Origin of the sequence: Kitasatospora sp. NPDC004799 (genome assembly GCF_040609095.1) — a bacterium.
GTDB lineage: Bacteria > Actinomycetota > Actinomycetes > Streptomycetales > Streptomycetaceae > Kitasatospora.
The window spans coordinates 1-46,375 of record NZ_JBEXJK010000019.1; the positions used below are offsets into that span (position 1 = coordinate 1).

A 46,375-nucleotide genomic window follows, 5' to 3' on the forward strand; every position below is an offset into this window, starting at 1 on the left:
GGCGGGGAGCGGGACGCCGCAGCGCCCCACCGCCACCCCGCCCCGCCACGACCCCCGGCCACCAGGCCCCGCCCAGCCCGGCGAAGTGCAGCCCCAGGCCGACCGCGCCGCCCGCGCAGCCGACCAGGTTCCGGGCCGACTCCAGGTAGCGCAGCAGCCGGGGGCCGAATCCGTCACTGGTAGCCACGGATCTCCTCGAACACCCCGTCCAGCGAGCCCGTCCCGTCGAACAGCTTGCCGCCGCTCAGGTCCGCGATCCCCTGGAGCTGGTTCACCGCCGCCTCCCCGAACTTGATCGGGAACACCGGGATCGACTTCTCCCCGGCCGGCAGCGCGTCGTGGAACCGCTTGAAGTCCCCGTCCGTCGCCCCCGCGTTGCTCTCCCCGTCCGTCATCAGCACGATCGAGGTGAACCGGTCGTCGCCGGCCGCCGCCTGCTGGCGCTCGATCACCCGGTACGCCTCCTCCAGCGAGGAGTACACCGCCGTCCCGCCCGAGGCGGCCAGCGACTGCACGTCCGCGTCGATCGACGCCAGCTCCGCCCGCGGGCCCGGCTGGCTGCCGGTGGCTGGCACCACGTGGGTCCTGGTCCACTTCACCGCGGAGGCGAAGGAGAGCAGCGTGATCTCCTCGCGGTCCCGGAAGCGGCGCACCCCGCGGGTGTCGTCCGCGCCGGTCAGTCGGCCCAGCGCGGCCTTCAGCGCCGCGATCCGCGGGCCCTCCATCGAGCCCGAGGTGTCCAGCACGTACACCGTCCGGGACGGGCGGCGCAGCTCGTTCTGGTACGCGGCCAGCAGGCCGTCCGCGACCGCCCTGGTGCCCGGGAACGGCAGCTCCTTGCGGCGGTCCGCGGGCAGCCCGGCGGCCGGGGTGGCGCCCGCCGTCACCGGGCGGCGCAGCGTCACCTCGGAGATGCGTCTCTGCACGTCCTCCTTGAGCAGGTACGAGGTCAGCCGCTGGAAGGCGTCGCGCTGCTCCGGCGCGGCGGAGGCCATCAGCGAGAGCGGGTAGTCCGCCGACACCACGCCGTCCACCGGCCGCACCACCGTCAGCTGCTGCTGCGGCGGCAGCGTCCGGTTCAGCGACAGCAGCACCGACTCGTAGTTCACCAGCGCGCCCACCACGCCCGACTCGGCCCGGGTGTACGCCTGCGCCAGCCAGCCGGAGGAGCCGGAGGTCAGCTTCTGGCCCTTGAAGAACTGCTTCAGCTGCGGGTTGGCCTTCTGCACGTCCGCGTCGGTCAGCGCCGCGCCCGCGCCGGAGAAGGCCGAGGCCACCGAGACGAGCGTGGCGAAGCCCGAGTTGGAGCGGGACGGGTCGGCCATCCCGTACGGCAGCTTGCCGGCCGCCGCCGCCTCGCCGACCTGTGCCCAGGTGACCTTGGAGCCGTCGCCCCAGCCGAGTTCGCCCAGCGCCGAGGAGCGCACCCCGATCGCCACCGGCGAGACCATCACCGGGGTCTCGGAGACCAGCTTGGACTTCCCGGCCGGGTCGAGCCGCAGGTACTGGTTGGACGGGAACCAGACGGCGTCGTACCTGCCGTCGGCCCGGCCCGCGGCGACGGAGTCCGCGCCGTCCAGGGAGCCCGTCCAGGAGAACTGCACGGTCACCCCGGTGGCCTTCCGGGCGTCCTCCAGGACCGGTGCCAGGTCCTGGAGTTCACTGCCCGCCAGGACGCGCAGCACCCCGGGGCGGGCCGTCTCGGCGGGCGGGTCGGTGGGCTTCGGGGCGGGGTTCCCGCCGCCGCCGGAGGAGGTGCAGGCGGTGGCCGCGGCGAGTACGGCGGCCAGCGCGGCCGTGAGCCAGCCGCGGCGCTTCGTCGGGATGGTCACTTGGTCCCCTTCGCCGCGGCGGTCAGCTTGAGCAGGTTGTCCAGCGAGGGCAGGGTCGCCTGCTTGATCCTGGCGGCGGTCAGATCGGGTGCGAAGGTCGGCTTCTTCTCCCGCAGCAGGTTCGCGAAGGCCTCGGGCTTCGCCTGCGGCCGGAGCCCGAACCGGGCCTCCAGGTCGCGCAGCACCTCGTCGTTCTGGAGGACGTCGGCGAGCCTGCGGCCCTCGGGGGTGCGGGCCACCACGGTGTGGTCCGAGTAGACCGTGGTGTCCGGGTACATCACCACCATGTCCCCGGTGGGCTTGCCCTGCAGCGTCAGGGCGGCGGCCTGCGACTCGTACGCGAGGATCAGCGGGTTGCCGATCCCCGAGCCGAAGTCCCGGAACGGCTCGTCGCTGCTGCTCTTCTGGATGCCCTGCAGCGCGTTCGCGGTGTGCACGACGTCCTTGACGGCGGCGAGGCCGGCGTCGTCCGACACCACCTGGTGGTTGTTCGCGACGTAGGACAGCAGCGCGAGGTACATCGCGCCGGAGGACGAGCTGTCCGGGTCGGTGGTGGTCACGAAGAGCTGGCCGGACAGCTCGGCGTGCTCGCGGGCGTCCGCCAAGTCCTCCCATCTGCCCTTGTTCTTCAGGGCCTTGACGTACTCGTCCATCCGGAACGTCCAGACGCCGCTGACCTCGTCGAGGTCGGCCAGCTTGTTCCGCTGCAGGACCTTGGCCACCGGCGCGTGGGCGACGATCACCAGGGGCGAGTAGAACGGCACCAGCGGGGAGTCCTGCAGGTTCCAGATGTGCTGGATCTCCCGGGCCGGTGCCGCGCTGGCGGGGAAGGCGAAGTCCAGCCCCGGGTTCCTGCGCGCCTGCTCGCTCATCGTCCAGGAGCCGGTCGAGTCCGCCCGGACCTCCAGGCCGCGCTTCGCCAACTCGGCCTTGACCTGGTCGTTCTCGAAGAAGGCGCGCTTCTCCGAGCCGATCAGGCCGGTGACCGTCGTGACGGTGTCCTTCTTCGGGTCATCGTGGATCAGCGCGAAGGCGACCCCGCCCAGCAGGGCCAGGGCCGTCACCACCCCCAGTGCGCGTCGCATGCCGAACGCCTCCCCCTCGTCCGCTCCTTCGTCCGGGTGGTCACCCGGGGCTCCCGGGCAGCGGCCCGGGGGTGACGAGCGTCCCGCCGGGCGGGGAGCGGGGGCGGAAGCGGCGGTGAACCAGGGGTGAACACCCTTTCACGGAATCGCATCGGCGGGCGGTGCGGGAGGTGCGCCGCGGGCGTCCCGGAGGGCGTGCGGAGGGGCGTGCGGCGGGAGGTTCGGAGGGGCGTTCGCACAGCGGTCCGAGGATGTGTCAGATTGTTCAACTCGCCTTACGGCAAAGGTCATCCCGCAGTCCGGACCCGCGTCGTGGTTACGCGCCGGTAATGCCTAGTCTCAGCACTATGCGCCGAGCAAAAATCGTCTGTACCCTCGGGCCCGCCACCGACTCGTACGACCAGATCAAGGCCCTGGTCGACGCCGGGATGGACATCGCCCGACTGAACCTCAGCCACGGCTCGCACGCCGAGCACGAGGAACGCTACCGCCGCGTCCGCAAGGCCGCCGACGAGACCGGCCGCAGCGTCGGCGTCCTCGTCGACCTTCAAGGCCCGAAGATCCGGCTCGACACCTTCGCCCACGGTCCCGTACTTCTCGAACGCGGCGACGAGTTCACCATCTCCACCGACAACGGCGTCGTGGGGGACAAGGACCGCTGCGGGACCACCTACTCCGGGCTCGCGGCGGACGTCGCCCGTGGCGAGCGCATCCTGGTCGACGACGGCCGGGTCACCCTGGAGGTCGTCGCCGTCGACGGGCCGCACGTGCGGTGCCTGGTCATCGAGGGCGGGCTGGTCTCCGACCACAAGGGCCTCAACCTCCCCGGCGTCGCCGTCTCCGTCCCCGCGCTCAGCGACAAGGACGTCGCCGACCTGCGGTGGGGGCTGCGGACCGGGGCCGACCTCATCGCGCTCTCGTTCGTCCGCAGCGGGCGGGACATCGAGGACGTCCACCGGATCATGGCGGAGGAGGGGCGGCACGTCCCGGTCATCGCCAAGATCGAGAAGCCGCAGGCGGTGGAGAACCTGGAGTCCGTCGTCGACGCCTTCGACGGGATCATGGTGGCCCGCGGCGACCTGGGCGTGGAGATGCCCCTCGAACAGGTCCCGCTGGTCCAGAAGCGCGCCATCAAGCTCGCCCGCCGCAACGCCAAGCCGGTCATCGTGGCGACCCAGATGCTCGACTCGATGATCAACGCCTCCCGCCCGACCCGCGCGGAGGCCTCCGACGTCGCCAACGCCGTCCTGGACGGCACGGACGCGGTGATGCTCTCCGGGGAGACCTCGGTGGGCAAGTACCCGGTCGAGACGGTCAAGACCATGGCCCGGATCGTGGAGGCCGCCGAGAACGACATCCTGGCGGCCGGCCTCCCGCCGCTGACCACCGGCAGCAAGCCGCGGACCCAGGGCGGCGCCGTCGCCCGCGCGGCCGCCGAGATCGGCGACTTCCTGCACGCCAAGTACCTGATCGCCTTCACCCAGTCCGGCGACACCGCCCGCCGGCTGACCCGCTACCGCTCGCCCATCCCGGTGCTCGCCTTCACCTACGAGCCGGCCGTCCGCAGCCAACTCGCCCTCACCTGGGGCGTGGAGACCTTCCTCGGCCCGTTCGCCCCGACCACGGACCAGATGGTCGAACAGGTCGACGCGGCATTGTTGTCGCTCGGCCGCTGCCAGAAGGGCGACATCGTCGTCATCACGGCGGGCTCCCCGCCCGGCCTCGCCGGCTCCACCAACCTCGTCCGCATCCACCACGTGGGAACGTTGGACGCCTGAGCGAGCTTCGACCGGCCCTTCATGGGCGGCATCCCTCATTCGGAGGGATGCCGCCCGCCGCCCGTCGGATCGACGGGTGCGGACCCTGGCGCCTCCATAACATCCGTGTTATGACTTGGGGAGAGGTGGAGCTCGAACCGGAGGTCCGGGACTGGATCCTCGGGTTGCGCCAGGATGATCAGGGAACGGTCGCGTTCCACATTGATCTGCTCGCCGTCCGCGGGCCGCTGCTCGGAGAACCGCACACGCGCCAACTGGACGGGAAACTCCGGGAACTGCGCTTCCATCTGAACGAGCTGGACATGCGCATCACCTACTGGATCACGTCCGGCAGGAGGATCATCCTGTTGACCGTGTTCCGCAAGACGCGCATGCGGGAGACCGGCGAGGTCGACCGCGCGAGGCGGGCGCTGCGTCGTTGCGTGGCGGAGCGGCACACCGTTGACGAGGACGAGGAGTGGGCGAGATGAGCGAACGCGCGTCCTGGCGGGCCATGCGGGAGGAGATCCTGAACCGCCCCGGGGCCGGCGCGGCGTACGAGGCCGCGCGGCTGCGGTTCGAGCTGGGCGAGGCAGTGCGCCTGCGTCGAGAGGCCCTCGGCATGACCCAGGCCCAACTGGCGGCCGCGACCGGAATGCAACAGCCCGCCGTCGCCCGATTCGAGGCGGGCGGGACGATGCCCACGATCGTGGTTCTCGAGCGGTACGCGGAAGCGCTGGGTATGAGGCTCACGGTGGAGCTGGAGCCCCTGGAGAGGGCGAGCTGAACGGTGCCCCGGTCGCTTCACTCGCAGTGGTGAAGAGACGGGCCAATGCCGTTCCTTCGGATTGAAGGAAAGTACCCCGAGTGGGATTCGAACCCACGCTGGATGGTGTTTGAGACCACTGCCTCTACCGCTGGGCTATCGGGGCCAGCCCCAGAATCGAAGGGGGACCCCGACCCTGAATGCCCTAAACATACCGTGTCTGGGTACCCTCGTGCATGCAGTACCCCGCCGGAACTAGGAGCCCCGTGAGCACCGCCGACGAGCAGGCGCAGCCGCTTGAGACCGATACGCCCCAGATCACCCGGATTGTGATCGCCGAGGACGAGGCGCTGATCCGCCTCGACCTCAAGGAGATGCTCGAAGAGGAGGGGTACACCGTCGTCGGCGAAGCGGGGGACGGGGAGACGGCGGTGCGGTTGGTGGAGGAGCTGAAGCCGGACCTGGCGATCTTCGACGTGAAGATGCCGGTGCTGGACGGGCTCTCCGCGGCCGAGCAGATCCACGAGAAGCACCTGGCGCCGGTCCTGATGCTCACCGCGTTCTCGCAGCGGGAGCTGGTGGACCGGGCCCGTGACGCGGGGGCGATGGCGTACATCGTCAAGCCGTTCTCGAAGTCGGACCTGGTGCCGGCGATCGAGATGGCGGTCTCCCGGTACGCCGAGATGCGGGCGCTGGAGAAGGAGATCGGGGACCTCAGCCAGCGGCTGGAGACCCGGAAGCTGGTGGACCGGGCGAAGGGCGTGCTCCAGACCAAGTTCGGGCTGAACGAGCCGGCCGCCTTCCGGTGGATCCAGAAGACCTCGATGGACCGTCGGATGACGATGGCCGCGGTGGCCGAGGCGGTCATCGAGGAGGGCGAGGCCCAGGACCGCAAGAAGGCGGAAGAGGCCAAGCCCGAATAGGGCATGAGCGCAGGGCCCGGCAGAACGTTTCTGCCGGGCCCTGCGCGTACACAGGCGTCAGTCCTCGCCGAGGTACGCCTTGCGGACGGACTCGTCGTGCAGCAGGTCCGCGCCCGTCCCGGAGAGGACGATGCGGCCGGTCTCCATGACGTACCCCCGGTCGGAGAGCGAGAGCGCCGCCTGGGCGTTCTGCTCGACCAGCAGGATGGTCGTCCCGGAGGACTTCAGCTCGACGATGGTCGCCATGATCTTCTGCATCATCAGCGGCGAGAGCCCCATCGAGGGCTCGTCCAGCATCAGCAGCTTGGGCTGGGACATCAGCGCCCGCCCCATCGCGAGCATCTGCTGCTCGCCGCCGGAGAGCGTTCCGGCGGCCTGGCGGCGGCGTTCGCCGAGGATCGGGAACAGGCCGTAGGCGCGCTCGACGTCGGCGGCGATGCCGGCCGCGTCGGTGCGCAGGAAGGCGCCGAGGAGGAGGTTCTCCTCGATGGTCATCCGGGGGAAGATGTGCCGCCCCTCGGGGGAGTGGGCGAGGCCGAGGGCGACGATCCGGTGGGCCGGGACGGTCGAGAGGTCCTGGCCGTCGAAGGTGATCCGCCCGGCGGTGGGCCTGAGCAGGCCGGACAGGGTGCGCAGGGTGGTGGTCTTGCCGGCGCCGTTGGTGCCGATGAGGGTGGTGACCTCGCCCTGGGCGACGGTGAAGCTGATGCCCTTGACGGCTTCGATCTTGCCGTAGGCGACGCGGAGGTCCTGAACGTCGAGAAGTGCGGTCACTGGTCGGACTCCGTAGCGGCGGGGGTGGTGCCTTCGAGCGGGGCGCCCAGGTAGGCGGTGATGACGCGTTCGTCGTTCTGGACGGTCTCGCGGTCGCCCTCGACGATCTTCTGGCCCTGGACGAGCACCGCGGTGCGGTCGCAGAGGTTGAAGATGAACCGCATGTCGTGCTCGATGACGAGGACCGAGATCCCCCGGTCGCGGATCGCGAAGACGAGTTCCTCGGCGGCCCGGGTCTCCTGGGGGTTCATGCCGGCGGTGGGTTCGTCGAGCAGCAGCAGGCCGGGTTCGGAGGCGAGCGCGCGGGCGATCTCCAGCTTGCGCTGCTCGCCGTACGGGAGGTTGCGGGCGAGGTGGTCGGCCTTGTCGGCGAGGCCGGTGAACTCCAGGAGTTCCATGGCCTTCCGGCGGCTCTCGGCCTCGGCGCGGTGGTAGCCGGGGCCGCGCAGGATGGCGGAGAAGACGCCCTCCTTGGTGCGGGTGTGCCGGCCGACCAGGACGTTCTCCAGGACGGTCATGTTGGCGAACAGCCGGATGTTCTGGAAGGTGCGGGCGATGCCGGCCTGGGTGACCAGGTGGGGCTTGGGCGGCAGCAGGGTGTCGCGGTAGCGGACGGCGCCCTCGGTGGGGACGTACAGGCCGGTGAGGCAGTTGAAGAAGGTGGTCTTGCCGGCGCCGTTGGGGCCGATGAGACCGATGATCTCGCCCTCGCCGACGGTCAGCGAGACGTCGTTGACCGCGGTGAGGCCGCCGAAGCGCATGGTGACGCCGGTGACTTCGAGCAGGGGTGCGGCGGTGGTGGTCATCGGGTCGGTCACGCCCCTGCCTTGGTGAGTGCGGTCGGCTCGCCGGCGGCCTGGGCCGGGAGGGCGGCCTCGTGGAACTCCAGCTGCCGGCGGCGGTTGGGGATGAGGCCCTCGGGGCGGACCCGCATCAGGACGATGAGGGCGGCGCCGAACGCGAGGAGCTGGTAGTCGGCGAGGAACTCGAGCTTCTTCGGGATGAGGAAGAGCAGGGTGGCGCCGGCCAGCGGGCCGCTGATGGTGCCCATGCCGCCGAGGATGACCGCGGCGAGGAGGAAGGCGGAGTTCGGCGGGAGGGCCTCGGCGAAGGTGTACTGGTCGGGGGTGACGGTGTAGCTGACGTGGGCCTGGACGGTGCCGGCCAGGCCGGCCAGCAGGGCGCCGAGGGCGAAGGCGAGCAGCTTGAGCCGGAAGCCGTTGATGCCCATGGCCTCGGCGGCGGTCTCGTCCTCGCGGATGGCGACCCAGGCGCGGCCGATGCGGGAGTTGCCGACCCGGGCGAAGACCAGTACGACCAGGGCGGTGACCAGCAGCATCAGCAGGTAGTAGTTGGAGAAGCGGCCGAGTTCGATGCCGGCCACGGTGTGCGGCTTGCCGAGGTCGAAGCCGAGGATCTGCAGGTCGGGGATGCGCGGGATGCCGTTGGAGCCGTTGGTGACCTTGGGGCCGGTGGTGCCGTTGAGGTTGAGCATGGTGATGCGGAAGATCTCGCCGAACCCGAGGGTGACGATGGCGAGGTAGTCGCCGCGCAGCCGCAGGGTGGGGGCGCCGATCAGCACGCCGAAGACCATCGAGACGACGGCGCCGGTGAGCATCGCGGCCCAGAACGGGAACTGGACGTGGATGGGCGAGGCGGGGGAGCCGGAGACCAGGGCGGCGGCGTAGGCGCCGACGCCGAGGAAGGCGACGTACCCGAGGTCGAGCAGGCCGGCCAGGCCGACGACGATGTTCAGGCCGAGGGCGACGGTGGCGAAGATCAGGATGTTGGTGGCGACCGAGGTGTACTGGTCGCTGGTCTGGGTGAACGGGAAGCTGGCGGCGGCGGCGAAGGCGGCGCCGGTGGTGACCGGGCGGTGCTTGACGGTCAGCGCGCGCAGCCGGGCGAGCAGGCCGGACCGGGCCAGGGCGGGGACGGCGAGGGCGGCGAACAGCAGGTAGCCGGTGAAGAGTTCGCCGTACTCGGTGTCGATGCCGAAGGTGATCGCGAACAGTCCCAGCCCGAAGGCGAGGACGATCAGCAGCACCTCGACCCAGGAGGGGAGCGGGCGCGGCGCGACCAGCGGGCGGTCGATCCGGCCCAGCCGGAGCCGGCTGTTGGCGAGGTGGCCGAGCTGGAGCAGCAGCACGGCGCCGGCCGCGATGGCGAGGCCGCCGGCCAGGGCGGTCATGACCGGGGCCACCGGCTGGTCCGCGGGGATGGCGTGGGCGCCGAACCAGGCGGCGGGGGCGACCGGGACGAGCAGGAAGAGGCGCTTGTCGAGGATCCGCAGCGGGACGGCGGTGCGGCGGTCGAGCGGCAGGCCGAGGGCGCCGAGGACGCCGATGAGGCCGCCCGCGGCGAGGACCCAGCCGCCGGGTTCGAGGTTGACGAGGCCGGGCGGGTCGAGTTCGACGGAGATCGAGGTGACGGAGTAGACGGCGAGGAGGAGGGCGCCGGTGGCGGCGTACAGGACGGCGTTGTTGCTGCGGGCGGGGGCGGCCCAGCGCAGGCCGGGGACGCCCTGGCCGGCGAGCAGCAGGAGCAGGGTGAGCAGGCCGGCGGCGAGGGCGAGCCACTGGAGGCCGGCCGGGGAGCCGTTGTACGTGAGGTCGCCGGGGTAGTCGGAGGTCCAGGTCCAGGACATGGCGGCGGAGGCGGCGGTGGCGAGGGCGCCGAGCGCGGTGACGGCCGCGGCGGCGCGGGCCGGCAGCGGGATGACCGGGGTCGTCTCGGTGGGGGTGGTGGTCATGGTGGTCACGCCCTGTCCGCGACGCGCTCGCCGAGCAGGCCCTGGGGCCGGATCAGGAGCACGAGGATGAGGAGTACGAAGGCCCAGACGTCCTTCCAGGCGCCGCCCCCGAAGAGGTGCATGCCGGGCAGGTGCTGGATGTAGCCGGTGGCGAGGGCTTCGGCGAGGCCGAGGGCGAGGCCGCCGAGCATGGCTCCGTAGATGTTGCCGATGCCGCCGAGGACGGCGGCGGTGAAGGCCTTGAGGCCGAGGATGAAGCCCATCCGGAAGTCGACCTGGCCGCTGCGCAGCCCGTAGGCGACGGCGGCGACGGCGGCGAACGCGGCGCCGATGGCGAAGGCCATGACGATGATGCGGTCGGTGTCGATGCCCATCAGCTTGGCGGTGTCCGGGTCCTGGCTGGTGGCCTGCATGGCGCGTCCGGAGCGGGTGCGGGTGACGAACCAGCCGAGGGCGAGCATGCACAGCGGGGCGGCGATGATCAGGAAGACGTCGCTGCGCTGGACGGTGACGGAGCCGAGGCTGAACGGGTCGCCGGGGAGCTTGGGGAAGACCCGGGCCTTCTTGGCGTCCGGGTAGAAGGAGAAGACGAGCTGCTGGAGCAGGATGGACAGCCCGATGGCGGTGATCAGCGGGGCCAGCCGGGGGGCGTTGCGCAGGGGGCGGTAGGCGAAGCGCTCGGCGGCGACGGCGGTGAGGGTGGAGACCAGGATGCCGGCGATCAGCATCAGCGGTAGGGCCAGCCACAGGGTGGTGCCGCCGGGGAGGGCGAGGTAGGCGGTCAGCGCGCCGAAGCCGCCGACCATGACGATCTCGCCGTGGGCGAAGTTGATGAGCTGGACGATGCCGTAGACCATCGTGTAGCCGATCGCGACGAGCCCGTAGAGGGCGCCGAGGATCAGGCCGTTGGCCAGCTGCTGCGGTAGGTCGTGCACCGCTGGGCCTCCGTAGTGCGTTCGGGGGTGTCCGCGTGGGTGGTGGATGTGGGTGCGCGCGGGGGCACTCGTGGCGCCCCCGCGCGCGGTGTGGAGGAAGTGGGGCCGGTGGAGCGGGTGGTGACGGTGTGTCAGCCCTTGTAGGTGCCGGACTTCTCCACGGCCCACTTGCCGTCCTTGACGGTGTAGACGGTGAGCTGCTTGTTGGTGGTGTCGCCGAACTCGTCGAAGGAGACCTTGCCGGTCACGCCGTCGAAGGTGACCTTCTGGACGGCGTCGCGGACGGCCTTGCGGTCGGGGACCTTGCCGTTGTTGTCCTTCACGGCCTGCTTGACGCCCTGGATGATGGCCCAGGCGCTGTCGTAGGAGTAGCCGCCGTAGGTCTCGTAGGCGTCCTTGTAGCCGGCCGTCTTGTAGTCGGCGATGAACTTCTTGGCGGTGTCGAGGCTCTCGACCGGCAGGCCGACGGCGGTGGCGTAGTCGCCCTGGCTCTTGGGGTTGAGCTTGATGAAGTCGCCGCTCTGGATGCCGTCGCCGCCCATCAGCGGGATGTTGACGCCGGCCTCCTTGAGCTGGAGGGAGAGCGGGCCGGCCGCGGGGTACTCGCCGCCGTAGTAGACGGCCTCGGCGCCGGAGCTCCTGACCTTGGTGACGATGGCGGCGAAGTCGCGGTCGTCGGGGTTGACGTGCTCCTCGCCGGCGAGCTGGCCGCCGAGCTTGGTGAACTCGCCCTTGAAGGTGCCGGCCAGGCCGGCGCCGTAGGTCTTCTGGTCGTCGATGAGGAAGACCTTGGTCTTCTTGGCGTCGTTGTAGAGGAACTGGGCGGCGAACGGGCCCTGGACGGCGTCGGTGGTGGCGGTGCGGAAGTAGGACGTGAAGGGGCGCTTCTTCTCGCCGCTGGCCCACTTCTCGCCCTGGCTGAGGGCGACGCCGGTGTTGGCGGGGGAGACCTCGACCAGGCCGGCGTCGTCGAAGATCTGCTGCATCGACTGCGCCACACTGGAGTTGAGCGGGCCGACGACGCCGAGGACCTTGGAGTCGCCGACCAGCTGGGTGGCGTTCTGCTGGCCGGGGGCGGGCTTGCCGGTGTCGTCCAGGGCCTTGATCTCGAACTTGACGCCGGGGACCTCGTTGCTCTCGTTGGCCTTCTTGATCGCGAGGTCGACGGAGTTGCGGATGCCGAGGCCGAGGGCGGAGAGGTCGCCGGTGAGCGGGGCGTCGACGCCGATGACGACGGTGGTGGAGCCGGAGTTGGAGCCGCCGCCGTCGGCCTTCTTCTCTCCGCGGGAGCCGCAGGCGCTGAGGCTGAGGGCGCCGATCACGGCAATGCTCACGACAACTGCTGAACGATGACGCACGAGGGTCCCCTTCGGTTCAGGAGGCGCCGCGCCTGAATGGCGGGAGCCGGAGTGCGCGGAGGGCCTGGCCCAATCGAATGGCGCGGTGACTGGCCGTGACTCTAGATGCCGTTGGGCGGCTCGGGCAGTGCTGGCGGCAGGCTGTGATTCTCTTGTTATGAGCACACGGAGCATTCGTCTCAGCATGTGGTCGTTCCGGCTCGATCGATCCCGCGAAGTCGGGCGTTTACTCGCTGGTAGGGCGATGTAAGGGCCAGAAATGGGGGTTGCAGCTGGCAGCGTCGATTATCGGACGATCATGTTCGATGCTCTGGTTTCGGCCTTGAGCGTCCGGATTGCGGACAACGGGGGCGCGGTCGAGTGGTTCCGGGGCGCCCGAAAGCCCCGGAACCGGCAATTGCTTGGATTTCCTACTTGTTACGCAGCGTTACAGGCGCGGGACGTGCGGCGCGGGATCCGTGCCGGCCGCGCCCGGAATGTGGAACGCCCCCTCGTCCTGACCAACGCCTGCCCATGGGGGCGGAAGGTCAAACAAGGGGGCGGAAAAGGGACTTGATGTTGTCGGTGCTGAACTCGCGGACGGTGTACGGACGTTGTCGGCGGTATGGAGGCGGTCGGGTGCGGCGGGCGGTCAGAGGTCGCGCAGCATGCAGGTCAGCCGGCAGCTGGTGATCCGGCGGCCGGTGTCGTCGGTGATCGCGATCTCGTAGGTGGCGGCGGTGCGGCCCTTGAACACGGCCGTCGCCACCCCGGTCACCAGTCCGGAGGTGGCCGAGCGGTGGTGGGTGGCGTTGAGGTCCACGCCGACCGCGTACCGGCCCGGGCCGGCGTGCAGCATCGCCCCGATCGAGCCCAGCGTCTCGGCCAGCGCCGCCGACGCGCCGCCGTGCAGCAGCCCGTACGGCTGCTGGTTGCCCTCCACCGGCATGGTGCCGACCACGCGGTCGCCGGAGGCCTCGACGATCCGGATGCCGAGCTTCTCGCCGAGGTGGCCGCCGGAGAAGGTCTCCGGGCTCACGCCGAGCTTGGCGAAGTGGTCCAGGACGTCCTGCGGGACCTTCAGGACGGGCGCGGTGTCGAGGACGGGCGCGGTGCCGGGTGCGGCGCCGGCGGTGGTGCCGGTGGCGCTGTCGAGGGTGGTGTCGGGGGCCGCGTCGGTCATGGGGGAACTCCTGCCGCTGGTGGTGCCGGGGGATCTGCCGCCTGTGATCGTACGACCGTCCTACTCATAGGTAGCGGCTGCGGCCGGACCGGCGCGGCGTCCTTTTTGTCGGTGCCGGGCCATAGGATCGGTGGCCGGTAGTGGAATCGGCAGGAACGGACGTTGACGTGGCTACGCAGAGTACGGACAAGGGCGCGACGGGTGGCGGCGGGGCCGGCCCGCGGCCCCGGCTGATGCTGCTCGACGGGCACTCGATGGCCTACCGGGCCTTCTACGCCCTGCCCGTGGAGAACTTCAACACCTCCACCGGCCAGCCCACCAACGCGGTCTACGGCTTCGCGTCGATGCTCGCCAACACCGTCCGCAACGAGCAGCCCACCCACCTCGCCGTCGCCTTCGACCTCTCCCGGCAGACGTTCCGCTCCGTCGAGTTCCCCGACTACAAGGCCAACCGCGCCAAGACGCCGGACGAGTTCCGCAGCCAGGTCGGCCTGATCGGCGAGCTGCTCGACGCGATGAACATCCCCCGGCTGACGGTCGAGGGCTTCGAGGCCGACGACATCATCGCCACCCTGGCCACCGCCGCCGAGGCGGCCGGCTACGACGTCGACATCGTCACCGGGGACCGCGACTCGCTCCAGCTGGTCACCGACCACGTCACCGTGCTCTACCCGACCAAGGGCGTCTCCGAGCTCACCCGCTTCACCCCGGAGAAGGTCACCGAGAAGTACGGCGTCACCCCGCGCCAGTACCCGGACCTAGCCGCGCTGCGCGGCGACCCGTCCGACAACCTGCCCGGCATCCCCGGCGTCGGCGAGAAGACCGCCGCCAAGTGGGTCAACCAGTTCGGCTCCTTCGACGAACTCGTCTCCCGCGCCGACGAGGTGAAGGGCAAGATCGGCGAGAAGCTGCGCGACCACCTCGACTCGGTCAAGCGCAACCGGGTGCTCACCGAGCTGGTCCGCGACGTCCAACTCCCGCTCGGCGTCGCCGACCTGGACCGCAAGCCGTTCGACAAGGCCGCCGTCGGCACCCTGATGGAGTCGCTGGAGTTCCGCAACGCCAACTTCCGCGACCGGGTCTTCGGCATCGACCCGTCCGCCGGCGCGGAGGCCGTCGAGGCCGAACTCGCCCCCGGCGTCGAGGTGGACGGCGAACTCCTCACCGACCCGGGCACCCTGGCTGCCTGGCTGGCCGAGCACGCCTCCGACGGCAAGACCACCGTCGCGCTCGCCGCCCTCTACCAGTGGGCGCTCGGGGCCGGCGAGGTCACCGAAGTCGCGCTGGCCGCCGGGGAATCCGCGGCCTGGTTCGACCCGGCGCTGCTCGCCGAGGAGGACGAGCGGGCCTTCGCCGGCTGGCTCGCCGACGCCGCCGCCCCCAAGGCCCTGCACATCGCCAAGCAGGTCATGCGCGCCTTCGCCGAGCGCGGCTGGACCATCGCCGGGGTCGTCGCCGACACCGCGCTCGCCGCCTACCTGGAGAAGCCCGGCCGCCGCACCTTCACCCTGGAGGTGCTCGCCGAGGAGTACCTGGGCCGCTCGCTCACCCCGGCCCCCGCCGCCGAGAGCGGCCAACTCGCCTTCGACGCACCGGAGGAGGACGAGACGGCCGCCGCCCAGGCGCTGATGCTCCAGGCCCGCGCCGTGCTCGACCTCGCCGCGCTCTTCGACACCCGCCTCGCCGAGGTCGGCGCCGCCGAGCTGATGCACGACATGGAACTGCCCATCGCCGCCCTGCTGGCCCGGATGGAGCGCTACGGCATCGCCGCCGACCGCGAGTGGCTCACCCGGCTGGAGACGCAGTTCGCCGCCGAGATCCAGCGCTGCGTCGAGGAGGCGCACGCCGCCGCCGGGCACGAGTTCAACCTCGGCTCGCCCAAGCAGCTCCAGGAGATCCTCTTCGGCGAGCTCGCGCTCCCCAAGACCAAGAAGATCAAGACCGGTTACACCACCGACGCCGACGCGCTCACCTGGCTGGCCACCCAGACCGACAACGAGCTGCCGGTCATCCTGCTGCGCCACCGCGACCAGGCCAAGCTGCGCACCACCGTCGAGGGCCTGCTCAAGACCGTCTCGCCCAAGGGCCGGATCCACACCACCTTCAACCAGATGGTGGCCGCCACCGGCCGGCTCTCCTCGCAGGACCCGAACCTGCAGAACATCCCGGTCCGCACCGAGGAGGGCCGCGCCATCCGGCGCGCCTTCATCGTCGGCGAGGGATACGAGTCGCTGCTCACCGCCGACTACTCGCAGATCGAACTGCGGATCATGGCGCACCTGTCCGAGGACGAGGCGCTGATCGAGGCCTTCGCCTCCGGCGAGGACCTGCACAACACCGTCGCCTCCCAGGTCTTCGAGGTGCCGCGCGCCGCGGTGGACGCCGAGATGCGCCGCAAGATCAAGGCGATGTCCTACGGCCTGGCGTACGGGCTGTCCGCCTACGGGCTCTCGCAGCAGCTCGGCATCAAGCCGGCCGAGGCCCAGGGCCTGATGGACACCTACTTCGAGCGCTTCGGCGGCGTGCGGGACTACCTGCGCCGGGTCGTCGACGAGGCCCGGGCGACGGGCTACACCGAGACGCTGCTCGGCCGCCGCCGCTACCTGCCGGACCTCAACAGCGACAACCGCCAGCGCCGCGAGATGGCCGAGCGGATGGCCCTCAACGCCCCGATCCAGGGCTCGGCCGCCGACATCGTCAAGATCGCCATGCTCCGGGTGGACGAGGCGCTGCGCGCCGCCGGCCTCACCTCCCGGATGCTGCTCCAGGTGCACGACGAAATCGTGCTGGAGCTGGCCCCGGGCGAGCGCGAGCAGGTCGAGGCCCTCGTCCGCGAGCAGATGGCGGGCGCCTACCCGCTGCGCGCCCCGCTGGACGTCTCGGTCGGCGTCGGCGCCAACTGGGAGGCCGCCGCGCACTGACGCGCTGTCGCCCGCGGCGGGCCCCGACGCGTCACGGGTCCGGGCCCGCCGCGGTCGTCGGCCCCTTCAGGCGGGTCAATTCCGTACTACCGTAGGCGCAATGACAACAGGATCCACTTCGATACCCACTTCGACCGACCAGCCCGTGTCCCTGGCCACGGCGCCGACGGCCCAGGCCCGCAACTCCGCCGCCTTCTGGACCGCGACCGGCCGGAGCCGGGGGCACGAGGTGATCCGGCGCCGCGGCTTCGTCGCGGTCGACGGCGACGAGCGGGCGGGCCTGCGGGTCCTGATCCAGGAGCCCGACCTCGACCCGGACGAGCTGGCCGGGCTGACCGAGCTGGTCCGCCGGGCAGTGGGGGCGGTGAACGTCGAGGATCCGTTCAGCTCGACCGACCTGAGCCACCTGGGCATGCGCAACTGGCAGATGCCGATCATGCTCCGCCCGCCCGGGCCGGTCGCCGAACCGGCGCTGGACGTGACCCGGGTCCGGCGGGCCGAGGACCTCCGGGCGGCGGAGCGGGTGGTGATCGAGGGGTTCGAGCTGGACGGGTTCCAGCCCTACCACCCTGGGGAGCTCTTCCCTCCGTCGCTGATCGAACAGCCGGGCGTGGACGTGTTCGTCGCCTCGGTCGACGGCGTGGTCGCGGGAGCCTGCGTCAGTGTCCTGGACGACGGCGTCGGCAGCCACTACTGGGTCGCCACCTCGTCGGCGTTCCGGTCGCGCGGCGTGGGCCGGGCCGTCATGCTCGGCGCCCTCGCCGACCTGGCGGACGTGCCGGCCACGCTCACCGCCTCGAAGCTGGGCCGCCCGCTGTACGAGTCGCTGGGCTACGCGGTCGCGGCGCCCTCGACCTGGTGGGCGTCCGCGTAGCACGTCGGCGGAGCTTCCTGTGCAGGAGCCCGACCTGTGTCCGGGGCCTCGCCGTCAGACGGGGTACCGGTCGTGGGGGATGCCGCGCTTCCAGACGGTCTCGAAGGCGTGGGAGACCATCGTCACCACGGCCGGGTCCTCGGTGTACTCGTGGCCGGCCCAGTCGCCGTCGCCGGTGAACCAGTGGAAGAGGACCAGGCGGTCGTCGATCAGCCACAGGTCGTTACCGGGCAGCGGAATGTCCGAGGCGAGCCGGCGGGGGAGCCACCGCACCTTCTCGCCGGCGGCGATGTTGACCGCGGTCAACGCGTGCTCCCAGCGGATGTAGTCCGTCACCGGCTCGGACACGATCCTCGCCCGGCGCATCGCCACCCCACGGCCGACGGTCTCCCGGACGAGCGGCACCCAGCCGGCCCAGCCCTCGGACTCCGGGTCCAGGTCGACCGAGCCGACCCGCTTGAACGCCTCGAAGGCGGCGGCCTCGTCGGCCACGCCGTAGACGTCCCGCATCTCCAGGTGGACGGCCGACCGCCGGGCTCCCTTCAACAGGGCGGAGAAGTCCGGCACGTTCTGCGTCATCGCACGCCTTTCGCAGGACCGGCATCACCCGCACGGGGATGCGGACGAGAATTTCGTGATCAGGGATGCCCCGTCCGGGGCCGGATACCCACCCGTTCCAACCGATGCCGACCGTAAAGAAGCGTGAGGGCGTGCCGCACAGGAAGTCGGCTGGGCCGACTTCCTGTGCGAAGGGGCGGCACCGGGTATCCGGCGGACGGCGTGAGTGGCCTCCTGGCTCACAGTTCCTCGAAGGCGGCCGCGCGTTCGCTGATCTGATGGCAGGCCGGATTCCGGATACCCGGCGCCACCGCGAGTGCTTCTGGTGTACGTTCGAGCCTTCTCCGCGTCCGAAACTCCTTGTGACGCGCCACCATTGATCCGGAAGTGTGTCTGCCTGCCGTGATACAGCCGCCGATATTCCAGTCGCACGGAGTCCGTCCGACGAGCCCCACCCGCCGGATGCGGGCGACCGTCCTCGGCGCGGGTGCGGTTGCCGCCGTGCTCATGATGGCCGGGTGCAAGGCGGAAGCCGGCGGTACGTCGGCGTCGAGCACCACCGGAACGCCGAGCACGTCGGTTCCGAGCGTCGTCGGCATGCCCGGGGACAAGGCCAAGGACGCCTTGCAGCAGCGGGAAGCGCGCGTTGCCAAGAGCGTGGACTTCAAGGACGTCCACCCGGGCGAGTCCCACACCCGGTCGGTTCTCATGCCGAGCCACTGGAAGGTCTGCTCCCAGCAGCCGGCCGCCGGGGAACCCGCGGTGAAGGACATGACGGTGACGCTGTCCGTGGTGAAGAACGAGGAGGACTGCCCGGGGGCCGTGCCGCCCTCCCCGGCCGCGCGTGCGACCGAGCCGGCAAGCGCGGCACCGACCTCGACGGTCGCTCCTGCCGCCCCGGCTGCTCCTGCTGCTCCTCCGGCCCCTGCCGCGCCGGCCACCCATGAACCGGCTCCGGCATCCACCCCGCCGGCGCCGCAGCCCACGCCCACCCAGCACCAGGCAGCCGGGTGCACCACGGATTCCAAGGGCGCCTGCATCGTCCGGGGTAGGTTCTGCCCCAGCAGTGCCCACGGCGACACCGGAACCGATGCCGCGGGGCGGACGCTCACCTGCGAGGACAAGAACGGCTGGCGCTGGGAGTGATCGACGGGCGGGGCCCGGGGCCCGGGCCTCGTCGAGGTGAGCCCGGGTGCGCAGGAAGTCGGCGCGGTCGACTTCCTGCGCGGTACGGGGTTCCAGGCGTGGTCGGCGGCTCGGCTGCGGCAGCCGACCGGATGTCCGGAGGACGGCGCTGACGGTGGCGCAGGTGGTCGCCGGGCGATGCGGATTCCCCGGGAGCCCGTGCGATGGCTCGGGGCGGCTCGGTCAGACCGGCAGGTTCCAGCCCGGGCCGTCTTCGCCGCCGAGCCAGACCCGCTGGCCCGCCGTCGAGACCGTGATGCCGAAGGCGTCCTGGGGCGGTTCGCCCGCGCGTTGCCAGGCCTCGACGGCGGTCTCCACCTGGTCCCAGAGGCGGAGCGGCCCGCGCTCGACCACCGTCCAGCCGCCGTCCGGGTCGGGGATGGTCCGGGCCTGCGATCCGGTGGCCACGTCCGAGAGGATCTGCTGCCCGCCGGCCCCCAGTCGTTCGGCCGAGGGCGCCGCGAGCTGTGCGACCCAACTCCCGGTCCAGGTGTCGAGCTTCGCGGGGTCGATCCGGCTCGCGCGCTCCGCTCCCGGGAGCAGGGCCAGGACGGGGCGCGGCGGCCGGTCGTGGGGCCGGGCGATCATGAAGCTGGTGTACCCGGGCAGGAACCGGCCGGTGGCCTCGCCGGGGCTGGTCACGTCGAGCAGTGCCAGGGCGTTGGCGTAGCTCCACCCGGACAGGGTGGCCAGGATCCGGCCGCCCGGCCTCACCTGGCGGAGCCAGGCCATCGGCAGGTACCGGACCGAGCACGTCGCGATCAGCCGGTCGAAGACGCCGCCGTTCGGATCCCCGCCGAGACCGTCGCCGGTGACGAGCCGCGGGGCGAAGCCGGCGGCCCGGACGGCGGCGGCCGCGCGTTCGGCGACCCGGGGGTCGTACTCGATGCTGGTGAGGTTCCCCGCGCCGAGGCGGTGCGCGCCGAGGGCGGTCGAGTAGCCGGTCCCGGTGCCGACTTCGAGCACCCGGTGACCGACCTCCGCACCGAGCCGCTGCCACATGCCCAGCACGAGCGAGGGCAGGGTGGAGGACGACGTCGGCGTGCCGGTCACCGGCTGCCCTCCGACGTCCTCCGGGCAGGTGCGGCCGTCGAGTTGGGTGATGAGGGTCCGGTCGGCGTAGACCCCCTCCAGCCACCCGGCGTCACCACGGCGCACGGCACGGTAGCCGGTCGGGCTGCTGCCCTCGACCGGTACGAAGTAGCCGCCGACGAACAACTCGCGCGGTACGGCAGCGACAGCCTCGCCCCACGCCGGATCGGTGAGCGTGCCGCTCTCGCGGAGCCGGTCGACCAGGGCGGCGCGCAGCGTGTCGGATGCGGTCATTGGTCGTGGACCCTTTCCAGTTGGTCGGCGATCGCGAGGGCGATCCCGTTGGTGATCCCGGTCGGCTGCCATGCCCATTGCCCGTTGGGGTTGCACTCCAGGAAGTACCACGTGCCCTCGGTGGTGACGGCGAAGTCGAAGGCGCCGAAGGTCAGTTGGAAGGCGGCGAGATAGCGGGCGACGGACTCGGCGACCGGCGTGGGGACGTCGATCGGGCTGCAGCGCATCCGGTCCTGTCGGTGTCGCCAGTCGAGCTCCGGGCTGTCGATGCGGGCGGCGAACAGTCGGCCTCCGACCGCGGTCAGCCGGGTGTCGAAGGCCTTGGGAACCCTGGCCTGGAACATGTGCGGACACGCCGTCACGGCCTCGGTGATCTCGTGGTCGCGGACTTCGCGGACCCAGACGGCCTGGGCGTGCCCGCTGACCGAGTACGGGGTGTTCCACACGGGTTTGTAGACCGCGCCGTCGGCTTGGCGGGCGGTGAACTCCCGTGCTTCGTCAGCGTTGTCGGTGATCAGGGTGTCGGGCACGTGGAATCCGCAGCGCTGTGCGGTGGCGAGCTGAGCGGGCTTGTGCTCCGCTGCCCGGTTGTGCCAGGGGTGGTTCACGTAGTGCGCCCCAGGGAGGGAGGCCAGGACGCCGCCCGTTCCCCAGAACGCCTGCGAGGCGGCGAACCGGCGCTCCTGGCCGTCGAGGTGGGGCGGCCCCTGGTAGGGCGACGGCCTGCGGACCCAGACGGATCGAACGGCCGTGAGGTCGAGTTCGCGGCTCGACGTGCGGAGGGTGCCCCGCTGACTGCCCGTACGGTACGCGGCGGTCAGCGAGGCACCCGCGTGCAGGTCGGTGCCGGGGTCGAGACGGACCACCGGAACGCGGCGCTCGGCGAGCAGCCGCAGCACCGCGTCCGCTGTCACATCGGAGACATTGGTCAGTACCAGCACCGACCTGCCTTGGTGGTTCATCAGCCGGAGCTCTGGTCCTGGTCGTAGGTCTCGGTGACGTCGCTGTCGGTGGCCCCACCCGGCTTGGCGCCGTCGCCGGGGCTGGTGTGGGTGGGCGTGACACCGCTGGTGCTGGTGCCGTGGCTTCCGAGCTCGACCGTCCGGCCGCTCTCGTCCACGATGACGGCGATCTGCGTCTCGGGGTCGATCACGGGCGTGTACGCCGGGAGCGTGGCAGTGGTTGCGTAGGGGCCCATCCTGCTGATGCCCCACGGCACGGGCGTCCGCGTCATACGTCCTCCTCTTGTCGGTGGATTTTCTGATCACTTCAACAACACGGCTGTTGAACCGAGTTGTTACGACCCCGCCCCGATGGGGGCGGGAGCTTTCGGGGCGCTCCGGCTGTGGCACGGAGGGATTCGCGTGGCCGGAGCGGTCGTTGAGGCGGAAGCTTGTTCGGCGGGGTGGGGGCGGTTTGTCGGTTCTCACGCGGTGGCGCGGTGGGGTGGAGTGCACGAGAAGTCGGCGGGGTCGACTTCTGGTGCGCGGGGGTCAGGTCTGGGTGGCTTGGGCGTGGCAGTGGGTGAGGGCGTATTTGATGCGGGTGTCGGGGTTGGGGGTGGTGGTGAGGAGTTCGCCGGCGGTGACGAGGGTGGTCCAGTAGGTGGCGGGGTCGCCGGTGCGGGGGAGGGGGTGGGCTGCGGCGAGGGAGAGGTAGGCGGCGGTGAGGTTGCCGGTGGTGAACCAGCGCTGGAGGCCGTGCTGGTGGCCGGCGCGGATGCCGCCCATGGCGTCGACAGCGGTGAGGAAGAGAGAAACCACGGTGAGTTCGGTGTCGGTGAGGGACTTGGGGATGTCGAAGACGCCGAGGGCTTCGAGGAGTTCGCCGGTGTCGGTCTCGGAGCCCGTGCGGGGGTTGGCGAGGAGGGCGTCGTAGCAGTCGTTGAGGCGGCGGGTGGTTTCGGCGAGGGGGATGTGGAGGGCGAGGCAGACGGCGCGGGCGGAGGGGAGGGGCTTGTGGGTGCGGCGGGCGAGGAGGGCGTAGGTGTCGGCGGGGGTGCGGCCTCGGGAGAGGGCGTGGCCGGCGAGGGTGGTGAGGTGCATGGCGGATGGGGCTCTCAGGCGAGGGTGGTGGAGGGGGCGATGAGGGCCCAGACGAACTTGCCGATGCCGCCGGGGCGGGAGGCACAGCCCCAGCGTTCGGCGAGCTCGTTGACGAGGAAGAGGCCGCGTCCGTGCTCGTCGTCGGGGGTGGCGGTGTGGAGGGCGGGGTGGCCGCTGGCGGCGTCGTGGACTTCGATGCGGAGGCGGGTGTCGGGGAGGGAGAAGCGGATCTCGATGCGGCGGTCGTCGGGGGCGTCGGAGTGCTGGACGGCGTTGGCGAAGAGTTCGCCGAGGAGGAGCTCGGCGGTGTCGCGGTAGCGCTCCCCGTAGGGCAGCCCGGAGAGGTAGGCCCGGAGCAAGTACCGGGCCAGGGGGGTGGATTCGGCGCGGGAGTCGAGGCGCGCGACGAACATGCGGGGGCGGCGGGCAGTGAGCATGGGGGAGACCTCGGCGGGAGCGAAGAGGGGGATTGCGAAGGAGCGCGAAATCACGCTTCGCGTGACTGATATGGCGCCATTTATCGGCTTGGTAATAAAGATTGGATGTTTATCGGAGGAATTGCCGTGCCGAACTGGTATCCGTGAATTCAGGCTCCGGCCGGTTCTCGACCCAGGTGGGTGGCGCGGCATCTGTCACGCTCGAATCGTCGGGCAGTCCGACGGGACGTCATACCGCGTTTGCAGGACATTTAGGACGTCTGGCTGGTAGACCTTGAAACGTCCCTAACGTGGAAGGCCAGCCGGTGAACAGCCCACTCCGTGACGCAATGGCCCGTGCCAACATGACCTCGTCCAAGCTCGCGCGTGTGTGCGGTGTCGACCCCAAAACCGTCGACAGGTGGCTCGCGAACCCGTCGCGTGAGCCCCACGCCCGGCACCGCACAGCGGCCAGTCGGGCTCTCGGTGAGGAGGAAGCCGTGCTCTGGCCATCCGTGCAGCAGCTCGTGAAGTCGGGCCCGGACCGGGAGCTGGTGCAGATGTACCCGTACCGGTCGGCAGCGCCCGCCACGCTGTGGCGTCAGTTGATAAGGGGGGCAACCCGAGAGCTGACGTTCGCCGGGTACACCAATTACTTCCTGTGGCTGGAACATGCGAACTTCGGCAGCCTGCTTCGACAGAAGGCAGCGGCCGGCGTTCGGACCCGCTTCATCCTTGGCGAGCCAGGACACCCGGTCACTCGTCAGCGCGAGCTGGAGGAGGACGTCCCCCTGACCTTGTCGACCCGGATCGAGGTCACCCTGTCCGAACTGGCCAAGCTGCGGGACACGTCGATCGAGGCACGCTATGAGACCGCACACGTTTCGCTCAGCGTCTTCCGCTTCGACGACGACATGATCGTCACGCCACTGCTGCCCGGTAGGATCGGCCACGACGCCCCGATGATGCACTTCAGGCGGTCGCAGGACGACGGCGTGTTCGATCGCTTCGCCTGTCACATCGAGGACTTGTGGGCAAAGGGGCGCGACGTGTGGACCGGACCGGTAACGGAGGTGGTGGATCATGCCCAGGCGTGACTACGAGGACGACCCGGACGCTCCTGCGGCGAACTCGCTGGTCCCGGCCGCGTCCGTCGTCGTGGTCGACGACGCGGGCCGCGTTCTGCTCCAGCGCCGCACGGACAACGGGATGTGGGCCCTGCCCGGCGGGAAAATGGAGATCGGCGAGTCGCTCGCCGGGTGCGGCATCCGCGAGACGCGCGAGGAGACCGGGATCGACGTCGAGATCACCGGGATCGTCGGCACCTACACCGACCCCGGCCACGTCTTCGCCTACGACGACGGCGAGGTCCGCCAGGAGTTCTCCATCTGCCTCCTCGGACGCCCGCTCGGCGGACAACTGCGGGCGTCCGACGAGTCCTACGAGGTCGCGTGGTTCGCCCCGGCCGAGACCGAGGGACTGCCGATGGTGGCGAGCATCCGCAAGCGGCTGGCCGACTGGCGCTCCGGGGCAATCCCCGCGGTGCGCTAGCTAGAGGCGTGTCGCGGTGCGGACGAGGTCGGCGACGGCTTGGGATCTGCTGTGTGGGGGCCAGGCGATGACGGTCGTGACGGCCGGTGCGTCCGGCACTGGCACCCTCGCATGCGCGTCGCGCAGGTTGGCACGGAGGGACTCGGGCACGAGCGCGCAGGCCCGTCCGAGGGCGATCAGTTGGAACAGCTGGGTGTGGTCGCGCACCTGCGGGCCGGAGCCGTCCGGATACCTTCCGTCCCGTCGGGGCCAGCGTGGCAGGGGCAGGTCCGTCAGGGTGGTGACCTCGGCCATCGACAGCTCGGGCCGGTTGGCCAAGGGGTGCCCCGCGGGCAGGACCACGACCTGCTGTTCGGTGTGCAGGTCCTCGGTGTCGAGTCCGGCCGTCGTGTCGAAGGGCCGGTGGAGTAGAGCGACGTCGGCACGCCCGTCGCGCAGCAGCCCTTCCTGCTCGCCGGGCCCGCACAGCATCACCTCGACGGCGACCGCGCCGGGCTCGGCGGCGTAGGCGTCCAGCAGCTTCGACAACAGTTCGCTGGATGCTCCGGCTTTCGTGGCCAGCACCACACCGGGTCGTTCGGCAGCCGCGCGGCGGGTGCGGCGCTCGGCGGCCTCGACCGCGTCGAGTGCGGCCCGGGCCTCCCGCAGAAGCACCGATCCGGCCTCGGTCAGGGCGACCGCGCGAGCGGTGCGGTGCAGCAGCACCACTCCGAGCCGCCGCTCGAGCTGCTGGATCGCCCGCGACAGCGGTGGTTGCGCCATGGCGAGCCGCTGCGCCGCCCGCCCGAAGTGCAACTCCTCGGCGACGGCGACGAAGTACCGCAGCTCCCGCGTCTCCACCGCGGCATCGTATCCGGCGCCCACCTCGACCGATATCCGTGCGGTATCACCGGCCACCCAGTCGGTCTTGGACGTCCCACCCGAGTCCGCACCACGCTTGACGACATGAGTGAACAGACGATCGCGCTGGTGACCGGCGCGAACAAGGGAATCGGATACGAGATCGCGGCGGGCCTGGGCGCCCTCGGCTGGCGAATCGGCGTGGGCGCGCGGGATCAACAGCGCCGCGACAGCGCGGTGGAGAAGCTGCGCGCCGCCGGGACCGACGCGTTCGGCGTTCCGCTCGATGTGGCGGACGACGCGAGTGTGGCCGCCGCGGCCGAGTTGATCGCCGACCGGGCCGGAGGGCTCGACGTCCTGGTCAACAACGCCGCGATCACCGGTGGCATGCCGCAGACGCCCACCACGGTCGATCCGGAGACCGTACGAGTCGTCGTGGAAACCAACGTGATCGGGGTCATCCGCGTCACCAACGCGATGCTGCCCATGCTGCGCGGCTCGGCAGCGCCGCGGATCGTGAACATGTCCAGCAGCGTCGGCTCGCTCACCCTGCAGACCACGCCCGGCATCGACATGGGCCTGGTGCCCGCCGCGTACTTGGCGTCCAAGACCTTCCTCAACGCCGTCACCGTCCAGTACGCCAAGGAACTGAGCGACACCGACATCCTGATCAACTCCGGCTGCCCCGGCTACACCGCCACCGACCTCAACGGCTTCCAGGGCGTCCGCACTCCCCAGCAGGGCGCGGCGATCGCGATTCGCCTCGCGACCCTGCCCGACGACGGGCCGACCGGCGGATTCTTCGACGACGGTGGAACCGTGCCCTGGTGACAGGCTCCCGTAGCGGCCGGACTCCGTCACGCGTGGGAGAGTCGGGGCGCAACTGATGCGCGTCTGAAGGAGGCTCCTCGTGGAATGGCAGGTGTTCGGGCGGCGGCAGGTGTACGGGAGCCCATGGGTCGAACTCTGGCTCGACGACGTCGACATCCCCGGTGTCGGCCGGATCGACCACCACGTTCTCCGCTACCCCCGCTCCTCGACCACCGCCGTCGTCACCAACGGGGCCGGCGAATTCCTCCTCCTCTACCGGCACCGGTTCATCACCGGCCACTGGGGCTGGGAGGTGCCGGCCGGATGGGTCGAGCCCGGCGAGGAACCGGCGGCGGCCGTCGCCCGGGAGGTCGAGGAGGAGACCGGGTGGCGCCCCGGCCGGGTGGAGCTGCTGACCGAGTACGACGCCATGGCCGGCATCGGCGACGCGCACTTCCACGCCTACCACGTCACCGGCTGCACCCGGATCGGCGAACCCGAGGACGTGTCCGAGGCGAGCCGTGTGGAGTGGGTACCGGAAAGCGAGGTGGTGAAGCTGCTGACGAGCGGCGGGGTCCCGGACGGGCCGTCGCACGCCGCCCTGTCCTACTTCCTCGGCCCGCATCGACTCGTTCAGCGTTCCTGACCGGCTCGGCCCGGCGGCCCGGCTGCCCTGCTTCCGACGAGGTGGACGGTTCGGCCTTCGTCGCTCTGCCTGTCGTCACGACCGGCTGGGACCGACGCCCTACTTCCGGGCGTTGGTGCGTCTCGTCGGCTCTGCCGTGGTCGGGTCTTCGGGCCAGGGGTGGCGGGGGTAGCGGCCCCTCAAATCCGCTCGGACGGCTCGGTAGCCCTCGCGCCAGAAGCTCTCCAGGTCACCGGTGACGGCGGCGGTGCGGCCGGCGGGGGAGAGGAGGTGGATGGTCAACGGTATGCGGCCTCCGGCCAGGGCGGGGGCAGCCTTCCAGCCGAAGAGTTCCTGCAACTTGACCGCCAGCACCGGGTGTTCGGTGCTGTAGTCGACTCGTATCTTCGAACCTGACGGCACGGTGATGCGTTCGGGGGCCAACTCGTCCAGGCGAGCGGCGTCGCCGGTGGACCACGGCAGTAGGCGCTGGAGGGCGGACGTCGTGTCAATGCGGGCCAGGTCGGTGCGGCGGCGGGCGCGGGAGAGTTCGGGCTCCAGCCACTCCTCGGCGCGCTCCAGCAGAGCCTCGTCGCTGACGTCGGGCCAGGGGGCGCCGATGGCGGCGTGCAGGAAGGCCAGACGCTCGCGCAGGTTGGACGGGAAGCTCAGCAGCGTGCTGACGCCCTCGCGCGCGAGGCCTTCGAGGAGGGCGGTGCGGACCAAGGCGGGATCAGGGCGGGTCAGCGGCTTCTCGGCGAGCTCGATCGCGCCCAGCGACTCCACCCGGCGCGAGACGACCTCGCCCCGCCGGGTGTCCCAGTGGACCTCCTCGCGACCGTCGAGCAGCGCCGCACCGGCGAGCAGCGCGGTGGCCTCGTCCAGCGCCGCCGCGTGCAGCACCCGCGCCGAGTGCGAGCCCGCCGGGCGGTCGGCGACCGCGACGGCGAGCCAGGGCACGGCGCCGAGCCGGGTGTCCGGAGCGAGCTCAGCGGCCGTGCCGGAGGCCATCAGGTACGGGCTGCGCTCGCCCGGGGCGGGCCGTTCGACGCGGGCGCGGGCGATCCGCTCGGGGAAGGCGAGCGCCACGACGAGCCCGGCGGCGGTCGCGTCGGAGAGCTGGGTGACCGGCTCGTCGGAGGCGGCGCGGAGCAGGCGGCGGACTTCGTCGCGCCAGCGGCCCGCGTAGGGGTCCTTGGAGGAACGAACCGTCCGCCACACCACCCCGAGGTCGTCCCCCAGCGCCCGCGGCGGCTCCTCCGAGAGCAGCGCGACCACCTCGGCCGCCCGCCGCGCGCCGACCGCCGGAGCACCGTCGACCAGGGCGCGCCCCAGCCGGGGGTGCAGCCCCGTGCGGGCGAGCCGGACGCCCCGCGCCGTGGCCCGCCCGTCCGAGGAGACCGCCCCGAGGGCGAGCAGCGTCTGCCGGGCGGCGGCCATCGCGCCCGCCGGGGGCGCGTCGGGCAGGGCGAGGCCGGTGGCGTCCGGGTCGCCCCAGCAGGCGGCCTGGAGAGCGAACGACGTGAGGTCGGCGAGCGCGATCTCCGGGGTGGGGAACCGCGCGGCGCGGGCGTCCTCCGCCTCGTGCCAGCAGCGGTAGACGGTGCCGGGGGCCTCGCGCCCCGCGCGGCCGGCCCGCTGGCGGGCGGCGGCGAGCGAGGCCCGGACGGTGACCAGCCCGGCCAGCCCCCGGGCGTGGTCGGTGCGCGGTTCGCGGGCCAGCCCGGCGTCCACCACGACCCGGACGCCCGGCACGGTGAGCGAGGACTCGGCGACGGCGGTGGCCAGCACCACCCGCCGCTGCTCCCCGGGAGAGAGCGCCGCGTCCTGGACGGACTGCGGGGCGCGCCCGTGCAGCTGCAGGACGTCCACCGACAGGCCGCCCAGCTGCCCGGCGACCCGGGCGATCTCGCCGACGCCCGGCAGGAAGCAGAGCACGTCGCCCTCGCGCTCGTTCAGCGCCCGCCGGACGGTCGAAGCCACGTGGTCGAGCAGCGCCGGGTCCACCCGGGTGCCGTGCGCGGGCCGGACGGCGCGCGGCGGCGGCGCCCAGACCACGTCCACCGGGTGCGAGGTCCCGTGCGCCTCCACCACCGGGGCGCCGCCGAGCAGTTCGGCCCAGGCCTCGGTGTCGGAGGTCGCCGAGGCGCAGACCACCCCCAGCTCCGGCCGCAGCGCCGCCCGGACGTCCAGCAGGAAGGCGAGCGCCGTGTCGGCGTCCAGGTGCCGTTCGTGGCACTCGTCCAGCACCACCACGTCCACCCCGGGCAGCTCCTGGTCGCGCTGGAGCCGCTGCAGCAGCACGCCGGTGGTGACCACCTCGACCACCGTCTCCGGCCCGACGCGCCGCTCGCCGCGCACGGTGTACCCGACCTCGCGGCCCACGGAGGAGCCGAGCAGCCAGGCCATCCGCCGGGCGGCGGCCCGGACGGCGAGCCGGCGCGGTTCGGCGACCAGCACCCGGCGCACGGGCCGGCCGTCGGCGAGCAGCCCGGCCAGCGCCAGCGGCACCAGCGTGGTCTTGCCGGTGCCGGGCGGCGCGGCGAGGACGGCGGTGCCGTGCTCGTCCAGCGCGCGGTGCAGGGCGGGCAGGGCGGTGCGGACGGGCAGGTCGCCCCGGACCGGAGGCAAGGTCAGCCCCGCTCGGTGACGAAGATCGCCGTGCCGGGGATCAGCCGTCCGCGCAGCGGGGACCAGCCGCCCCACTCCTGCTCCAGGCCGGCCGGCCACTCGGGCTCGACCAGGTCCACCAGCCGGAAGCCGGCGGCGACGAGCTCGCGGACCCGGTCGCCGAGGGTGCGGTGGTGCTCGACGTAGGTGGCGCGCCCCTGCTCGTCCTGCTCGACGTACGGGGTGCGGTCGAAGTAGGAGGACACCGCGGTGAGGCCCTCGACGCCGGGTTCGTCGGGGAAGGCCCAGCGGATCGGGTGGGTCACCGAGAACACCCAGCGCCCGCCGGGCCGCAGCACCCGGTGCACCTCGCGCATCAGCGCGGCGGTGTCGGCGCTGAACGGGACGGCGCCGTAGGCGGAGCAGGCGAGGTCGAAGGAGGCGTCGGCGAAGGGCAGCACGGCGGCGTCGGCCTGGACGACGGCGACGGGCTCGGTGCCGCGGCCGAGGTCGATCCGGCGGGAGTGCTGGAGCTGGCGGTAGGAGATGTCCAGGGCGACGGGGCGGGCGCCGCGCCCGGCCAGCCAGCGGGAGCACTGGGCGGCGCCGGCGCCGATCTCCAGCACGTCCCGGCCGGCCACCTCGCCGAGCAGCCGGGCGTCGGCCTCGTCCAGGCCCTCGGGGCACCAGGTGAAGCGGTCGTCGCCGAGGAACTCGCCGTGCTCGTCCTGGTACTCGTCGGCGTTGCGGTCCCACCAGTGCCGGCTGGCCCGGCTGCTCTCACCGGTGCCGGCCTCCCGGCGGATCGCGTCGTCGCCGTCCTCCTCCTCGACACGCCCGGCGGAGGTGTCAAGATCGTGCAGGTCCGGCTGGGGGGTGGTGGCCACGGTGACAATGCCCATCGCGTAGGGTATGGAGTGCGGAAGCGCCGCTGCCGCGAACCGGCCCGTGAGGGTCCGGCTCCTGGCGGTGGCATCCGGGGACAAGGCCCCTTCGGGCGCCGCCGAGAGGCGCGCATTCGGAGGATATGGCCTGATCCGTACCGGGCTCCACCGTCTTGCCGTCCTTCGGCATTGACCGTGCCTGGCCGTCCCCGTATGCTACAAGTTGCGCTGCGGGCCTGCGCGCCTCGGACGGAGCAGGTCGCGCTCGCATCTGTCGAAGACCCCACGGTCGCAAGACGGACGCCGGTTCTCGTTGTACGGGAATTTCGGTGCGCCGTGTTCTTGGCTGTCCGGCTTTCGGTGGGAGCGATACGGGCCCTCCGCGTGGCATTACCTACGACTTTCATGTCCGTACCGGAGCCCTTTTCCTAATGACGAGCCCCACCGACTCCTCCCTCAGCACCACCCCGCAGGTCGCGGTCAACGACATCGGCGACGCGGAGGCCTTCCTCGCCGCCATCGACGAGACCATCAAGTACTTCAACGATGGCGACATCGTCGAGGGCGTCATCGTGAAGGTCGACCGTGACGAGGTCCTCCTCGACATCGGTTACAAGACCGAGGGCGTCATCCCGTCCCGCGAGCTCTCGATCAAGCACGACGTTGACCCGCACGAGGTCGTCGCCGTCGGTGACAACATCGAGGCCCTGGTTCTCCAGAAGGAGGACAAGGAGGGTCGTCTCATCCTGTCCAAGAAGCGCGCTCAGTACGAGCGTGCCTGGGGCACGATCGAGAAGATCAAGGAAGAGGACGGCATCGTCACCGGTACCGTCATCGAGGTCGTCAAGGGTGGTCTCATCCTCGACATCGGCCTCCGCGGCTTCCTCCCCGCCTCGCTCGTCGAGATGCGTCGCGTCCGCGACCTCCAGCCCTACGTGGGCAAGGAGCTCGAGGCCAAGATCATCGAGCTGGACAAGAACCGCAACAACGTGGTCCTGTCCCGCCGTGCCTGGCTGGAGCAGACCCAGAGCGAGGTCCGCCAGACCTTCCTCACCACCCTGCAGAAGGGCCAGGTGCGCTCCGGCGTCGTCTCCTCGATCGTCAACTTCGGTGCCTTCGTGGACCTGGGTGGCGTCGACGGCCTCGTGCACGTCTCCGAGCTGTCCTGGAAGCACATCGACCACCCGTCCGAGGTTGTCGAGGTCGGCCAGGAGGTCACCGTCGAGGTCCTCGACGTCGACATGGACCGCGAGCGCGTCTCCCTGTCGCTGAAGGCGACCCAGGAGGACCCGTGGCAGCAGTTCGCCCGTACCCACCAGATCGGCCAGGTCGTTCCGGGTAAGGTCACCAAGCTGGTTCCGTTCGGTGCGTTCGTCCGCGTGGACGAGGGCATCGAGGGTCTGGTCCACATCTCCGAGCTGGCCGAGCGCCACGTCGAGATCCCGGAGCAGGTCGTCCAGGTCGGCGACGAGATCTTCGTCAAGGTCATCGACATCGACCTCGAGCGTCGCCGCATCAGCCTGTCGCTCAAGCAGGCCAACGAGGCCCTGGGTGCCAACCCGGCCGAGGTCGAGTTCGACCCGACCCTGTACGGCATGGCCGCCTCGTACGACGACCAGGGCAACTACATCTACCCGGAGGGCTTCGACCCCGAGGCGAACGACTGGCTGCCCGGCTTCGAGAAGCAGCGCGAGGAGTGGGAGCGGCAGTACGCCGAGGCCCAGGCCCGCTTCGAGCAGCACCAGGCCCAGGTCATCAAGAGCCGCGAGGCCGACGCCCAGGCCGCCGAGGAGGGTGGCGACGCCGTCGCCGCTGCCGCCGGTGGTTCCTACTCGTCCAGCAGCGACGAGGGCTCGGGCGCCCTGGCCTCCGACGAGGCCCTGGCCGCCCTGCGCGAGAAGCTGGCCGGCGGCCAGAGCTGAGGCTCTCGCTTCCCGCTAGCCGATAGCTAGACGGTGGGCCCCACCCGGAATTTCCGGGTGGGGCCCATTTCGTTTTCCGCAATGACTTTTGCCTTTTGCAACTGATGTGTTCTTTATGTGAAGGTAAATGTGAGATGAGGCTCATTGCCCGTCTATAGGACGAACTTCTGGTTGCACCTACATTGAGGGGAGCTGCCCGAAAGGCTCCTTCATGCGCAACCCCTCTTCCGCCCCCCCCACCGTCGTGGGCGGCCGGCTCGCGGCCGTCGGCCGGTTCTGCTTCCGCCACCGCCGCTGGGTGCTCGGCCTGTGGGCCGTCGTCCTGGTGGCCGGCGTCCTGATCGGGGGCCGGGTCTTCGAGGGCTCGGTGGCCGGGGCCTCCTCCGCCACCGCCGAGGCCGACCGGGGCAGCGCGGTGGTCACCGCGGCCGACCCGGCCAAGGGCACCGTCACCGCCGTGGTGGACGGCAGGCCGGTGGACGATCCGGCGGTCAGGGCCGCCGTCGAGAAGGCCACCGCCGAGATCGCCGCACTGCCCGGGGTCTCCTCCGCGCTCGACGCGTACGGCACCGGCCCGGCACCGGCCGCGCTGCGCTCCGCCGACGGGACGGCGAGCCTGGTCACCGTCCGGATGGCCGACACCGCGACCACCGTCCAGACCGACGCCGTCACCCAGCGGCTCGGCGCGTTGGACGGGACGGGCGGCGCGCACGTCACGGTCGGCGGGGACCTGGTGCTCCAGCAGGAGGTCAAGAAGCAGACCGAGCGGGACACCCGGTTCGGCGAGCTGGTGACGCTGCCGCTGACGCTGATCGTCATGGTGCTGGTCTTCGGCGGGCTGGCGGCGGCCTCGCTGCCGGCGATCGGGGCGGTCGCCTCGGTGGGCGGCGCGCTGCTGGCCATGTTCGGGTTCAGCAAGATCATGGACATCGACACGAGCGTGCTGCCGATCGCCACGGTGCTGGGGCTCGGGCTCTCGATCGACTACGCGCTGCTCATGGTGAATCGTTTCCGCGAGGAGCGCGGCCACGGCGCGGGCATCGCCGCCGCCGTCGAACGGACCGCGGCGACCGCCGGGCGCACCGTGGCCTTCTCCGGGCTGACCGTCGCCGTCGCGCTCTCGGGCCTGTTCGTCTTCACCAGCCCGGTGCTCGGCGCGGTGGCCGCGGCCGGGGTGAGCGTGGTGGTGATCGCCGTCGCCGCCGCGCTGACCCTGGTCCCCGCCCTGCTCGGCTTCGCCGGGGCGCGGATCAAGGCGCCGGCCGCGCCCGTGGCGGACGAGGGGTTCTTCAGCCGGACCGTGCGCCGGGTGCGCAAGCGGGCGGTCGTGGTCGCGCTCGCCTCGGTGGCGCTGCTGATGGCGGCCGGGGCGCCGTTCCTGCACGCCGACATGCGCAGCTCCGGAGCCGCGGTGCTGCCCGCCTCCTCGGCCGGGCGGCAGGTCGCCGAGACGATCGACCAGCGCTTCCCGCAGGCCTCCGCCGCGCCGGTCACGGTGGTGGTCGAGGGCGGGGCGCCGGTGGCGCAGGCGTACGCGGACGAGGTGGTCGCGAAGCTGCCCGGGGTGAGCGGGGTGCGGGCCGTGTCGCCGGTGAGCGACGCCGTCTCCACGGTCGACGTGCTGGTGCACGGGGACCCGCAGGGCGCGCAGGCCGAGCAGGTGGTGAAGGAGCTGCGGGCCGACCGCGGCGGGCTGACCACCTACGTCACCGGCGGCGCGGCCTCGGTGGTGGACTTCCAGGACGAACTGCTCTCGCGCGGACCGTGGGCGCTCGGCCTGGTCGCGGTCGGCACGCTGGTGCTGCTCTTCCTGATGACCGGCTCGGTGGTGATGCCGGTCAAGGCGCTGCTGATGAACCTGCTCTCGCTGGGTGCCTCGCTCGGCGCGCTCACCCTGGTGTTCCAGGACGGCTGGTTCAGCGGGCTGCTCGGGTTCAGCCCGACCGGCGGGCTGGAGACCTTCATCCCGGTGCTGGTCTTCGCCTTCGCCTTCGGGCTGTCGATGGACTACGAGGTGTTCCTGCTCGCCCGGATCAAGGAGCTGCGGGACAAGGGCCACAGCTGTACCCGGGCGGTGGAGCTGGGCCTGCAGCGCAGCGGTCGGATCATCACCTCGGCGGCGCTGCTGATGGTGATCGTCTTCGCCGGCTTCGCGCTCGGGGACATGCTGATGGTCAAGCAGATGGGCATCGCGCTGGCCGTCGCCGTGGCGGTGGACGCCACCCTGGTGCGGTGCCTGCTGGTGCCCGCCGCGATGAGCCTGTTCGGCGAGTTCAACTGGTGGGCGCCCGCCCCGCTGCGGCGGCTGCACCGGCGGTTCGGGCTGAGCGAGCACGTCGAGCTGCCGGAGATCGAGCCGGCGGCGATCCCGGCCCCGCGGGCGGTCAAGCCGCTGGTCGGGGCGGCGTAGCGGCTTCCCCGGGGCGGCCGCCGCCGCGCGCGGACGGGCGCTACGGCGTGGCCGACGGGTGTGACGGCGTGGTCGAGGGCTGCCGGAGCAGGGCGAGGCGGCTGGCGGTGCGGTCCAGGTCGCGCTGGAGCGGGGAGCCGGGGTCCAGGCCGGTCATCGGGTCGGCGCCGATCAGGACCAGCCGGACGTCGCGGTCGCAGCAGACGTCCACCAGGTTGGCGAAGCGCTGGCGGCCGTCCGCGCTGGCTTCGGTGAGCGGCGGCACGCCGTCCAGGACGAGGGTGGGGAAGCGTTCGGCGAGCGCCAGGTAGTCGGGGACGGCGGTGCGGCCCTCGCAGAGCGCGTCGAAGCCGAACCAGACCAGGCCCTCGGCCTCGCCCGCTCCTTCGCGTACGGCGCGGGCGGGCAGTTCGCGGTGGTGGGCGGTCACCGGGGCGGCCTCCCCGGGGCCGGGCGGGGTAAGGCCGGCGGCCGCCTCCTGGCCGGGGCGCAGGACGGCGCCGGTGGCGAAGCGCAGGTCGCGCGGGGGCTGGTCGCGCGGGGGCTGGTCCTGGACCGGTCGGTCCTGGGTCGGTCGGTCCTGGGTCGGTCGGTCCTGGGCCGGTCGGCGGAAGTCGACCGGGCCGGCGACGTCGAGGACGTCCATCCGTTCCTCGATGAGCCGGATCGTCGGCTCGAAGAGGTGGTGGTAGAGCGGGTCGGGCATGAGGCCGGCGGGCGGGTAGTTGGACGTGGTGACCAGGGTGATCCGGCGGTCCAGCAGGGTGCGGAAGAGGCGGGCGACGAGCATCGCGTCGCCGGCGTCGTGGGCGTGGAACTCGTCGAAGACCAGGATCCGGCAGTCGCCGAGCAGGTCGTCCACGGCGCGGTCGACGGCGGCGCCGTCGCGCGCGGACCGCCGAGGGGCGGTGTCGTGCTGGGCGACCCCCTCGTGCAGGCGGCGGAAGAAGTCGTGGAAGTGCAGCCGCCGTTTGTGCGGGGTGGGCAGGCCGTCCAGGAAGGTGTCCACGAGCCAGCTCTTGCCGCGGCCGACCGGGCCCCACAGGTAGAGGTGGCGCGGTGGGCGGCGCAACCGCCAGGCGGGGCGGGCCAGTTCGCCGGCGAGCCGGCCGAGGCGCTCGGCCGCCGCCTCCTGGGCCGGGGAGAGGGTGAACCCCCGCCGGTGGGCGGCGCGGTGGAAGTGCTCGCGCATGGCCTGGTGCTGCTGCTCTGCCCGGTCCGTCACGGCCCCGGACCCTAGCAGGGGGCCGGAGACCCGTCGGCGCGGGGGCGGGTGAGGTCAGGGCAGGCGGCGCAGCAGGGGGACGGCGGCGTGCAGGAGGCGCTGTTCCTCGGGGCTGAGGCGGGACTCGATGGCGGTGGCGATCAGGTGTTCGCGGCGGGTGCGCTGGTCGAACAGCGCGGTGCGGCCGGCCTCGGTGGCGGTGACCAGCAGCTTGCGGCCGTCGGTGGGGTGGGGCTGCTGGGTGACCAGTCCGGCCTCGGTCATCAGGGCGACGGTGCGGGCCATCGACTGGTGGCGGACCCGCTGGAGTGCGGCGAGTTCGGCGACCGTGCAGGTGCGCCCGTCGCGGACCAGCAGGCCGAGGACGGCGGCCTGGTTCTGCGGGAGTTCGTCGCCGCCGCGCAGGGAGCGGACCAGGCTGCCGAGGGCGGCGCGCAGGTCGGCGGCGAGTTCCAGGGTGTCCGGGCGGGGGGCTTGGCTGGTCATGGGAGGAGTCTATCGGGAATTCGTACAGCACTGCTGTACAGCCTTGCTGTATGGTTTCGGCATGCGAATCACCAAGTTCGGACACGCCTGCGTACGCGTCGAGCACGGGGACACCACCGTCGTCGTCGACCCGGGGGCGTTCACCGACCCCGCCGCACTGGCCGGGGCGGACGCCGTCCTGATCACCCACGAGCACATGGACCACTTCGAGGAGTCCCGGCTGCGCGCCGCGCTGGCGGCCGACCCGGCGCTGCGGGTGTGGACCAACACGGCCGTCGCCGCCCAGCTGGAGGGCGTGGCGCAGCGGATCGGCGTGGTCGGCGAGGGCGACGCCTTCGAGATCGGCGGGCTCGGCGTCTCGGTGCACGGCGAGTGGCACGCGGAGATCCACCGGGACATCCCGCGGGTGCGGAACATCGGCTTCCTCTTCGACGGCCGGCTGTTCCACCCCGGCGACGCGTTCACCGTGCCGCCGCACGCGGTGGACACCCTGCTGCTGCCGCTCGCGGCGCCCTGGAGCAAGGCCTCCGAGGTGGTCGACTACGTCCGGGAGGCCGGGCCGCGCCGGGCGGTGCCGGTGCACGAGGCGGTGCTCAGCCCGGTCGGGATCGCCGTGCAGACCCGGCTGGTCGGGCCGGAGGGGCCGGGGACGGGGGCGGAGCTGGCGGTGCTGGGGGAGGGCGAGAGCCTGGAACTGGGCTGAGGGGCGGGTTCGCGTGGGCGGGACCGCGTCGACGGATCGCGTCGAGAACCCGCGCTGACGCCGCCGGTACCGCGCCGGTAGCCTGACGCCATGCTGAAGATCGGACTGACGGGTGGCATCGGCGCGGGCAAGAGCGAGGTGTCCCGGCTGTTCGCCGCGCGCGGCGCGGTGATCGTGGACTCCGACGTGATCGCCCGTGAGGTGGTCGCCCCTGGGACGGACGGTCTGGCGGCCGTGGTCGCCGAGTTCGGACCGGGGGTGCTGCGGGCGGACGGCGCGCTGGACCGTCCGGCGCTCGGGGCGGTCGTGTTCGCCGACCCGGAGCGGCTGAAGGCGCTGAACGCGATCGTCCACCCGCTGGTGCGGGCCCGCTCCGCCGAGTTGGAGGCGGCGGCCGCGCCGGACGCGGTCGTGGTGCACGACGTGCCGCTGCTGGCCGAGAACGGCCTGGCGCCGCTGTTCGACCTGGTCGTGGTGGTGGACGCGGCCGACGAGGTGCGGCTGGACCGGCTGGTGCGGCTGCGCGGGATGGCCGAGGAGGAGGCCCGGGCCCGGATGGCCGCGCAGGCCACCCGGGAGGACCGGCTGGCGATCGCGGACCTGGTGATCGACAACGGCGGCGGGCTGGCGGAGCTGGAGACGCGGGTGGACGCGGTCTGGGCGGAGCTGGCGCGGCGCGCGGCGGCCTGACGCCGGTTCGGGGGCGCCGGTCCGGGCGTGCCGGTCCGGGCGTGCCGACGGCCGTCGGACCGGGAGTGCCGACGGACGTCGGACCTGGTTCGTTGACCCGGTCATGTCGACGGCCGCCGGACCGAGTGGCCGGGAAAGGGCTGGTGAACGGCCCTGCCGGGAGGGGAGCATGGCGGGATGAATGATCGTTTCTCGCCCGAGCTCGAACCCGAACGCGAACCCGAGCCCGACGGATCCGGGACCGAGCCCGAACCCCTGCCGCAGCTCGCCGGGGCGCCGGTGGTCGAACGGCTCGCGCGGTACGGCCGCGCCGAGCAGGAGGAGATCCTCGGCCCCGGCGACGACCCGTACGGCGTCGCGTACACCGGGCTGGCCTTCCTGCCCAAGGAGATCCACTTCGGCGTCCGGGCCGCCGACGGCCGGCTCGTCGCCCACACCGGGCTGCTGCCGCTGCCGCTCACCGCGGGCGGCACCGACCTGGCCGTGATGGGTGTCGGCGGGGTCTGCGTCGCGCCCGACCGGCGGCACGGCGGCCTCGCGCGGACCGTGGTCGGGGCCGCCCTCGACCACGCCCGCACGCTCGGCCACCGGTACGCCCTGCTGTTCTGCCGCCCGCCGCTGGCCGCGTACTACCGGGGGCTCGGCTTCCGGGAGGTGGCGCAGGAGGTGACGGTGGAACAGCCGGAGGGACGGCTGGCGGAGATGCCGCTGCGCACCATGTGGGCGCCGCTGGTGGCGGGAGCCGGATGGCCGGAGGGGCCGGTGCGGCTGCGGTCCCTGCCGATGTGAGGCCGGGTCGGGCGCCCCGCGGGCCCGTCCGGGGTCAGGCGCTCGCCACCGGGGCCACGGCGTCCGCGTGGGCCACGGCGGCCCCGGCCAGGGCGCGGATCATCGGGTGCGCCCGGGTGCCGTCGCCGGCCAGTTCCGGCTGGAACAGCGAGGCCAGGAAGAACGGGTGGCCGGGCAGCTCCAGGACGCGCACCTCGCCGGTCTCGTCCGCGCCGCTGAACCGCAGGCCGTGCGCGGACAGCCGGTCCAGGTAGGCGCTGTTGAGCCCGTACGCGCAGTGGTAGCGCTCCAGGGTGCGGGTGGCGCCGAGGACCCGTTCGGCGAGGCTGCCGGGGGTGACCGTGACGGCCCCCTCGTGGCCGACCAGCGAGCAGGCCAGCGGGGCGATCACCCGGTGCTCCCCGTCCGGCCGCTGCTCGCCGTGGACGGCGCCGGCCAGGCCGCAGACGTTGCGGGCGTACTCCAGCACCGCGTGCTGGAACCCGGCGCAGGTGCCGAGGAAGGGGATGCCGCGCTCGCGGGCGGTCCGGACGGCGGCCAGCGCGCCCGCCTCGCTGCGGTAGGGGCTGCCGGGCAGCAGCCAGACCGCGTCGAAGCCGTCCAGGGCGCCGGGCGCGGCGGCGTCCCCGGTGGGGATCCAGTAGGCGTCCAGGACGAGGTGCTCGTGCTCGGCGAGGGCGTCCAGCAGCCCCGGGATCCGGGCGTGCGAGCGGACGGCGGGGGAGCGGTCGCCGATCAGGGCGACCCGCGGGGTCAGGTAGGTCATGCGGCTATCCTGACCCCGCACCCGAGATCAGCGCCAACGATGATTCCTTAAGCTTCGATCAGATCGGTTGATGACCGCCGTGGACCCGCTGCAGCTGCGCACTTTCGTCACCGTCGCCCGTCTCGCCTCCTTCTCGGAGGCGGCGCGGGAGCTCGGCTACACCCAGTCCGCGGTCTCCCAGCAGATCGCCGCGCTGGAGGCGGACCTCGGGGCGGCGCTGCTGGACCGCCGTCCGGTCGGCCCGACCGCGGCCGGGCGGCGGCTGCTGGAGCACGCCGCGCCGCTGCTGGTCCGGCTGGAGGCGGCGCGCGCCGACGTCGCGCGCCTGGTTGGCACTCCGAGCGCCCGGCTGGTGCTCGGGGCCACCCCGCTGGCGGTCGGGGCGACGCTGGGGCGTGCGCTCGGCGAGGTGCGCCGGGCGTATCCGCGGGCGGAACCCGTCGTCCGGGTGCTCGCCCAGGACGTGCTGCCCGCCCAGGTCGCCACCGGGGAGGTCGACCTCGCGCTGATCGACGGGCTCGCCGCGCCCAGCGACCCGCTGCCGCTGACCGACGTCGGCCCGCTGCGCACCGTCGCGGTGGCCGAGCGGCCGATCGCCGTCGCGCTGCCCGTCGGCCACCCGCTGGCCGGCCGCGGCGGCCTCGCGCTCGCCGACCTCTCCGCCGCCCGCTGGCTGGACGCCCCCGACCTCGCCCCCCCGGCGGCCCGGCTGCGCGCGGCCGCGGCGGTCGACGGCTTCCGGCCCGCCACCCGCTACCAGGGCACCGACCTGCACGGACTGCTCGCGCTGGTGGCGGCCGGGCACGGGCTGGTCCTGCTGCCCGAGCCGGTGCTCGCGGCGGCGCCCGGGATCGGGTACGCGCCGATCGCCGCGCCCCGGCTGGTGCACCGCACCGAGCTCGTCCACGGCAGCCTGCCGGAGGGGCCGGCGGCGCTGCTGGCCCGGCTGCTGGAGGAGTCCCGGGCGGAGCCGGCCGGCCCGGCGGCGCCGAATTCGCTTGCGGGGGCCGTCGGGGACGATGAAATGATCACGCGATGAGCACCGGCATCATCATCAGACGGGTACGGATCGAGGACTGGCAGCAGGCCAGGGACCTCCGCCTGGAAGCACTGCTGGACCCGGTCGCGGCCGTGGCCTTCCTGGAGACCCACGAGCAGGCCGTCACCAGGCCCGACGGGTTCTGGCAGGACCGCACGACCCGGGCCGCGACGGACCCGCACGTGGCGCAGTTCGTCGCGGAGGCCGCGGACGGGCGCTGGCTCGGCAGCATGACCGCGCTGGTCGAGCGGCCGGGCGGGGCGGGCGCGCTGGAGGGCGACGTGATCGAGGTCGACCAGGCGCACGTGGTCGCGGTCTACGTCCGGCCGGAGGCGCGGGGCACCGGGCTGGCGCTCGACCTGATCCGGACCGTCCAGGAGTGGGCGTGGTCGCTCACCGAGCCGCGGATCGAGCGGGTGCGGCTGTTCGTCCACGAGGACAACCCGCGGGCCGAGGCGATGTACCGGAAGGCCGGCTTCGAACCCTCCGGGGTGGTGCTGCCGGTGCCCGGCGGCGGGGGCGGCCGGGAGCGGGAACTGGCCGTGCCGCGGGGCTGACTCCTGGCGTCGCCCGTCTCGCGGGCGTGGATTCGGGCGTGAATTCGGGCGTGGAGTCGGGCGTGGATTCGCGCGTGAAGGAGCCGCCCGGTCCGTCCGGTCCCCTGTGCCGGACGGGCCGGGCGGCCGTCTACGGGGGTGGGCGCCCGTGCTCCGGGGCCCGTGGGGCGCCTGTCGAGGATCGGCGCCCGTGGAGGGTCAGTGCCCGTGGAGGGTCAGCACCCGTGGGGGCGGCGACCGTTCGGCGTCAGTGCCCGTCGCAGCCCGGGAGGGCCTCGCACATCGGTGCCGTCATCCCGGTGCCGACGTACTTGTCCTCGGGCGCCTTCCAGGCGTCCTTGGGCTGGGCGCCGGCCTTGGTGGTGGCCCAGACGGCCAGCTCGCTGACCGCACCGCCGTCGCTGACCACGTACTCGTGCAGGGTGACGGCGCCGCCGTCGGCCTGCGGGACCGTCAGAACGGCGGCGAAGTAGGGCGCGTCCGGGGCGCTGTCGACCTTCACGGTGGCGCCGGGCGCGGTCTTGGCGCAGTTCTTGAGCGCCTCCGTCAGGTGGCCCTCGGCCAGGTTGGTGGTCTGCTTGGTGCCGCTGCTGTGGGTGGGGTCACCGACGAACAGCAGGGTCTGCTGGGCCGTCCAGCGGTCCCCGCCGAAGCCGACCGAGGCCTTGGCGGCGGCGGTGCCGGTGAACAGCGGCTCCTCGTCCTTGGCGACCGCCGCGTGGCACAGCTCCATGCCCTTGAACTGGACCGGGCCGGAGACCGGCTTGGCGTTGGCCGCCAGCGGCGTGTAGTGGTAGCTCTCGTCCATCGGGATGCTCTTGGTGTCCATCCAGGCCTTGTCCGGGATGCCCTTCTCGGAGCCGGCGGGCTTGGTGGGGTTGGTGCTGGGGGTGCTGCCGGCCGCGGCCGGGGCGGCGGTGCCGCCCGCGTCCTGGCCGCCGTTGTCCGGGCCGCAGGCGCTGAGCGCGCCCAGGCAGACGAGGGCAGCGGCGGTGGCGGTGACGACTCTGGTGGTGCGCAACTGACGGTTCCTCGGGTGTCCGGTGGAGTTGGTCGGGGTCGGGCGCGCGCCGGCCGTGGGCCGCTGGTGCGCGGCGCCGTCCGTCCGTCCTCGCCGCCCGGTCGACCCGTGGTCGCGGGCCTGCGGCACGACAGCTCCTCCCCCCTGTGCGTACGGCCGTCGGCTCCTCGGCCCGCCGTCCGCCCCGGGGTTGAGGGGTGGTCAGCGTCGATGGCGCATCGACGGCGGACGAAACCTATGCCACCGGACGGCCCCTCGCAAAGCCGGGTTCCGGCCGGACGCCCGGATTCCCTTTGGGGCTGGTGGGACTGATGGGGCGAATGTGACCGGGCGCGGCGGGTGCCGTGGGCGGCCTGCGGCGCATCACCGGGGCGCGCGCTCGGGCCCGCGCGCGGGTCGGCGCGGCGCATCCGGGCTGGTGGGGGCGGGTGCGGCCGCGGGCGGCCGGAACGCGGCCGGCCGCCGGCGCCCGGTCCCCCTTCAGGAGACGGGTGCCGGCGGCCGGTTGGTTCACGTCCGGTCGGTGCCGCGTTCGGTCGGTTCGTGCCCGGCCGGCGTGCGGGAGGCCGGTCGGTGCGCGGTCGGTGCGCGGGTCGGGCGGCGAGTCGGCGGCCGGTCGGGCCGCGGGCGGTCAGGCGACCTGGCCGCCGACGCCGGAGCGGCCCGCCGGTACGCCGTCGACGGTGACCACGGTCTGCTGGCCGACGGCCTCGCCGAGCACCCCGGTGACCGCCGCGGTGGCCGCCGCGACCAGGCGGGCGGGCGCGTCCGGGACCTGCGGCAGGTGGTAGGCCGCCTCCCGCATGCTCAGCGTGACCACCGGTGCGACCTCGTCGGTCGGCAGCCCGCCGATGCCCCGGCGGCGCTGCGGGACCCCGATCAGCTCGACCGCGACCAGGGGGCGGAACCGCTCGCCGAAGACCGAGGTGACGGCTCCGGTGAGGCCGGCGATGAGCGCCCGCTCGACGTCGGGGCCGAGGGACTCCTCGCGGATGTGCAGGCTCAGGTGCGGCATGGTGGAGCTCCGTTCCGTTCGGTTCGTACCATGGGCCGATGGATTGGCTTTGCACGTAAAACAGCTTTGATGTCAAAGGTAACTGGAGAGGGGTGGGCGATGTCAACGCCCGAGGGAGAGCCGCGCGACGTACCGGCGCCGAGCGGGGAGGAGCTCGACGACGCCGTGCGGTCGATGCTGCTGCTGATGCCCCGGCTGGTCGGGCGGGCCAAGCGGATCCCCGTCCCGGAACCGCTGCGCGGCTTCGCCCTGGCCCCGCGTCACCTGTCGCTGCTGGCCTGCCTGCTGCTGGACGGGCCGATGGGCGTCAACGACCTCGCCGCCCGGCTGGAGGTCGCCCCCACCACGGTCAGCCTGATGGTCGGCGACCTCAGCCGGCAGGGCATCCTGGAACGGCGCGAGGACGAGGCCGACCGCCGGCGCCGCATCGTCGCGATCGTCCCCGCCCGGCTGCCCGCCATCGAGGCCTGGCTCTCCCCGGGGGCCGCCGCCTGGCGCACCGCCCTCAGGCCGCTCAGCGCGGCGCAGCGGCGGCTGGTGGTGGACACGCTGCTGGCGTACGAGGCGGCGGTGGGGCGGGAGTCGGACTGACGTCCGGGGACGTGGGGTCAGTGGGTCCGTCGGAAGAGCGCCGTGAGGAGGAACGGGACGCCGAACAGCGGCGAGTCCGGGTCCTGGGCGGCCATCGGGCGGATCTCCAGTGGCGTGAACTCACGGAACAGCGACCGGAGTTCGTCCGGAGAGTAGGCCAGGCCGCCCTCCAGCGCGCCGAGCCGGTAGAGCTCCTCGTCGGGCCGCTCGGACCCCATCGCGCCGGCCGCGAAGGCGGTGACGGCGAAGTGCCCGCCGGGCGCCAGCACCCGGTCGAGCAGCGCCAGGTAACTGATCCGGCGGTGCGGCGGGAGGTGGTGCAGACAGCCGGAGTCGTAGACCAGGTCGTAGTGGGCGCAGGGGAGTTCGGCCTCGAAGATGTTCGCCCGGTGGAACCGCGGGCCGGCCCCCGCGCCGGCCTCGCGGGCGCGCTCCTCGGCCCAGGTGACGGCGGTGGCGGAGAGGTCGACGGCGTCCACCTCGAAGCCGAGCGAGGCCAGGTGGACGGCGTTGCGGCCGGCGCCGCAGCCGAGGTCGAGCGCCCGGCCGGGCGCCGGGGGCAGCAGGCCGCGGTCGAGCCAGGAGACCAGGTTCTCGTCCGGTTCGGGCCCGAAGAACGGGCGGTCGGCGGACCGGTCCGCGTAGAAGCGGTCCCAGAACGGTTCGGCCGGCGGGAAGAGGCCGTCGAGGAGGGCGAGGACGTCCTCGGTGGTGCGGATCGTACGGTTCATGCCGCCGAGCCTAGGCGGCCCGGCGAACCGACGCCCGAGCCCCGAAATCCCTTGCACGGTGGGTGGTTGGGGCTGTCTCGGGTGCGGCCGGGGCGGGTGCCGCGGGCCCGGGCCGGCGTCCGGCGGCGCCCCCGTGCCGGGCCGGGAGGGGCCGTTTCCGCGTGGACGGGAGGGGTGTCCGGGCGGCCGTCCGGAATTTCCGCCCGGGAAAAACGCGGTGCGGGGAATCGAGGGACACATTCAACCCGGACAAGTCAACATTTACTTCCCCGGATTACCTCTGCATAGTGGCGGGTCGAATCGAGAGGGGCTCTTCCTTGTCGCAGATCAACGACAACGCCGCACAGCAGGTGGAGCTGGAGCGGGCGCAGGTGTCCGTCATCGGCGAGCTGTTCGACGAGCGGCTCGCCGGGGCGCGGGCGCAGCTGGGGCAGGTGCTCGCGTCGACGGCGGACGGCGCGGGCGAGGTGTACGAGCGGGAGGTGGCGGCCGGGCGGCTGGCGGGCGAGGTGCGCCGGCTGGAGGGGGCCGAGGGCGGGCTGGTCTTCGGCCGGATCGACCTGGCGGACGGGACGGTTCTGCGGATCGGGCGGCTGGGCCTGCAGCGGGACGAGGACGAGCTGCCGCTGCTGGTGGACTGGCGGGCGGAGGCGGCCCGGGCCTTCTACGAGGCGACGCCGGTCCACCCGCTGGGGCTGCGCCGCCGCCGGCACCTGAGCCTGGCGGGCCGCACGGTGGTCGGGGTGAGCGACGAGCTGCTGGACGGCTCGGAGCCGACCGCCGGGGACGTCGTCGGTGACGGGCCGTTGGCCGCGGCGCTCGGCGAGCGGCGTACGGGCCGGATGGGGACGGCGGTCGCGACGCTCCAGGCGGAGCAGGACGCGATCGTCCGCTCCGCGCACCGCGGGGTGACGGTGGTGCAGGGCGGTCCGGGCACCGGGAAGACGGTGGTGGCGCTGCACCGGGCCGCGTACGTGCTGTACGCGTTCCCCAAGGCGGCCGAGCGGGGCGTGCTGGTGCTGGGGCCGAACGCGCGCTTCCTCGACTACATCTCCCAGGTGCTGCCCTCGCTCGGGGAGAACGACGTCGTCCTGGCGACGTGCGCGGAGCTGGCCGGCGTGGCGCCGGGCGCCGTGGACCGGTTCGAGGCGGCCCGGCTCAAGGGCGGTGCCGGACTGGCCGACGCGCTGGCCGCGTCGGTGCGCTCCCGGCAGGCCCCGGGCGGGGACTTCGAGGTCCGGGTCGGGCGGGAGTGGGTCCGGCTGGCGGAGGAGGAGGTCGCCGGGGTGCGGCAGGCGGCGCAGGGCAGCGGGCTCGCCCACAACCGGGCGCGCCGGCTGTTCCTGGAGCTGCTGGTCGACGCCCTGACCGGCGCGCTGGCCCGCGGCACGGTGGAGGTGCTGGAGCGCCTCGACGCAGAGGTCGCCCAGCTCACCGGCGTCGACCTGGACCGGATGGCGGCCCGGGACCTGCGCAACCTCGGCATCGACGCCGCGCCCGCCACCGGGGCCGAGGAGTTCGACGCGGACGCCGTCCGCGCCGCCCTGCTCGACGACCCGCACCTCGACCGGGCCGTCGAGGAGATCTGGCCGCGGCTGGTGCCCGGCGAGGTCGTCGACGCCCTGCTGGCCGACGCCGACGCGCTGGCCGCGTACCTGCCGCAGCTCACCGACGAGGAACGGGCCCTGCTGCTGCGCACGCCCGGCGCGCCGTGGACCGACGCCGACGTGCCGCTGCTGGACGAGGCGGCGGGCCTGGTCGACGGCCCGCCCGAGCAGTCCTTCGGGCACGTCGTCGTCGACGAGGCGCAGGAGCTGACCGCGATGCAGTGGCGGATGGTCGCGCGCCGCTGCCCGGGCCGGTCGATGACGCTGGTCGGCGACTTCGCCCAGGCCGGCCCGGCGACGGCCGCCCGGGACTGGAACGAGGCGCTCGCCCCGCACTTCGGCCGCCGCTTCGACCTGCGGACGCTGACCGTCAGCTACCGCACCACGCAGGAGATCCTGGCCACCACCGGCGAGCTGCTTCACCGGATCGCCCCGGACCAGCCGCCGGTCCGGTCGATCCGGCACGGCGACGAGCCCCGTACCGTCGCGGTGGCTCCGGAGGGCCTGGCGGCCGGTCTGCTCAGGGAGCTGCGGGCGCAGGCCGCCGCGCACCCGGGCGAGCTGCTCGGGGTGGTCTGCGCGGACGACCGGGTGGCGGAACTGGCGGCCGCGGGGGTCGAGCGGTACGCCCGGCTGGTGCCGGCCTCGGAGGCGCGCGGCCTGGAGTTCGACGAGGCCCTCGTGGTCGACCCGGACGGCATCGCCACCGCCCGGCCGGCCGGCGAGCGCGACCTGTACGTCGCCCTCACCCGCGCCACCAAGCGCCTGTGCACGGTCGTCGTCCGGGCGGGCGGCGCGTAGCGGGTGCGCGGACGCGCGGGAAGTCGGCCCGGC

General features: G+C 72.6%; 44 protein-coding genes, 1 tRNA gene and 1 pseudogene. 20 read left to right on the top strand and 26 right to left on the bottom strand.

Annotated elements, in window-relative coordinates:
• The 3 genes and pseudogenes from ABZW03_RS04605 to ABZW03_RS04615 all read right to left on the bottom strand — a co-directional run.
• Nucleotides 1-187: pseudogene (locus tag ABZW03_RS04605) on the bottom strand (hypothetical protein); the annotation flags it as partial.
• Nucleotides 174-1,832 (bottom strand): substrate-binding domain-containing protein, encoded by a 1,659-nt coding sequence (locus ABZW03_RS04610; protein WP_355252140.1) that lies wholly within the window; start codon nucleotides 1,830-1,832, stop codon nucleotides 174-176. The pseudogene ABZW03_RS04605 and the gene ABZW03_RS04610, both read right to left, overlap by 14 nt.
• Nucleotides 1,829-2,917 (bottom strand): hypothetical protein, encoded by a 1,089-nt coding sequence (locus tag ABZW03_RS04615; RefSeq protein WP_355252143.1) that lies wholly within the window; start codon nucleotides 2,915-2,917, stop codon nucleotides 1,829-1,831. Before ABZW03_RS04615 ends, ABZW03_RS04610 begins: the two co-directional genes overlap by 4 nt.
• Nucleotides 2,918-3,264: 347 nt before the next feature.
• On the opposite strand from ABZW03_RS04615, the gene pyk reads away from it, so the two are divergent.
• The 3 genes from pyk to ABZW03_RS04630 all read left to right on the top strand — a co-directional run bounded on the left by pyk (nucleotide 3,265) and on the right by ABZW03_RS04630 (nucleotide 5,461).
• Nucleotides 3,265-4,695, top strand: coding sequence for a pyruvate kinase (gene pyk / locus ABZW03_RS04620; RefSeq protein WP_355252146.1), 1,431 nt, complete (start codon nucleotides 3,265-3,267; stop codon nucleotides 4,693-4,695).
• A 110-nt stretch (nucleotides 4,696-4,805) separates the two neighbouring features.
• Nucleotides 4,806-5,165, top strand: coding sequence for a type II toxin-antitoxin system RelE/ParE family toxin (locus ABZW03_RS04625; protein WP_355252149.1), 360 nt, complete (start codon nucleotides 4,806-4,808; stop codon nucleotides 5,163-5,165).
• Complete coding sequence (locus ABZW03_RS04630) at nucleotides 5,162-5,461, top strand: helix-turn-helix transcriptional regulator (protein ID WP_355252152.1); 300 nt, start codon at nucleotides 5,162-5,164, stop codon at nucleotides 5,459-5,461. Before ABZW03_RS04625 ends, ABZW03_RS04630 begins: the two co-directional genes overlap by 4 nt.
• Nucleotides 5,462-5,533: 72 nt before the next feature.
• Here ABZW03_RS04630 and ABZW03_RS04635 read toward each other — a convergent pair.
• Nucleotides 5,534-5,606 (bottom strand) — tRNA-Leu (locus ABZW03_RS04635).
• A gap of 100 nt (nucleotides 5,607-5,706) precedes the next feature.
• On the opposite strand from ABZW03_RS04635, the gene ABZW03_RS04640 reads away from it, so the two are divergent.
• A complete protein-coding gene (locus ABZW03_RS04640) occupies nucleotides 5,707-6,363 on the top strand; it encodes a response regulator (RefSeq protein WP_355252155.1) in 657 nt (218 codons plus the stop codon).
• 57 nt (nucleotides 6,364-6,420) lie between these two features.
• Here the strand turns inward: ABZW03_RS04640 and ABZW03_RS04645 are convergent, their stop codons facing one another.
• From ABZW03_RS04645 to ABZW03_RS04670, 6 genes are all read right to left on the bottom strand, one after another.
• A complete protein-coding gene (locus tag ABZW03_RS04645; protein ID WP_355252157.1) occupies nucleotides 6,421-7,137 on the bottom strand; it encodes an ABC transporter ATP-binding protein in 717 nt (238 codons plus the stop codon).
• Nucleotides 7,134-7,943, bottom strand: coding sequence for an ABC transporter ATP-binding protein (locus ABZW03_RS04650; RefSeq protein WP_355252253.1), 810 nt, complete (start codon nucleotides 7,941-7,943; stop codon nucleotides 7,134-7,136). The genes ABZW03_RS04645 and ABZW03_RS04650 overlap by 4 nt, the downstream gene beginning before the upstream one ends.
• A gap of 8 nt (nucleotides 7,944-7,951) precedes the next feature.
• The gene (locus ABZW03_RS04655; protein WP_355252256.1) at nucleotides 7,952-9,889 is read right to left on the bottom strand and encodes a branched-chain amino acid ABC transporter permease; all 1,938 of its coding nucleotides are present in this window, start codon (nucleotides 9,887-9,889) and stop codon (nucleotides 7,952-7,954) included.
• Nucleotides 9,890-9,894: 5 nt separating this feature from the next.
• Nucleotides 9,895-10,824, bottom strand: coding sequence for a branched-chain amino acid ABC transporter permease (locus tag ABZW03_RS04660; RefSeq protein WP_355252160.1), 930 nt, complete (start codon nucleotides 10,822-10,824; stop codon nucleotides 9,895-9,897).
• 131 nt (nucleotides 10,825-10,955) lie between these two features.
• A complete protein-coding gene (locus ABZW03_RS04665) occupies nucleotides 10,956-12,182 on the bottom strand; it encodes a branched-chain amino acid ABC transporter substrate-binding protein (RefSeq protein ID WP_355252163.1) in 1,227 nt (408 codons plus the stop codon).
• A gap of 631 nt (nucleotides 12,183-12,813) precedes the next feature.
• Nucleotides 12,814-13,344: a hotdog fold thioesterase gene (locus tag ABZW03_RS04670; RefSeq protein WP_355252166.1), complete on the bottom strand. Its 531-nt coding sequence runs from the start codon at nucleotides 13,342-13,344 to the stop codon at nucleotides 12,814-12,816.
• A 233-nt stretch (nucleotides 13,345-13,577) separates the two neighbouring features.
• Between ABZW03_RS04670 and polA the strand changes: the two genes are divergently transcribed.
• Both polA and ABZW03_RS04680 read left to right on the top strand, forming a co-directional pair.
• Nucleotides 13,578-16,265, top strand: a complete 2,688-nt coding sequence (gene polA / locus ABZW03_RS04675; protein WP_355252259.1) for a DNA polymerase I — start codon at nucleotides 13,578-13,580, stop codon at nucleotides 16,263-16,265.
• Nucleotides 16,266-16,410: 145 nt separating this feature from the next.
• A complete protein-coding gene (locus ABZW03_RS04680) occupies nucleotides 16,411-17,139 on the top strand; it encodes a GNAT family N-acetyltransferase (protein WP_355252169.1) in 729 nt (242 codons plus the stop codon).
• Nucleotides 17,140-17,193: 54 nt separating this feature from the next.
• Here ABZW03_RS04680 and ABZW03_RS04685 read toward each other — a convergent pair whose 3' ends face one another.
• Nucleotides 17,194-17,718, bottom strand: coding sequence for a DUF6879 family protein (locus tag ABZW03_RS04685; protein WP_355252172.1), 525 nt, complete (start codon nucleotides 17,716-17,718; stop codon nucleotides 17,194-17,196).
• Between the two features lie 218 nt (nucleotides 17,719-17,936).
• Nucleotides 17,937-18,296 (bottom strand): hypothetical protein, encoded by a 360-nt coding sequence (locus ABZW03_RS04690; protein ID WP_355252174.1) that lies wholly within the window; start codon nucleotides 18,294-18,296, stop codon nucleotides 17,937-17,939.
• Between ABZW03_RS04690 and ABZW03_RS04695 the strand changes: the two genes are divergently transcribed.
• Nucleotides 18,295-18,843: a hypothetical protein gene (locus tag ABZW03_RS04695; protein ID WP_355252177.1), complete on the top strand. Its 549-nt coding sequence runs from the start codon at nucleotides 18,295-18,297 to the stop codon at nucleotides 18,841-18,843. The genes ABZW03_RS04690 and ABZW03_RS04695 overlap by 2 nt on opposite strands.
• Nucleotides 18,844-19,065: 222 nt before the next feature.
• Here the strand turns inward: ABZW03_RS04695 and tgmC are convergent, their stop codons facing one another.
• The 5 genes from tgmC to ABZW03_RS04720 all read right to left on the bottom strand — a co-directional run bounded on the left by tgmC (nucleotide 19,066) and on the right by ABZW03_RS04720 (nucleotide 22,690).
• A complete protein-coding gene (gene tgmC, locus ABZW03_RS04700) occupies nucleotides 19,066-20,208 on the bottom strand; it encodes an ATP-grasp peptide maturase system methyltransferase (RefSeq protein ID WP_355252179.1) in 1,143 nt (380 codons plus the stop codon).
• Entirely contained in the window at nucleotides 20,205-21,170 is a 966-nt protein-coding gene (tgmB, locus tag ABZW03_RS04705; RefSeq protein WP_355252182.1) for an ATP-grasp ribosomal peptide maturase, read from the bottom strand. The genes tgmC and tgmB overlap by 4 nt, the downstream gene beginning before the upstream one ends.
• Nucleotides 21,170-21,442, bottom strand: a complete 273-nt coding sequence (tgmA, locus tag ABZW03_RS04710) for a putative ATP-grasp-modified RiPP (protein WP_355252185.1) — start codon at nucleotides 21,440-21,442, stop codon at nucleotides 21,170-21,172. Before tgmA ends, tgmB begins: the two co-directional genes overlap by 1 nt.
• 259 nt (nucleotides 21,443-21,701) lie before the next feature.
• Complete coding sequence (locus ABZW03_RS04715; RefSeq protein WP_355252188.1) at nucleotides 21,702-22,253, bottom strand: hypothetical protein; 552 nt, start codon at nucleotides 22,251-22,253, stop codon at nucleotides 21,702-21,704.
• Nucleotides 22,254-22,267: 14 nt separating this feature from the next.
• Nucleotides 22,268-22,690 (bottom strand): ATP-binding protein, encoded by a 423-nt coding sequence (locus ABZW03_RS04720; RefSeq protein ID WP_355252190.1) that lies wholly within the window; start codon nucleotides 22,688-22,690, stop codon nucleotides 22,268-22,270.
• Nucleotides 22,691-23,034: 344 nt separating this feature from the next.
• On the opposite strand from ABZW03_RS04720, the gene ABZW03_RS04725 reads away from it, so the two are divergent.
• Together ABZW03_RS04725 and ABZW03_RS04730 are read left to right on the top strand one after the other, a co-directional pair.
• Nucleotides 23,035-23,766, top strand: coding sequence for an XRE family transcriptional regulator (locus tag ABZW03_RS04725; protein WP_355252193.1), 732 nt, complete (start codon nucleotides 23,035-23,037; stop codon nucleotides 23,764-23,766).
• Nucleotides 23,753-24,220: an NUDIX domain-containing protein gene (locus ABZW03_RS04730; protein WP_355252196.1), complete on the top strand. Its 468-nt coding sequence runs from the start codon at nucleotides 23,753-23,755 to the stop codon at nucleotides 24,218-24,220. Before ABZW03_RS04725 ends, ABZW03_RS04730 begins: the two co-directional genes overlap by 14 nt.
• On the opposite strand, the gene ABZW03_RS04735 is transcribed toward ABZW03_RS04730, so the two are convergent.
• Nucleotides 24,221-25,060, bottom strand: coding sequence for a LysR family transcriptional regulator (locus tag ABZW03_RS04735; protein ID WP_355252198.1), 840 nt, complete (start codon nucleotides 25,058-25,060; stop codon nucleotides 24,221-24,223). It lies immediately after the preceding gene.
• Between the two features lie 105 nt (nucleotides 25,061-25,165).
• Between ABZW03_RS04735 and ABZW03_RS04740 the strand changes: the two genes are divergently transcribed.
• Together ABZW03_RS04740 and ABZW03_RS04745 are read left to right on the top strand one after the other, a co-directional pair.
• The gene (locus tag ABZW03_RS04740; protein ID WP_355252201.1) at nucleotides 25,166-25,891 is read left to right on the top strand and encodes an SDR family NAD(P)-dependent oxidoreductase; all 726 of its coding nucleotides are present in this window, start codon (nucleotides 25,166-25,168) and stop codon (nucleotides 25,889-25,891) included.
• 79 nt (nucleotides 25,892-25,970) lie between these two features.
• On the top strand, nucleotides 25,971-26,516 hold the full coding sequence (locus tag ABZW03_RS04745; protein ID WP_355252204.1) for an NUDIX hydrolase: 546 nt from the start codon (nucleotides 25,971-25,973) through the stop codon (nucleotides 26,514-26,516).
• A 99-nt stretch (nucleotides 26,517-26,615) separates the two neighbouring features.
• Here the strand turns inward: ABZW03_RS04745 and hrpB are convergent, their stop codons facing one another.
• Together hrpB and ABZW03_RS04755 are read right to left on the bottom strand one after the other, a co-directional pair.
• Nucleotides 26,616-29,126, bottom strand: a complete 2,511-nt coding sequence (gene hrpB / locus ABZW03_RS04750; RefSeq protein WP_355252207.1) for an ATP-dependent helicase HrpB — start codon at nucleotides 29,124-29,126, stop codon at nucleotides 26,616-26,618.
• A gap of 2 nt (nucleotides 29,127-29,128) precedes the next feature.
• Nucleotides 29,129-30,007, bottom strand: a complete 879-nt coding sequence (locus ABZW03_RS04755) for a class I SAM-dependent methyltransferase (protein WP_355252210.1) — start codon at nucleotides 30,005-30,007, stop codon at nucleotides 29,129-29,131.
• 413 nt (nucleotides 30,008-30,420) lie between these two features.
• Here ABZW03_RS04755 and rpsA point away from each other — a divergent pair, with 413 nt between their 5' ends.
• Nucleotides 30,421-31,911 carry a 30S ribosomal protein S1 gene (rpsA, locus tag ABZW03_RS04760; protein ID WP_030061640.1) on the top strand — a complete coding sequence of 497 codons (1,491 nt, stop codon included), beginning with the start codon at nucleotides 30,421-30,423 and terminating at the stop codon, nucleotides 31,909-31,911.
• Between the two features lie 211 nt (nucleotides 31,912-32,122).
• Nucleotides 32,123-34,321, top strand: a complete 2,199-nt coding sequence (locus ABZW03_RS04765) for an MMPL family transporter (RefSeq protein WP_355252213.1) — start codon at nucleotides 32,123-32,125, stop codon at nucleotides 34,319-34,321.
• Between the two features lie 40 nt (nucleotides 34,322-34,361).
• Here ABZW03_RS04765 and zapE read toward each other — a convergent pair whose 3' ends face one another.
• Nucleotides 34,362-35,546, bottom strand: coding sequence for a cell division protein ZapE (zapE, locus tag ABZW03_RS04770; protein WP_355252216.1), 1,185 nt, complete (start codon nucleotides 35,544-35,546; stop codon nucleotides 34,362-34,364).
• 54 nt (nucleotides 35,547-35,600) lie between these two features.
• Nucleotides 35,601-36,032, bottom strand: a complete 432-nt coding sequence (locus tag ABZW03_RS04775) for a MarR family transcriptional regulator (RefSeq protein WP_355252219.1) — start codon at nucleotides 36,030-36,032, stop codon at nucleotides 35,601-35,603.
• A gap of 61 nt (nucleotides 36,033-36,093) precedes the next feature.
• Between ABZW03_RS04775 and ABZW03_RS04780 the strand changes: the two genes are divergently transcribed.
• The 3 genes from ABZW03_RS04780 to ABZW03_RS04790 all read left to right on the top strand — a co-directional run bounded on the left by ABZW03_RS04780 (nucleotide 36,094) and on the right by ABZW03_RS04790 (nucleotide 38,214).
• Nucleotides 36,094-36,735, top strand: a complete 642-nt coding sequence (locus tag ABZW03_RS04780) for an MBL fold metallo-hydrolase (RefSeq protein ID WP_355252222.1) — start codon at nucleotides 36,094-36,096, stop codon at nucleotides 36,733-36,735.
• 90 nt (nucleotides 36,736-36,825) lie between these two features.
• The gene (gene coaE / locus ABZW03_RS04785; RefSeq protein WP_355252225.1) at nucleotides 36,826-37,425 is read left to right on the top strand and encodes a dephospho-CoA kinase; all 600 of its coding nucleotides are present in this window, start codon (nucleotides 36,826-36,828) and stop codon (nucleotides 37,423-37,425) included.
• Between the two features lie 177 nt (nucleotides 37,426-37,602).
• On the top strand, nucleotides 37,603-38,214 hold the full coding sequence (locus ABZW03_RS04790) for a GNAT family N-acetyltransferase (RefSeq protein WP_355252228.1): 612 nt from the start codon (nucleotides 37,603-37,605) through the stop codon (nucleotides 38,212-38,214).
• A 34-nt stretch (nucleotides 38,215-38,248) separates the two neighbouring features.
• On the opposite strand, the gene ABZW03_RS04795 is transcribed toward ABZW03_RS04790, so the two are convergent.
• The gene (locus ABZW03_RS04795; RefSeq protein WP_355252230.1) at nucleotides 38,249-38,980 is read right to left on the bottom strand and encodes a hypothetical protein; all 732 of its coding nucleotides are present in this window, start codon (nucleotides 38,978-38,980) and stop codon (nucleotides 38,249-38,251) included.
• A 70-nt stretch (nucleotides 38,981-39,050) separates the two neighbouring features.
• Between ABZW03_RS04795 and ABZW03_RS04800 the strand changes: the two genes are divergently transcribed.
• Nucleotides 39,051-40,019 (top strand): LysR family transcriptional regulator, encoded by a 969-nt coding sequence (locus ABZW03_RS04800; protein ID WP_355252232.1) that lies wholly within the window; start codon nucleotides 39,051-39,053, stop codon nucleotides 40,017-40,019.
• Nucleotides 40,016-40,576 carry an N-acetyltransferase gene (locus tag ABZW03_RS04805; protein ID WP_355252235.1) on the top strand — a complete coding sequence of 187 codons (561 nt, stop codon included), beginning with the start codon at nucleotides 40,016-40,018 and terminating at the stop codon, nucleotides 40,574-40,576. Before ABZW03_RS04800 ends, ABZW03_RS04805 begins: the two co-directional genes overlap by 4 nt.
• Nucleotides 40,577-40,823: 247 nt before the next feature.
• Here the strand turns inward: ABZW03_RS04805 and ABZW03_RS04810 are convergent, their stop codons facing one another.
• Nucleotides 40,824-41,597 carry a hypothetical protein gene (locus tag ABZW03_RS04810; protein WP_355252238.1) on the bottom strand — a complete coding sequence of 258 codons (774 nt, stop codon included), beginning with the start codon at nucleotides 41,595-41,597 and terminating at the stop codon, nucleotides 40,824-40,826.
• A gap of 631 nt (nucleotides 41,598-42,228) precedes the next feature.
• Complete coding sequence (locus ABZW03_RS04815; protein ID WP_355252241.1) at nucleotides 42,229-42,612, bottom strand: hypothetical protein; 384 nt, start codon at nucleotides 42,610-42,612, stop codon at nucleotides 42,229-42,231.
• A 99-nt stretch (nucleotides 42,613-42,711) separates the two neighbouring features.
• Between ABZW03_RS04815 and ABZW03_RS04820 the strand changes: the two genes are divergently transcribed.
• The gene (locus ABZW03_RS04820) at nucleotides 42,712-43,203 is read left to right on the top strand and encodes a MarR family transcriptional regulator (RefSeq protein ID WP_355252244.1); all 492 of its coding nucleotides are present in this window, start codon (nucleotides 42,712-42,714) and stop codon (nucleotides 43,201-43,203) included.
• Between the two features lie 17 nt (nucleotides 43,204-43,220).
• Here the strand turns inward: ABZW03_RS04820 and ABZW03_RS04825 are convergent, their stop codons facing one another.
• Nucleotides 43,221-43,934, bottom strand: a complete 714-nt coding sequence (locus ABZW03_RS04825) for a class I SAM-dependent methyltransferase (protein ID WP_355252247.1) — start codon at nucleotides 43,932-43,934, stop codon at nucleotides 43,221-43,223.
• Between the two features lie 317 nt (nucleotides 43,935-44,251).
• Here ABZW03_RS04825 and ABZW03_RS04830 point away from each other — a divergent pair, with 317 nt between their 5' ends.
• On the top strand, nucleotides 44,252-46,342 hold the full coding sequence (locus ABZW03_RS04830) for an AAA family ATPase (RefSeq protein WP_355252250.1): 2,091 nt from the start codon (nucleotides 44,252-44,254) through the stop codon (nucleotides 46,340-46,342).
• The last annotated feature ends 33 nt before the right edge of the window (nucleotides 46,343-46,375 follow it).

Bases quoted from the DNA above. Each gene is read 5' to 3' on its own strand.
- ABZW03_RS04615 (WP_355252143.1), bottom strand. From the start codon at position 2,917: ATGCGACGCGCACTGGGGGTGGTGACGGCCCTGGCCCTGCTGGGCGGG.
- pyk (WP_355252146.1), top strand. From the start codon at position 3,265: ATGCGCCGAGCAAAAATCGTCTGTACCCTCGGGCCCGCCACCGACTCG.
- ABZW03_RS04625 (WP_355252149.1), top strand. From the start codon at position 4,806: ATGACTTGGGGAGAGGTGGAGCTCGAACCGGAGGTCCGGGACTGGATC.
- ABZW03_RS04630 (WP_355252152.1), top strand. From the start codon at position 5,162: ATGAGCGAACGCGCGTCCTGGCGGGCCATGCGGGAGGAGATCCTGAAC.
- ABZW03_RS04650 (WP_355252253.1), bottom strand. From the start codon at position 7,943: ATGACCACCACCGCCGCACCCCTGCTCGAAGTCACCGGCGTCACCATG.
- ABZW03_RS04655 (WP_355252256.1), bottom strand. From the start codon at position 9,889: ATGACCACCACCCCCACCGAGACGACCCCGGTCATCCCGCTGCCGGCC.
- ABZW03_RS04670 (WP_355252166.1), bottom strand. From the start codon at position 13,344: ATGACCGACGCGGCCCCCGACACCACCCTCGACAGCGCCACCGGCACC.
- polA (WP_355252259.1), top strand. From the start codon at position 13,578: ATGCTGCTCGACGGGCACTCGATGGCCTACCGGGCCTTCTACGCCCTG.
- ABZW03_RS04685 (WP_355252172.1), bottom strand. From the start codon at position 17,718: ATGACGCAGAACGTGCCGGACTTCTCCGCCCTGTTGAAGGGAGCCCGG.
- ABZW03_RS04695 (WP_355252177.1), top strand. From the start codon at position 18,295: ATGCCCGGGGACAAGGCCAAGGACGCCTTGCAGCAGCGGGAAGCGCGC.
- ABZW03_RS04690 (WP_355252174.1), bottom strand. From the start codon at position 18,296: ATGCCGACGACGCTCGGAACCGACGTGCTCGGCGTTCCGGTGGTGCTC.
- tgmC (WP_355252179.1), bottom strand. From the start codon at position 20,208: ATGACCGCATCCGACACGCTGCGCGCCGCCCTGGTCGACCGGCTCCGC.
- tgmB (WP_355252182.1), bottom strand. From the start codon at position 21,170: ATGAACCACCAAGGCAGGTCGGTGCTGGTACTGACCAATGTCTCCGAT.
- tgmA (WP_355252185.1), bottom strand. From the start codon at position 21,442: ATGACGCGGACGCCCGTGCCGTGGGGCATCAGCAGGATGGGCCCCTAC.
- ABZW03_RS04715 (WP_355252188.1), bottom strand. From the start codon at position 22,253: ATGCACCTCACCACCCTCGCCGGCCACGCCCTCTCCCGAGGCCGCACC.
- ABZW03_RS04720 (WP_355252190.1), bottom strand. From the start codon at position 22,690: ATGCTCACTGCCCGCCGCCCCCGCATGTTCGTCGCGCGCCTCGACTCC.
- ABZW03_RS04725 (WP_355252193.1), top strand. From the start codon at position 23,035: ATGACCTCGTCCAAGCTCGCGCGTGTGTGCGGTGTCGACCCCAAAACC.
- ABZW03_RS04730 (WP_355252196.1), top strand. From the start codon at position 23,753: ATGCCCAGGCGTGACTACGAGGACGACCCGGACGCTCCTGCGGCGAAC.
- ABZW03_RS04740 (WP_355252201.1), top strand. From the start codon at position 25,166: ATGAGTGAACAGACGATCGCGCTGGTGACCGGCGCGAACAAGGGAATC.
- ABZW03_RS04755 (WP_355252210.1), bottom strand. From the start codon at position 30,007: ATGGGCATTGTCACCGTGGCCACCACCCCCCAGCCGGACCTGCACGAT.
- rpsA (WP_030061640.1), top strand. From the start codon at position 30,421: ATGACGAGCCCCACCGACTCCTCCCTCAGCACCACCCCGCAGGTCGCG.
- ABZW03_RS04765 (WP_355252213.1), top strand. From the start codon at position 32,123: ATGCGCAACCCCTCTTCCGCCCCCCCCACCGTCGTGGGCGGCCGGCTC.
- ABZW03_RS04775 (WP_355252219.1), bottom strand. From the start codon at position 36,032: ATGACCAGCCAAGCCCCCCGCCCGGACACCCTGGAACTCGCCGCCGAC.
- ABZW03_RS04780 (WP_355252222.1), top strand. From the start codon at position 36,094: ATGCGAATCACCAAGTTCGGACACGCCTGCGTACGCGTCGAGCACGGG.
- coaE (WP_355252225.1), top strand. From the start codon at position 36,826: ATGCTGAAGATCGGACTGACGGGTGGCATCGGCGCGGGCAAGAGCGAG.
- ABZW03_RS04790 (WP_355252228.1), top strand. From the start codon at position 37,603: ATGAATGATCGTTTCTCGCCCGAGCTCGAACCCGAACGCGAACCCGAG.
- ABZW03_RS04795 (WP_355252230.1), bottom strand. From the start codon at position 38,980: ATGACCTACCTGACCCCGCGGGTCGCCCTGATCGGCGACCGCTCCCCC.
- ABZW03_RS04800 (WP_355252232.1), top strand. From the start codon at position 39,051: ATGACCGCCGTGGACCCGCTGCAGCTGCGCACTTTCGTCACCGTCGCC.
- ABZW03_RS04805 (WP_355252235.1), top strand. From the start codon at position 40,016: ATGAGCACCGGCATCATCATCAGACGGGTACGGATCGAGGACTGGCAG.
- ABZW03_RS04815 (WP_355252241.1), bottom strand. From the start codon at position 42,612: ATGCCGCACCTGAGCCTGCACATCCGCGAGGAGTCCCTCGGCCCCGAC.
- ABZW03_RS04820 (WP_355252244.1), top strand. From the start codon at position 42,712: ATGTCAACGCCCGAGGGAGAGCCGCGCGACGTACCGGCGCCGAGCGGG.
- ABZW03_RS04825 (WP_355252247.1), bottom strand. From the start codon at position 43,934: ATGAACCGTACGATCCGCACCACCGAGGACGTCCTCGCCCTCCTCGAC.